Consider the following 56,944-nt stretch of genomic DNA (forward strand, 5'->3'; position numbering starts at 1 on the left):
GCACGGCTCCTGCAGTCGCAGCGACCATCGACCCTGAGAAAGCGTTGGCTGGTGCCTTTGAGGACGCCTACAAACGCTATCGTTCGCTCTATCCGGCCATTCGCGGGACGATGTAGGCGCCAGGCCCTCCTCGGAAGAGAAGGGCGGCCATACTTCCCCTACTACGCTGGCACCTTATCGAGAAAGCCGGTGACGCTTTTCAGCCGGCCGTTCTCGATCACGGCGATATCGGTGCCTTCGATCACGGCGTCCACACCCTCTGGGCCGAGGTTCCATGAGAAGCGAATGAACGCGCCGAAGCCGTCAGGTGTCCCGCGCAGCGAAAAACGGAAACCCGGAAAGCGCTGCTGCACACCATCGATCAACTGGGCGATACCATCGTGTCCGTCACCCTGCATGATCGGATCACGGTAGCTGACGTCCTTGGTGAAGGTGGTGTCGAGCAGGCTGGCGCGCCGTGTCGCGTCGGCCTCGTTCCAGGCGGCGACGTAGTTCAGGGCGATGGCGGTGAGGTCGGTCATGGTCTGGTTCCTTCGTTTTGCGTTTTGACGTCGATCTTTTCGCCTGTCCGCGAAACGGAACCAATTATGCGCCAGGTAATCGGCATGATGGTGTTGGTCAGCCGTGCGGTGCTGGTCCAGCGTCGCGAAAAAGAAGGCGCTTGCGAAAAGCATTGCACCGCGCGAGACCGCCACAGAGGACAGTCGCGCCCGCATGCGGCAGGCAGGAGCTTATGGAAATGGCAACAGGTAACGTATCGCAGAGAGATGGGGCAAAAGCTCAAGAGGTCGTTGTCCGGCGCGCGACAGAGGTCGACTTTCCGGACTTGAAGCGCATCCTGAGCGAGACCTTCGCAAGCACCTGGCAACCTGAAATCACGGCTGAGGCTGCGCGGCGCTATCTCGAGACAGATGTCGGTGGTCGCTTCGTCGACGAGCAGGGCCTCGATTTCCTTGTTGCCACAGTCGACGGCAAAGTCGCGGGGCTTGTCAGCTGGCAGGACGATTTTATCGATGCCCTTCATGTCAGCACGCGACAGCAGCGTCTCGGCGTCGGTCGTGCGCTGATGAAAGAGGCCGAAAGAGCCATCCAGGCTGCAGGCCAGACACAAGTGCGGCTGGAGACCGACAGCTTCAACCAGCAGAGCCAGGGCTTCTACAAGGCCCTCGGTTATGAGGAGAAAGGCCGCTATCCCGACCTGGAGTGGGAGAGCGATCTGACGACGGTGCTGTTCGAAAAGAAATTCTAGGAATCTGTTAGTCGGGTAAGCTGCGGTGAAATGAAATCACCGTATCTGCACGTTTTCGTGACGTAATTTTCTCAATCTGCCTTTCAATCGCCCCAACCTTGCCTTCAAGAAGCCGTCACAGGTTTCCTATATACAGACTTCGCCAGCACGAATCGAAAGGAGGCGAAGAATGCAGACCGAACACGAAATCGACGCCCTTCTGTCGCGTGAGCATGTCGGCTCGATCATCGACCGGTTGATGTCGATGCCGCGCCCGACCAACGATGCCAAGGTGGCCAATGAATGGGACCGCGCGGTTGCCGGTCGCTTCGAGGCACATCTTGCCAAACAGATGCGCGACCTGATCGACGGGACCGAAACCCGCAGCCGCGCCGCCTGACCTGGCGGCGCTTTTAGCCGCCTCTTGCCTTTGTCGGCGCTTCGCCGAACGCTTTCGAAAACGCTCTTGAAAATGCCGCCGCGGATGAAAATCCCGTCCGTTCGGCAATGTCGGCCATGGCGATGCGTGTATCCACCACAAGTCGCCGGGCCGCAGCGAGCCTGAGCCGCAGATAGTAGGCGCCCGGCGTCTCGTCGATCGACGAGCGAAAGATACTCTCCAGCGTGCGGGCGGTGACGCCCGCGCGTTTTGCGATTGCGGCGATCGTCTGCGGCTGGTCGACATGCGCCTCCATGAACCGGATGGCCTGGGCGAGGCGTGGATCGTAGCCGTCGAGCCGGCCAAGTGAGACCAGTGGCTGTGCGTCGGTTGCCGCGCGGGCCTGATCGTAGATGAAGACGCTGGCGACATCGAGCGCCACGGCCATGCCGAGCCGCGAGCGCACCAGATGCAGCATCAGGTCGAAGGTCGGCGAGGCGCCGCCCGAGGTGAAGACGGGGCCGTCGATGACATAGCGGTCGGGCCGAACGTCGGTGCCTGGAAAGGCGGCGGTGAAATCCTCCATGTCCTCCCAATGGGTGGTGGCGCTGCGTCCTTCCAGCAGTCCGGCACGGCCGACCAGCCAGGTTCCGGCCTCGACGCCGCCCACGGCGCGCGCAGTGCGGGCCGCCCGCCTCAGGCCGGCCAGCAGGGCCGATGTGGCGTAATTCTGCGTTCCGAAGCCGGCGATCACCACCAGCATGTCGGCGGCTTCGGCCGGATCGAAACGCCCGGAGACGGCGACGGGCAGACCGCAAGTGGTCACCGGCGCGTCGCCGGTCATGGAGACGAGCCTATAGTCGAACAGCGTCTCGCCGGTGATGCGGTTGGCCGCACGCAGCGGATCAAGCGCGGACGCCACGCACATGATCGACGAACCGGAGAAGACAAGCAGGGTGACCTTGAGTGGCGCGCGCTCGGCAAGAAAGATTGAGGCCCTTTCGGTTTTTGCCATGTTTGTTTCGTAAAACGCAAAACAGACTTCGGCAAGCGGCGCAATGATCCGTCAAAAGCATTTCGGGAGGAAAAGCGATGCCGCTTGCGATGAACCGCGAGGTCTTCATTACCTGTGCCGTGACCGGGTCCGGCGGCACCCAGGACCGCAGCCCACATGTGCCGCGCTCACCCAAGCAGATCGCCGATTCGGCCATCGAGGCGGCCAAGGCGGGCGCTGCGATCGTGCATTGTCACGTCCGCGATCCCGAAACCGGCAAGCCGCGCCGCGATATCCATCTCTACCGCGAAGTCACCGAACGCATCCGCGACTCCAATGTCGACGTCGTGCTCAACCTGACCGCCGGCATGGGCGGCGACATGGTGTTCGGCGATGTCGAAAACCCGCTGCCATTGAAGCAGCAGGGCACCGACATGGGGGGCGCCAGCAACCGTGTCGAGCATGTGCGCCAGTGCCTGCCCGAGATCTGCACGCTGGATTGCGGCACGATGAATTTCAACGAAGCCGACTATGTCATGACCAACACGCCCGGCATGCTGCGCGCCATGGGCGGCATGATGACGGCGATGGGCGTGAAGCCGGAAATCGAGGCGTTCGATACCGGCCACCTCTGGTTCGCCAAGCAGTTGGTCGAAGAGAAGGTGCTGGCGTCCGACGCGCTGGTTCAACTGTGCATGGGCGTGCCGTGGGGCGCTCCGGACGACCTCAACACTTTCATGGCTATGGTCAACAATGTGCCGAAGGAATGGACGTTCTCGGCCTTCGCGCTCGGCCGCAACCAGATGGCCTATGCGGCGGCGGCCGTGCTGGCCGGCGGCAATGTCCGTGTCGGCCTGGAAGACAATCTCTGGCTGGACAAGGGGGTGCTTGCCACCAACGCGCAACTGGTCGAACGTGCGGCCAACATCGTCGAAAATCTCGGCGCTCGCGTGATCGGGCCGGAGGAGGTGCGCAAGAAGCTCAACCTCACCAAGCGCGCGCCGCTGGCTGCATAAGCTTCATCGAAACTTGAAGCCCTTTCGGGGAACGACAAAATGACAATCGAAAAAGCGGCCGCCATCGGCGGCGGAGTCATCGGCGCCGGCTGGGTCGCGCGCCTTCTGCTCAACGGCATCGACGTCTCGATCTACGATCCCGACCCCGAGGCATCGCGCAAGGTCAGCGAAGTGATGAAGGGCGCGCGCCGCGCCTACAAGCAGATGCTGCCCGGCGGCTTGCCCAAGGAGGGCAAGCTTACCTTTGCCAAGACAATCGCCGAGGCGGTGACGGATGCCGATTTCATCCAGGAAAGCGTGCCGGAGCGGCTCGACCTGAAGCACAAGGTGCTGGCCGAGATCGACCTCCATGCGCCGGCCAATTCGATCATCGGCTCGTCGACCTCCGGCATCAAGCCGTCCGACATGCAGGTGGCGATGAAAAAGCACCCGGAACGGCTCGTCGTCGGCCATCCGTTCAATCCGGTCTACCTGCTGCCGCTGGTCGAGATCGTCGGCGGCGCGCAGACCTTCCCCGAAGCCATCGAGGTCGCCAAGGAGATCTATGCATCGATCGGCATGAAGCCGGTGGTCATCCGCAAGGAAATCGAGGCCTTTGTCGGTGACCGCCTGCTCGAGGCAGCCTGGCGCGAGGCGCTGTGGCTGATCAAGGATGGCATCTGCACCGTCGAGGAACTCGACGACATCATGCGCTATGGCTTCGGCCTGCGCTGGGCGCAGATGGGCATGTTCCAGGTTTACCGCATCGCCGGCGGCGAGGCTGGCATGCGCCACTTCATGGCGCAGTTCGGGCCATGCCTGCAATGGCCGTGGACCAAGCTGACGGATGTACCGGAGTTCAACGACGAACTGGTCGACCTGATCGCCGGCCAGTCCGACGACCAGTCGTCGAAATGGTCGATCCGCGAGCTCGAGAAGATCCGCGACGACAATCTCGTCGCGATCATGGACGCGCTATCGAAGCAGAACAAAGGCAAGGGCTGGGGCGCGGGCGCGCTGCACAAGAGCTATACCAAGCAGCTGGCCGATCTGGCTTCGGCGAAGACGAAGGTCTCCAGCGCAGCCGCGAAAGCCAAGGCGGCCAAGCCGATGAAGAAGGCAGCCAAGAAGGCCGCCGGGAAGAGGGGCTGAGCCATGCATTTCGGCCTCACCGAAGAACAGCAGCTCATCGTCGACACCACGCGCGCTTTCGTCGAGAAGGAGCTCTATCCCTATGAGCTGGAGGTCGAGCGCAGCGGCCACCTGCGCATGGACCTGATCAAGGAGCTGCAGGCCAAGGCGATATCCGCCGGTCTCTATGCCGCCAACATGCCGGCCGAAGTCGGTGGCGCCGGCCTTGATACGCTGACCTGGCTGCTTTACGAAAAGGAGCTTGGCCGGGCCAATTACGCGCTGCACTGGACCTGCGTGGCGCGGCCGTCCAACATCCTGCTCGCCGGCACCGATGCGCAGCGCGAGAAATACCTCTTTCCCTGCATTCGCGGCGAGAAATGGGACTGCCTGGCCATGACCGAGCCTGGCGCCGGCTCTGACCTGCGCGGCATGAAGGCGAGCGCGGTCGAAAAGGGCGGCGACTGGGTGCTGAACGGCACCAAGCACTTCATTTCTCATGCCGACATCGCAGACTTCGCCATCTGCTTCATGGCTTCCGGTGAAGAGGACAGCCCGCGCGGTAAACGCAAGAAGATCACTGCGTTCTTCGTCGATAAGGGTACGCCCGGTTTCACGGTTCGTGATGGCTACCGCAACGTCTCGCACCGCGGCTACACCAATTCGGTGCTGGAGTTCGACGATTGCCGCATCCCGCAGGAACAGGTGCTGGGCGAGGTCCACAAGGGTTTCGAGGTGGCCAACAGCTGGCTGGGCGCCACACGCCTACAGGTTGGCGCCACGTGCCTTGGCCGGGCAGAGCGCGCGCTGCAGCACGCCATCGACTATGCCGCACAGCGCGAGCAGTTCGGCCAGCAGATCGGCAAGTTCCAGGGCGTCTCCTTCAAGCTGGCCGACATGGCGACGGAGCTGAAGGCCGCGAACCTCATGGTGATGGAAGCCGGCTGGAAGTATGACCAAGGCAGCGTGACTGATCAGGACATGGCGATGGCCAAGCTCAAGGCCACCGAGGTGCTGGCCTATATCGCCGACGAAGCGATCCAGATACATGGCGGCATGGGGCTGATGGACGACCTGCCGCTGGAGCGCATCTGGCGCGATGCACGCGTCGAACGCATCTGGGAAGGCACGTCGGAAATCCAGCGCCACATCATTTCGCGCGCCCTGTTGCGGGCAGTCGGAGGATAGTCCCGCATTATGGCCTCGCATCATGGCTAAGACCGGCATCAGGGAAACCGACCTCTATCTGCCCGTGAAGCACCTGCTTGAAGCGCAGGGCTACATGGTGAAGGGCGAGGTCGGTGCTGCCGACATCGTCGCGGTCCGCGAGGGTGATGATCCGGTCATCGTCGAGCTGAAGGCGGGCTTCTCGCTGTCCCTGTTCCACCAGGCGATCCAGCGCCAGGCCATCAGCGACGCTGTCTATGTCGCCGTGCCGCGCGGCGCCGGGCGCGCATCGCTCAAGGCGCTGATCGACAACAGGAAGCTGTGCCGGCGGCTCGGCCTAGGCTTGATTACGGTCCGGCTTGCCGACGGGTTTACCGAGATTCATTGCGATCCCGCACCTTACAAACCGCGCCAGTCGAAGCCGCGCAAGACGCGGTTGCTGCGCGAGTTCGAACGACTGGTCGGCGATCCGAACCTCGGTGGCGCCACCCGCCGCAATCTTGTGACAGGATACCGACAGGAAGCGCTGCGCTGCCTCAATTTGCTTGTCGAACAAGGTCCGACAAAGGCCGCTGAGGTCGCCAAACAGACCAGCATATCGCATGCCCGCCGTCTCATGGCCGACAACCACTACGGATGGTTCGAGCGGGTCGGCACCGGCATCTACGGGCTGAGCCCGAAGGGTGTGAAGGCGACCGAGGACTATCTGAGCGAACTCGAAAAGCTCCGCGCGGCGCACGCGGACAATGCAGCTGTGACCCCATGACAATGCCCCGTGACCTTTCCCGTCTGCTGCGTCCGAAATCGATCGCTGTCGTCGGTGGTGGTTTCTTCGCCCCCAATGTCGTCAAGCAATCGCTCAAGATGGGCTTTGCCGGTGACATCTGGCCGGTCCATCCGAGCAAGGACGAAGTGGCCGGCGTCAAGGCCTATCGATCTCTCGCCGAACTGCCGCATGCGCCGGATGCCACCTTCATCGGCGTCAACAGGCATCTCACCATCGATGTGGTGCGCGAATTGCGTGAGAGCGGCGCTGGTGGCGCCATCTGCTTTGCGGCGGGCTTTCGCGAGACCGCGCACTACGAGGCAGAAGGCCAGGATCTGCAGCTGGCATTGATCGAGGCTGCCGGTGGCATGCCGATCATCGGCCCGAACTGCTATGGGTTGATCAACTATGCCGACGGCGCCCTGTTGTGGCCAGACCAGCATGGCGGTCGCCGGCTGCAGGAAGGCGAGAAGGGTGCCGCCATCATCACCCAGTCCTCCAACATCGCCTGCAATCTGACCATGCAGACACGCGGCCTGCCGGTCGCCTTCCTGATGACTGCCGGCAACCAAGCACAGACCGGTCTTTCGGAGATGGCGCTCGGCCTCATCGAGGATGAGCGCGTCTCTTGCCTTGGCCTGCACATCGAAGGGTTCGACAAGGTTGATGGCTTCGAGCGGCTGGCGGCACGGGCGCGACAGTTGAAGAAACCGATCGTCGCCATGAAGGTCGGTCGTTCCGAGCAGGCGCGCGCCGCCACCATCTCGCACACCGCTTCGCTTGCTGGCTCCGATGCGGCGTCCGATGCCTTCCTGAAGCGGCTCGGCATTCCGCGTGTCGACACGATCCCGTCATTCCTGGAAACGCTGAAACTGCTGCACGCGGTCGGCCCGCTTTCCAAACCAACCCTCTCGTCGATGAGCTGTTCCGGCGGCGAGGCGTCCGTCATGGCCGATACCGCCGAGGGGCGACGCGTCTATTTTCCCGCATTGACCGAAGCGCACAAGGCGCGCGTGCAGGAGACACTCGGGCCGCTGGTCGCGGTTGCCAACCCGCTCGACTACAACACCTATATCTGGGGCAAGCAGGACGCGCTGACCGCGACCTTCTCGGCGATGGCGTCCGGCGGCTTCGGCCTGAACATGCTGGTGCTGGATTTCCCGCGCACGGACCGCTGTTCCGACGCGGACTGGTGGCCAACGGTGAATGCGTTCGAAGCGGCGCTGAAGGCCAATGGCGCCGACGGAGCCATCGTCGCTTCGATGGGCGAGAATCTGTCAGATGATCATTCGGTCGAACTGCTCAAGCGCGGCATCGTCCCAATCCACGGTATCGCCGAGGCATTTGACGCGGCCGAAGCGGCCGTGTTTGTCGCTGAGGCATGGAGACATCCGTCTTCACCAGCCGTCTGGGCTGCTGGTTCAGAGCCCGACGAAAGTGTCACTGTGGAACGGCAACCGGACGAGGCCATCGCCAAGGCCATGCTGGCCGTTGCCGGCCTGCCGGTGCCGCAAGGCCGGCGGGTCGCCGATGTCGGCGAGGCCGTGGCGGCGGCCGAGGCGCTCGGCTTTCCAGTTGCGCTCAAGGCGCTCGGTGTTGCGCATAAGAGCGAACTCGGCGCCGTGCGGCTCAACTTGAAGAATGCCGGGGATGTTCGCGATGCAGCTGCGGCTCTGCTGGCGCTGGGCAGCGGCCTTTACGTCGAGGCGATGGTGGCCAGCGGCATCGCCGAACTCATCGTCGGTGTGACCCGCGATCCGGTCTTTGGTCCGGTGATGACGGTCGGCACCGGTGGTGTATTGGTGGAATTGTTGAAGGACAGCGCCACGCTGCTGCTGCCGACCACACGTGATGACATCGAGACAGCGTTGCGCAGCCTGCGCATGTTCCCTCTGCTCGATGGGTATCGTGGCAGGCCGAAGGCTGACCTGGAAGCAGCGGTTGCGGCCATCGAGGGCATTGCTCGCTTTGCCTCCGCCCATGCCGGCGGCATCGAAGAGCTCGACATCAATCCGCTGATCGTCTGCGCCGAGGGCAAGGGAGCGTGGATCGCGGATGCGTTGCTCATCACACGGCAGGTACGGTCATGATTTTCCCGCCGCCGTCTGCTCAGTGGGAAGGCGAGCTTCCGTCATCGGCAATCGATGCCACCACTCACCCGCCTTACAGGCTCGTCTGGTGCTTGGAAAAGTTTGACAAACAAACTGAGTTCCTCGTCGAAGAGGTCGTGCTGAAGGATTTCAACGTTCTGGCCCTTAGAAGGATCTACAGGCGTCCCCCAAGCGATTCCATGATCGAAGGCGGTTGGCCGATAACCGGACGCGTTCACAGTCAAATCGAGGCTTTGATCGGCCGCAGGCTTAACTTGAAGCGATACAGCTATTTCATCGCCGCAAGCGCGGTGAACTACAATGAGGTGAACGGATCACATGTCTGACGTCGTAACGACCCGCCGCGAAGGTGTCATCCTCGAAGTCACGCTGGACAGGCCGAAGGCCAACGCCATCGACCTGAAGACGTCGCGCCTGCTGGGCGAAACCTTCAAAGCCTTTCGCGACGATCCGGAGCTGCGCATCGCCATCGTCAAGACGGCTGGCGACAAGTTCTTTTCCGCCGGCTGGGATCTCAAGGCGGCTGCCGCTGGCGACGCAGTGGACGGCGACTATGGTGTCGGCGGTTTTGCCGGCCTGCAGGAATTGCGCGATCTGAACAAGCCGGTCATCGCTTGCGTCAACGGCATGGCGGTCGGCGGTGGCTTCGAATTGGCACTCTCCTGCGACCTGATCTACGCCTCGGATCATGCCAGCTTCGCGCTGCCCGAGATCCGCGCCGGCACGCTGGCGGATGCTGCCACCATCAAACTGCCGAAGCGCATTCCCTACCATGTCGCCATGGACCTTTTGCTCACCGGCCGCTGGATGGACGTGCAGGAGGCGCATCGCTGGGGCCTCGTCAACGAGGTGCTACCGGCCGACAAGCTTGAGGATCGCGTCTGGGAGATCGCCCGGCTGCTCGCTGGTGGGCCACCGCTGGTCTTTGCCGCTATCAAGGAAGTGGCGCGCGCCGCCGAGACCATGGGCTTCCAGGAGACCATGAATCGCATCACCAAGCGCCAGTTCCGCACGGTCGACGAACTCTATGCCTCGGAAGACAATCTCGAAGGTTTCAAGGCTTTCGCGGAAAAGCGCGATCCGGTGTGGAAGGGCAAGTGAGCTGCCGACGGCCATGACCGACTACACCAAGCTGATCGACGCCGAGACCTGGGCTTTCATCGAGAAGACCAATTCTTACTATCCGCCCGACACGATCGACTACACGATCGAACAGCAGCGCGGCGTCTACAACCGCATGTGTCGGGAGTTCTTTGCCGGATATCCGGAGGGAGTGTCGGCGGAGACGACAACCATCGGCACGCCCGGCCACGCCATTCCGATCCGCATCTACCGTCGGGCGGGCGCAGAGCCGCAGGCGCTGATCCTCTATTTCCATGGCGGCGGCTTTATCCTCGGTGGGCTGGACAGTCACGACGATGTCTGCGCCGAGCTGTGCGGCCGGACCGGCTATGAGGTCGTTTCGGTCGATTATCGGCTGGCTCCGGAACATCGCCATCCGGCTGCCTACGACGATGCGATGGCGGCGTTCCACTGGGCGGTGCCACGCTACCAGGTGCCGATCCTGCTGGTCGGCGACAGTGCCGGCGGCAATCTTGCCGCCGCGGTTGCGCACGCAACGCGCGCGCATCCACGTCGTGCCGTCGGCCAGGTGTTGATCTATCCGGGTCTCGGTGGTGACCAGTCGAAGGGCTCTTACGTCGAGCATGCCGAGGCGCCGATGCTGACGATGCGGGACTTGATCTTCTACAAGAACGTCCGCACCGGTGGGGAAGGGCGCATGATCGATCCGACCATCGCGCCGATGCTCGACCGCGACTTTTCGAACCTGCCGCCCACTGTCGTCATTACCGCCGAATGCGACCCGCTGTCTTCCGATGGCGAGGCCTATCGCGACCGCATCCAGGCGGCGGGCGGCAAAGCGTTCTGGCGGGAAGAAGCGGGCCTGGTGCATGGTTATCTGCGTGCCCGTCACACCGTGGCGCGTGCCCGCGAGAGCTTTTCGCGTATCGTGGAGGCAGTGCAACGCCTCGGCCGAAGCGAATGGCCGCATTGAGCCGCGGCCCGTAACAGCCTGTATCATAATGTTAGCATTTTAGCGGGTCGTCAGATACCAGTGCGGATGCTAGCTTAAGGACGGGTGGCATTTTCGACGACAGGAGATCGTCATGGCCACCGTGCGCAACGCCAAGGGCGTCCTGCTTCCTTACAGTAATCCCTCCGTAAACCACGTGTCGGCAACCAATTCAGGTCCCGAACTTTACGGGAGCGTCAGGAACGACTCGCTGTGGGGCGACAGCAAGGTGAACGTCACCATGCATGGTGGGCAGGGCGACGATATCTACCACCTCTATTCGGCCATCAACCGTGCGCATGAGCTGCCGGGCGAGGGGATCGACACCGTCGAAACCTGGATGAGTTACAAACTACCCGCCAATATCGAGAACCTGACCGTTACCGGTAGCGGGCGTTACGCCATCGGCAATGATCTGAACAACATCATCAGCGGCGCTTCCGGCAGACAGACGATCGACGGCGGTCTCGGCGACGATGTCTTGAGAGGCGGTGGCGGCGCCGACACCTTCCTGTTCAAGACAGGCAATGGCAGCGATCTGATCCTGGATTTTAGCGCAGACGACAATGTCCGCCTGACCGGCTACGGCTTCAGCTCTTTCACCGAAGTGAAAGCGAATATGGTCCAGTCGGGCAGCGACGTGCGGCTGAATCTCGGATCAAACGAATTCCTGGTCTTTGCCAACACCACCGTCGACCAGCTCAAGGCGGATCAGTTCGAACTCAGTCTGGACCGGTCGCATCTCAAACTGTCCTTTTCCGATAATTTCAACACGCTCAGCTTGCGCAATGGCACCAGCGGCACCTGGGACACCAATTTCTGGTGGGGGGCGGAAAACGGCAGCACGCTGACCGCGAATGGTGAGAAGCAGTGGTACATCGACCACGACTACGTACCCACCCGTTCAGTCGACCCATTCGATATCGACAATGGCGTGCTGACCATCACCGCCGCCCGGGCCGATGCTGCGATCAAGCCCTACATCAACAATTACGACTACACCTCGGGACTGCTCAACACCTACGCGTCGTTCACCCAGACCTACGGCTATTTTGAAATCCGCGCCGACATGCCGAACAATCACGGTGTCTGGCCGGCTTTCTGGCTGCTGCCGGCGGACGGTTCCTGGCCGCCGGAACTCGATGTGGTGGAAATGCGCGGGCAGGATCCGAATACGGTTCACGTTGCCGCGCATACCAATGAAACCGGCAGCCGCACCACGGTGGGGTCGGCAGTGAATGTGCCTGACACCGAAGGCTTCCATAATTACGGGCTGCTTTGGACCGAGAACGAACTGGTCTGGTATTTCGACGATACCGAGATTTTCCGGGCCAACACGCCTGCAGACATGCACAAGCCCATGTACATGCTGGTCAATCTGGCTGTCGGCGGAGCTGCTGGCACACCCGCGGACGGACTGGCCACACCTGCGGAAATGCAGATCGACTACATCCGTGCCTATGAGTTGAACAACACCAACGCTCAGGCGGATAGCGCCCGGATAGATCAGGCGATCCACGCCCATGACTGGTGGCACTAGAGCGGCCCGCGTCCATTCAGATGGACAAAGGACGCTCTGACAATCTGCGCATGAAGAACCTCTCCGAAATCATGCGCTGAGCCACCGTCTTCAGCGCCATGCGGCGATCCCTTCCTGCCGCATGGCGCTGTGTTGTCAGGCCTTCAGCCAGCAGGCACCCAAGGCATAACCATCCATCATCTCGCCTTGCGGATTGGCGACCCAGCCGCCGATCTTGTTGGTCGCCGCTGCGTCGATGAACTGGTTGAAGAATGGCACGATCACGCCGCCTTCATCGCGCACCAGCACTGCCATGTCGTGGAACAGGCCCTTGCGCTTGTCCGGATCGAGTTCACCGCGCGCTTTCATCAGCAACTGGTCGAAATCCGGACGCTTGAAGCGCGTGTCGTTCCAGTCCGCGGAAGAGGCCAGCGCTGTTGCATACATCTGTGCCTGCGTGGCGCGACCGCCCCAATAGGAGAGCGAGAATGGTTTCTTGTTCCATACTTCCGACCAGTAGCCGTCGCCGGGCTCGCGTTTGATTTCGATCTTGATGCCGGCCTTGGCACAGCTTTGCTGGTAAAGCTGTGCGGCATCGACCGCGCCGGGAAACGCCACATCGGAGGTGCGCAGCAGGATCGACCCTGAATGGCCAGATTTCTTGTAGTGCTCGGCGGCTTTTTCGGGGTTGAATTTGCGCTGTTCGACGTCTTCTGGAAACAGCGGATAGGCCGCGTTGATCGGGAAGTCGTTGCCGAGCGAACCGTAGCCGAACAGGATCTTGGAAAGCAGTTCCTCGCGGTCCATCGCCAGCTTCAACGCCGTGCGCAGATCGCCGTTGTCGAAGGGTGCGGTGTCGCAGAACATGTTGAACGGATAGAAGCCGCGGCCTGAGGTTGCCTCCACCGACACGCCGGGTACCCGTTTGACGAGATTCACCACCTTCGGCTCGACGCGGTTGATGAAGTGCACCTGGCCACCCTGCAGGGCTGCAAGGCGTGCTGTGGCGTCGTTGATGACCACGATCTCGACCTGATCGGCGTGGCCGAGCCTGTCGCCGCCCCAATAATTGGCGAAGCGTTCGCCACCATGGCGCACACCCGGCTCGTTCACCTTGACCTTGTAAGGCCCGGCGCTGATGCCGGCGTTCGGGTTGTCCTTGCCGCCATTCGGCTGGATGACGAGATGATAGTCGGCCATCAGGTAGGGGAAGTCGGCATCTGGCTCGGCCAGCGAGACGATCACCTCCTTGCCTTCGGCCGTCATCGCCTTGATGTTCTTCAGCACACCGAGGGCGCCGGACTTGGATTTCTCGTCGGCATGCCGCTCGAGCGTGGCGAGCACATCCTCCGCCTTGACGGTTTTGCCGTTGTGGAACTCGATGCCGTCGCGGACCTTGATGGTCCAGGTCTTGGCATCGTCGGACGAGCCGATCTCCTCCGCGATCAGGTTCTCCAGGCTGCCGTCCGGCTTCAGCCGATTGATGAATTCGCCCCATTGCTTGCAGAAGTTGAAGGTGACCTGGCTCAGGTTCAACGCAGGGTCGAGGCTGTTGGTCGATTCACCGCCCTGCAATCCGGCCTTCAGAATGCCGCCCTTGGCTGGCACCTGGGCAAAGGCACGGTCGGCAACTGTGCCCGCCAAGGTGGCGGTGACGCCGAGTGCTGCGGCACGACCGAGAAAGTCGCGACGGCTGATGCCGCCTTTGCCGGCCAGTTTGGCGAGATGATCGAGTTCGGTTGTCATGGTCTGCTCCCTTCCCGGTTTGGGCTCCTCCGCCCCCAAGAAGATCACAGTGGCGGCCGCTCGTTGCGGCCGCATGACAGTTGACCCAAAAGCTAGTTTCCGGCGCTCTCCATGCGCCGCCCCTGGATCGCACTTTCCAGCCAGCCCTGTTCCATTTCCGGTACCGAAGAAAGCAGCAGGTCGGTGTAGGCGTCGAAAGGCGGCGCCAGCACATGGCCCTTGGAGCCGTAACGCACGACTTCGCCGCGATACATCACGGCGATGGCGTCGGCGATCGATTTCACCGTGGCGATGTCGTGGGTGATGAAGAGGTAGGCGACCTTTTCTTCCTGCTGCAACTCGAGCAGCAGTTTCAGGATGCCGTTGGCCACCAGCGGGTCGAGCGCGGAGGTGACTTCATCGCATATGATCAGCTTCGGTTTCGCGGCCAGCGCACGGGCGATGCAGACACGCTGCTTCTGGCCGCCGGAAAGCTCGGCCGGATACCGGTCGGCGAAACCCTGGCCCATCTCGATCTTGTCGAGCAGTTCCGCGACCCGCTGGTCGCGTGCCTTGCCGCGCATGCCGAAATAGAACTCGAGCGGGCGGCCGATGATGGTGCGCACGGTCTGGCGCGGGTTCATGGCCACATCGGCCATCTGGTAGATCATCTGCAATTGGCGCAGATCTTCCTTTGGCCGGTCAGCCAACCGGTTGGACAAGGTACGGCCGTCAAAATGGATCGAACCTTCCTGTGGCGGCAAAAGCCCGGTGATGGCACGCGCCAGTGTCGATTTGCCGGAGCCGGATTCGCCGACCACTGCCAGCGTCTGGCCGGGGTGCAGGTCGACCGAGACGTTCTTCAGCACCTTGACGGCGCCGCCGCCATAGGCGGCCGTCACATTCTTCACCGACAATATCGGGGCCGCAGTCGGTTGTTTTTCCGAATGGTCGATCTCATGCACCGCCACCAAGGCGCGCGTGTAATCCTGCTGCGGCAGCTTGATGATCTGGTGAGTGTCGCCGCGCTCGACCAGGCGGCCATGACGCAGCACCAGGATTTCGTCGGCGACCTGCGCCACCACGGCGAGGTCATGGCTGATGTAAAGCGCCGCGACATGCGTGTCGCGGATAGCGTCCTTGATCGCGGCAAGCACGTCGATCTGGGTCGTCACGTCCAGCGCCGTCGTCGGCTCGTCGAAGACGATGAGGTCGGGTTCCGAGCACAGCGCCATGGCCGTCATCACGCGCTGCAACTGGCCGCCCGAGACCTGGTGCGGGTAGCGATTGCCGATGGTTTCCGGATTGGGCAGGCTGAGTTTCTTGAACAGCGCAACCGCGCGTTTCTCGGCCTCGGCGCGCGAGACGACACCATGCAGCAGGACTGCCTCCACCACCTGGTCCATCAGCTTGTGGGCGGGATTGAAGGCTGCGGCCGCCGACTGCGCCACATAGCAGACCTCGCGGCCGCGCAGCTTGCGCACGCCTTTTGGACCAAGCGTCAGGATATCGCGCCCGTTGAGCAGCACCTGGCCGCCGGTGATCTTCACACCGCCGCGACCATAGGCCATCGAGGACAGGCCTATGGTCGATTTGCCGGCGCCGGATTCGCCGATGAGACCCAGCACCTTGCCGCGCTTCAGTGTCAGGGAAACGTCGTGCACCAGCGTGACGATCTTCGGCGCTTCGTCGGGTGGGTAAACCCGCGCCTCGATACGGAGGTCGCGGATGTCGAGCAGCATTTCCGGTTTGGGTGTGGCTGCCTGGGTCTTAGCCATTGCCGCGTCCTCCCTTCAGGTCCGAGGTGCGGTTCAGCACCCAGTCAGCGACCAGGTTGACCGAGATGGCGAGCAGGGCGATCGCGGCTGCCGGTATCAGGGCTGCCGGAATGCCGAAGACGATGCCGTCTTTATTCTCTTTCACCATGCCGCCCCAATCGGCGTCCGGTGGCTGCACGCCGAGGCCGAGGAAGGACAAGGCCGACAGGAAGAGCACCGCATAGATGAAACGCAGGCCGAGTTCCGAAATCAGCGGTGACAGCGCATTGGGCAGGATCTCGCGGAAGATGATCCAGCCCATGCCTTCGCCGCGCAGCTTGGCGGCCTCGACGAAGTCCATGACATTGATGTCGACGGCGACCGCACGTGACAGGCGATAGACGCGAGTCGAATCGAGGATGCCCATAACCAGGATCAGGGTCATTATCGTGGAAGGCAGCACCGACAGCACAACCAGCGCGAAGATCAGCGTCGGGATTGCCATCAGCAGATCGACGAAGCGCGACAGGATCATGTCGAATTTGCCACCGACCGTTGCTGCCGTGAAGCCGAGGATCGAGCCCAGGCAGAATGCAAGCGCCGTCGCCAGAACCGCGATGAAGATGGTGATGCGCGCACCGTAGATCATGCGCGAAAGCAGGTCGCGGCCGAGATTGTCGGTGCCCAGCACGTTGGCCGATGACATCGGCGCCCAGACGTCGCCAACGATCTCGCCATTGCCATATGGCGCGATCCAGGGCGCGAAGACCGCGCAGATCAGGAACATTCCGGTCAGGATCAGGCCGATCCAGGCGGTGAGGGGGATCTGTCTCATTCCGCCCTCACTTCGGATGCCGCAGACGCGGATTGGTGAGGATCGCGGCAATGTCGGCGATCATGTTCAAGGTGATGTAGACGGCGGCGAAGATCAGGCCGACTGCCTGCACCACCGGGACGTCGCGCTTGGCGACATGGTCGACCAGATATTGTCCCATGCCCGGATAGACGAAGATGACCTCGACCACGACGACGCCGACGATCAGATAGGCAAGGTTCAGCATCACCACATTGACCACAGGCGCTATGGCATTCGGGAAAGCATGCTTGCGGATGATGTCGAAAGGCGACAGCCCCTTGAGCTCGGCGGTCTCGATATAGGCCGACTGCATGACGTTGAGGATCGCAGCGCGTGTCATGCGCATCATATGCGCCAGCACGACCAGCGTCAGCGCGGTCGCCGGCAGGGCGATGGCTTTCATCCGCTCCAGGAACGGCATGCCGTCATAGACCGTCGAAATGCCGGGGAAAATCTGCCACTGCACGGCGAAGAAGTAGACGAGCAGGTACCCGATGAAGAATTCCGGCAACGATGTCGACGCCAGCGCCAGCCCCGAGATCAGCTTGTCGACGAAACCGTTGCGGTAACGCACGGCAAGCAGGCCGAGGCCGATCGCCAGTGGCACGGAGACAGCAGCGGCCCAGAAGGCGAGGAACAGGGTGTTCCACAGCCGGCCGCTAATGGCGGAAGCGATATCCTGGCCAGACGACAGCGCTGTACCGAGATTGCCGGTCAGGATGCCGCCCAGCCATTTGAAGTAGCGGACATAGGCCGGGTCGTTGAGGCCGAGCGCCTCGCGCAGGTTGGCGAGCGACTCGGCTGTCGCCGACTGGCCGAGGATGGACTGGGCAACGTCGCCCGGGAGGATCTGCGTGCCGACAAAGATCAGCACGGAGACGGCGAACAGGAGAAGAAGGCCCAACGCGATGCGTTGGGCGATCAGCTTCAGGATGGGCGAACTCACCGGCCGGCCTGGATCAAGCTGCCAGCCAGCAGATCGACAAGGCGTAGCCCCCGCACATTTCTTGTGCCGGGTTGCTCACCCAACCCTCCACACCTTTGCCGGAGGCGTCGATATACTGATTGAAGAACGGAACGATCAGTCCTCCCTCGTCGCGCATCACCGTAGCGATGTCACCGTACATCTTCTTGCGCTTATCTTGATCGAGTTCTCCGCGCGCCGCCAGCACCATCTTGTCGAATTCCGGACGCTTGAAGCGCGTGTCGTTCCAATCTGCGCTGGAGATGTAGGCTGTGGAATACATCTGGTCCTGCGTTGGCCGGCCGCCCCAATAGGAGAGCGAGAACGGCTGCTTGTTCCATACTTCCGACCAATAGCCGTCACCAGGCTCGCGCTTGATCTCGATCTTGATGCCCGCCTTGGCGCAGCTCTGCTGGTAGAGCTGGGCTGCATCCACCGCGCCTGGGAAGGCGACGTCCGAGGTCCGCAGCAGGATGGAGCCGGAATGGCCGGACTTCTTGTAGAACTCAGCCGCCTTTTCCGGGTCGAACTTGCGCTGTTCGAGATCGGTCGGGAACAGCGGATATGCTTCGTTGACCGGGATGTCGTTGCCGACCTTGCCATAGCCGCGCAGGATCTTCTCCAGCATCTCGTCGCGGTCCATGGCGAGCTTCAATGCCATGCGCAGGTCGTTGCTGTCGAAAGGCGCGGTATCGCAGAACATGTTGAACGGGTAGAAGCCCTTGCCCGACACCGCCTGGATGGTGACGCCCGGCACGCGCTTGACGAGATCGACGATCTTCGGCTCGACGCGGTTGATCATGTTGACCTGGCCGCCCTGCAGTGCGGCGGTACGCGCGGTCGCATCATTGATCACGATGATTTCGACCTGCGCTGCATGGCCGATCTTGTCGCCTTGCCAGTAGTTGGCGAATTTTTCGCCGCCATAGCGCACGCCGGGTTCATTGACGGTCACCTTGTAGGGACCGGCGCTGATGCCGGCATTCGGGTCATCCTTGCCGCCGTTCGGCTGGATGACGAGATGGTAGTCGGCCATAAGATAGGGGAAGTCGGCGTTCGGGTCCTTGAGGGTGATGACGACTTCGTCGCCGTTCACCGCCATCTTGTCGATGCCCTGCAGGATGCCGAGCGCCGCCGATTTCGACTTCGCGTCGCTATGGCGCTCGAGCGTGGCGACGACATCCTGCGGCGCCACCGTCTTGCCATTGTGGAACTCGATGCCTTTGCGGATCTTCATCGTCCACACCTTGGCGTCGTCCGACGAACCGATCGATTCGGCAATGCGGTTATCGAGGCTGCCGTCCGGATTCAGCTCGACCAGCATTTCGCCCCAGCACTTGCCGAAGTTGAAGTTGACCTGGCTGAGGTTCAACGCCGGGTCGAGGACGTTCGAGGATTCTCCGCCCTGCAGGCCAGCCTTCAATGTGCCGCCCTTGACTGGGCCTGCCGCCCTGGCGGCGTCGCTGAGAAGGGTGTTGGCAAAGGCGGCGGTGACGCCGAGCGCTGCCGCACGGCCCAGAAAATCGCGTCGGTTCAGCTTACCGGCGGCAACAACACGGCTGAGATACTCGAGTTCATTCGGCATGCCTGTTCCTCACTCTTTTGGCTCGACCGTTGCGGTCGATTTCTTGTTTTTGTCACGAGAATAATGGACGTAAGGGAAACTTCGGCGCAAGGCAGGATGCGACATCGACTGCCGCATATGGTATGTCGTTTTTGAGCCGATCGTGCGCGTACGGTTTTTGTGGATTTTGGAAAATCGCGGCCGGATTGTTACGAAGTCGACTTTTTTCCTGCAAAAACCAGGATTTTGGAAAGCTGAATGTCGTTTGCCAATTATCTGGCAGGTGGGTTTGGGCCAGATGCAATGGGGCCATCCTGTTTGCGACATGCGGTTGCGTGCGGAACGAGTTCCCGCGCAACCGCATAAGGCAATGGTCAGGTCACGTCGTTTCGAAGACGTCCATCAGGCTTGCAGCCAGCACTTGGTCAGTGCGTGACCGTTCATCAGTTCGCTGTTCACATCGTCCACCCAGCCCCCGACCTTGGCGCTGGTCGCGTCGATATAGTCGTTGAACATCGGCACGATCACACCGCCTTCGTCGCGCAGCATGACACCGGCCTGGCGGTAGAGCATCTTGCGCTTGGCTGAATCGAGTTCCGAACGTGCCTGCAGGATCAGCTTGTCGAAGTCGTCGCGGAAGAAGCGGGTGTCGTTCCATTCCGCATTCTTGAGGTAGGCGATGGAGTAGACCTGGTCCTGCGTCGGGCGTCCGGTCCAATAGGACATCGAGAAGGGCTGCTTGTTCCACACCTCCGACCAGTAGCCGTCACCGGGCTCGCGTTTGACCTCGATCTGGATGCCCGCCTTGGCGGCACTCTGCTGGTAGAGCTGGGCGGCATCGACAGCGCCCGGGAAGGCGACATCCGAAGTACGCAGCAGCACCGGCCCGGAATGGCCGGACTTCTTGAAGTGGAACTTCGCCTTGTCGGGATCGTATTTGCGCTGCTCGATATCGTCGGAGAATAGCGCATAGGCTTTGCTCGCCGGCATGTCGTTGCCGACAGTGCCATAGCCGCCGAGGATCTTCTGCACCATCTCCTCGCGATCGACGGCGTATTTCAGCGCCAGCCTGAGGTCATTGTTGTCGAAGGGCGCGGTGTTGCAGTGGGCGATGAAGACGTAGTGTCCCTTGCCGGCAACGTTGCGGATGGTGACGCCCGGCACGCGCTTCACCAGTGAGACGATCTTCGGCTCGACACGGTTGATCATATGCACCTGGCCGCCCTGCAGCGCCGAGGTGCGCGCGGTGGCGTCATTGATGACGATGATCTCGATCTGGTCGGCATGACCGCGTCGTGCCTGATCCCAATGGCCCTCGTGGCGGGCGCCGACGTGGCGCACGCCGGGTTCGTTGGTGACGATCTTGTAGGGACCGGTGCCGATACCGGCGGTCGCATTGTCCTTGCCGCCGTTCGGCTGGATCATCAGGTGGAAGTCGGCGGCGACATAGGGCAGGTCGGCGTTGGGCTCCTTCAGCTTGATGACGACGTTGCCGCCGTCGGCCTTGACGCTGTCGAACTCCGAAATGAAGGCCAGCGCCGCCGACTTTGAATTCTTGTCGCCATGGCGCTCCAGCGTCGCCACGATGTCCTGAGGCGTCATCTCCTTGCCGTTGTGGAAGGTGACGCCCTTGCGGATCTTGAAGATCCAGGTCTTGGCGTCGTCGGAAGACTCGTAAGATTCGGCGAGCTTGGGTTCGATGCCGCCCGTTGGTGTCACCTCCACCATCTGTTCGCCCCAGCAGCGGCCAAACGTGTAGGGCACCTGGCTGGCCCAGAGCGCAGGATCGAGGCTGTCGGTGGCTGCACCGCCCTGCATGCCGGCCTTCAGCACGCCGCCCTTGATTGGGCCTTCGGCCCGTGCTGCATCGCTGAGCAGCGTGTTGGCGAAAGCGGCGCTGACACCAAGTGCTGCGGCGCGGCCCAGAAAATCGCGTCGGTTCAGCTTTCCGGCGGCAACGCGGCGGCTGAGATATTCGAGTTCATTCGACATGGGTTCCTCGCTCTTTGCTTCGACCGTTTCGGTCGATTTCTTGTTCTTGTGAGGAGGATAATGGACGTAAGGGAAATCCGGTCACGAGGCAGGATGCGACATCGAGTGCCGCATATGGCATGCCGTCTTCCGCCCCTTGCCGGGGCGGTTTGCGGCGGTCCGGTATTTCCCGAACGGTGGGCGCGGAGCTAATTCAACGGAATATCGTTGTCGGCCTTGCCGTCCTGATAGCCGGCGGAAAGCGCATCGTATTTGTCCGAAATGGTCTTGATGCGGGTTTCCAGACGCGTGCGCTCGATCTCGGGCAAATCCCGCACGAGCCGACGCAGCGAATAGCTCTTCCAATAGGCGTTCTCGGCATTGTAGCCACCCGGCTCGAGCGTGAAGACCTCCTTGAGGATCTTCAGGTCATGCGGAATGGCGAAGCTGTCGCGCGAATCCTCGTGGCTGAACAGGTAGTAGAAATTGTCGAAGCCGGTCCAAGTGATCGCTGAAAGGCACAGCGAACACGGTTCGTGCGTGGCCAGGAAGATCGCGTCCTTCGTATCCAACCTCTCGGCCTTGGGCATCTCGTAGAAACGCTTCAGACAGTGCACTTCGCCGTGCCAGAGCGGGTTCTCGGTCTCGTTGTTGGTTTCGGCCAACACCAGCGAGCGATCGCTCTTACGCAGGATAGCGGCGCCGAACAGCTTGTTGCCATCCGCAACACCGTCTTCGGTCTTCGGCACGATGTCATGCTCGATGACGTCGAGCAGGCGATCGATCAGCGAAACATCTGTCATGGCTGGAACCCTTCGGGCAGGTGAATTTCGTACGGGTGCGAAAAGTGGAATTCCTCGACATTGGAGCCGTCGCCACCCCGGTCGACGACAACGAAGTCCTGCGGCTCGCCGATCGGCGTGAGCACGCCATGCCAGAGATTGCGCGGGTAATTCACGCCCTGGCCCGGCTTGGTGATGAAAGCACGCGGTTCGGCCGGGCCGTCCGGACTGTCATGGCAGACCACGACCACGAATGGGCGGGGCGAAAGCGGCACGAAAGCCTGGCTGCCGAAAGGATGCCGTTCCACCATCGAGAGCTTCAACGGGAATGCGTAAGGCGTGCCCTTGAACAGGTTGATCAGGACATGCCCGTTCGGACCGGTAGCCTCCGGACGGGCGAGTGCGTGATAGCGTTCGCATCGGCCATTGTTGATCGGGTAGTGGCCATCGGTCTCGGTATCGATGACCTCGCCGAATTCCGTGAAGTTCGCGCGCGTCAGAGGCTTGGCGGTGATGATGCGCGTCATGATCTGACCTCTTTGCAGACGGGTGTCGGCTCGCCGCGTGGGCGGGACGACAGCCGGATCCGGATGTTAGCGTCCGAAGCCGCCGAGCCTGGCGTGGCGGTTGACATCCTTGTAGAGCAGGTAGCGGAACCTGCCAGGCCCGCCTGCGTAGCAGGCCTGCGGGCAGAAGGCGCGCAGCCACATATAGTCGCCGGCCTGCACTTCCACCCAGTCCTGGTTGAGACGGTAGACCGCCTTGCCTTCCAGCACGTAGAGCCCGTGCTCCATCACATGCGTTTCCGGGAACGGGATGATGCCGCCCGGCTCGAACGTCACGATGGTGACGTGCATGTCGTGGCGCAGGTCCAGAGGATCGACGAAACGCGTCGTCGCCCAGCGGCCTTCGGTATCCGGCATGGGATTGGGAGCGATGTCGTTCTCGTTGGTGAAGATCGGCTCGGGCACATCAACGCCTTCCGCCTTTTCATAGGCCTTGCGGATCCAGTGGAAACGCGCGGTCGACTTGCCGTTGTTACGCAATGTCCATCCGCTCGACGGCGGCAGGAAGGCGTAGCCGCCCGGCTTCATTTCATGGTTCTTGCCGGCCAGCGTCACGGTGATCTCGCCTTCGACCACGAAAAGCACACCTTCGGCGCCGGTGTCGGGTTCGGGTTTGTCGCTGCCACCGCCGGGCTGAACTTCCATGATGTATTGCGAGAAGGTCTCGGCGAAACCTGATAGCGGGCGGGCGATGATCCACAGCCGCGTCTTGTCCCAGCCCGGCAGGTAGGAGGTGACGATGTCGCTGAATTCGCGTTTGGGGATGACCGCATAGGCTTCGGTGAACACCGCGCGGTCGGTGATCAGGTCAGTCTGCGGCGGCAGTCCGCCTTTCGGCGCGTAATAGGTGCGATCGGCCATCTTCATCATATCCATGGTTCAAACCTATGCGGGCAGTATGTCCTTGAGGCGCAACAGCGCGATGCGTTCGACCTGCTTGCAGGCGGTTTCGAATTCCTCACCGCGGCTGTTGCCGATACGGGTTTCGAATGCTGCCAGGATCTCGTCCTTGGTCTTGCCCTTCACCGCAATGATGAAGGGGAAGCCGAAAGTGGTGACGTAGGCGGCATTCAGCTTGGAGAACAATTCGCGTTCCGCGTCGGTCAGCGCGTCGAGCCCGGCCGAAGCCTGCTCCTTGGTTGAATCTTCGGTCAGCCGCCTGGCTAGCGCCAGTTTGCCGGCGAGGTCCGGGTGCGCGGTCAGCACGCCGAGACGTTCGGTCTCGGAAGCCGAGCGAAAGGCACGGCACAGCGCGTTGTGCAGACCGCCTGCGCTGTCATGCGCCGGTCCGAGTTCCAGTTCGAAGGCGCGTTCGGCGATCCATGGCGAATGTTCGAAGATGCCGCCGAAGCGCTGCACGAATTCCTGCTTGTCCATGCGCGATGGGCGCAGGGCGGCCGGCTCATAGGGATGATGGTCGCGCCAGTGATTGGCGATGTCGATGCGGCGCGGCAGCCACACCTTGTCGTGGCTCTTCACATAATCGATGAAGCGCTGCAGCGCGGCGGCACGTCCGGGCCGGCCGATCAGGCGGCAATGCAGGCCGATGCTCATCATGCCACCGCGTCCGGCCTTGCCCTCAGAATAAAGCGTGTCGAACGCATCCTTCAGATAGGCGAAGAACTGGTCGCCCGAATTGAAGCCCTGCGGGGTGGCGAAACGCATGTCATTGGCGTCGAGCGTGTAGGGGATCACCAACTGCGGCGCGATGGCGTTGCCATGTCCGTCATGGTCGAGCCAGTAGGGCAGGTCGTCGTCATAGGTGTCGGAAATCCAGGCAAAGCCGCCTTCCGCGGCTGCCAGCTTCACCGAATTCACCGAAGTGCGTCCGAGATAGAGACCGGTAGGGCGCTCGCCCACCACTTCCTTGTGCAGGCGGATCGCTTCGTCGAGGTCGCGCTTCTCGTCCGCTTCCTGGTGGTCACGGTAGTCTATCCATTTCAGGCCATGCGAGGCGATCTCCCAGCCGGCGGCATCCATGGCCGCGACATGGTCGGGCGAACGGGCGAGCGCGGAGGCGACACCATAGACTGTCACCGGCACGCCGGCCTCGGTGAACATGCGGTGCAGCCGCCAGAAGCCCGCGCGGGCGCCGTATTCGTAAATCGATTCCATGTTCCAGTGGCGCTTGCCGGGCCAGGGGGCCGCCCCCACCACCTCGGACAGGAAAGCCTCTGAGGCCGCATCGCCATGCAGGATGCAGTTCTCGCCACCTTCTTCATAGTTGACGACGAATTGCACGGCGACATGGGCGCCACCCGGCCATTTCGAGTCTGGCGGATTGGCTCCGTAACCGCGCATGTCCCGTACGTAACGCATCATTCCTCCCTGCCGGTTGCTCCGGAAGTGGCCCCAAGATATCCAAAGGTTTGGGCGGCCATTACCACGAAATTTTTGAAAGTGCTTTTTGGTACCGTCCGCTCGACCGGGGCTTATGCATCGCCTTTAATTGGCGCACAATTCATCACTATGTTCGATTGTACCGGAATGGGAGGCGGCAATTGGCGGAAACGTCGCACAACAATGGCGGGCGTCTGACGACGCATGTGCTAGACACGGCGACCGGCAAGCCGGCGGCCGGCCTGCTGGTCGATCTGTTTCGTCTCGACGGCGACACGCGCACGCATCTGAAGTCCGTGACCACCAACAATGACGGCCGCTGCGATGCGCCGCTTCTGGCCGGCGACGACTTCAAACTCGGCGAATATGAACTGGTCTTCTCGGCAGGCGACTATCTGCGTCGGTCCGGCGCCAAGCTGCCCGAGCCGGCATTTCTCGACATCGTGCCGATCCGTTTCGGCATGGCCGAGGCCAAGCATTATCATGTGCCGCTGTTGATCTCGCCCTACAGCTATTCGACCTACCGGGGAAGCTGAGCAATGGCCAAACTCAAGACCCGCGCCGAGCTGCGCTTCATCCTCAATGGCCGTGATGTCGCCTTGAGCGATGTTGCGCCCGACCATACCCTGCTCGACTGGCTGCGGCTTTCCCGCTCGCTGAAGGGCTCCAAGGAAGGCTGCGCCGAAGGCGACTGCGGTGCCTGCACCGTTCTGGTCGGCAAGCTGGTTGCCGGCAAGCTGGTCTATGAGAGTGTCAACGCGTGTATCCGCTTCATGGGCTCGCTCGATGCCACCCATGTCGTGACGATCGAACATCTCGCCGGCGCGGGCGACACGCTGCATCCGGTGCAGCAGGCGATGGTGGATTTCCACGGCTCGCAATGCGGCTTCTGCACACCCGGTTTCGTCATGTCGCTCTATGCGCTTTGGATGAAGTCGCCCGAGCCGTCAGACGCCGAGATCGAGAAGGCGCTGCAGGGCAATCTCTGCCGCTGCACTGGTTATGAGGCGATCATGCGCGCCGCGCGTGCCATTTCGAGCTACGGCAAGGCTGCGAAGGATCCGCTACAGGCCGAGCGCAAGGCCGTGATCATGCGCTTGACGGAGCTTCAGGACGGCTCTCGCGTCGAGGTCGGCGCTGGCAAAGACCGCTTCATCGTACCGGCTGACGTCGACGACTTCGCAAAGGTGCTGGAAGCAGAGCCGCAGGCCACGATCGTGGCAGGTTCGACCGATGTCGGCCTCTGGGTGACCAAGCATATGCGCGACATCTCGCCAGTCGTGTTCATCGCCGGGATCGAGGGCCTGCGCGCCATCTCCGAGGACAAGGGTGTCATCACGATCGGCGCCGGCGTCACCTACACCGAAGCCTTTTCCCTGCTCGCCAAGCGCATTCCGGCGCTCGGGCCACTCATTGACCGCATCGGCGGCCAGCAGGTCCGCAACATGGGCACAATCGGTGGCAACATAGCCAACGGCTCGCCCATCGGCGACACTCCGCCGCCGCTGATCGCGCTCGACGCCAAGCTCACCTTGCGCAAGGGCAAGAAGCGCCGCACCATTTCGCTTGAGAAGTTCTTCATCGCCTATGGCAAGCAAGATCGTCAGCCGGGCGAGTTCGTCGAGGCCGTGCATGTACCGATCCCGGAAAAGGGTGAAAAGTTCGCGGTCTACAAGATCACCAAGCGCCGCGATGAAGACATCACCGCCACGCTTGGTGCCTTCAGCCTGAAGCTTGCCAAGGACGGCACCGTCGCGTCGATCCGCATCGCCTATGGCGGCATGGCAGCGACGCCGAAGCGGGCGAGCGCCGTGGAGAAGGCGCTGGTCGGCAAGCCATGGACCGAAGCCACGGTGGAAGCGGCGATGGAGAAATACGCCGAAGATTTCGCGCCACTCACCGACATGCGCGCGACTGCCGAGTATCGGGCGCTGGCGGCAAGGAATCTTCTGTTGCGCTTCTACACCGAAACCACCGGCACCAGGGCGCCATTCCAGGTGTCGCGTTACGAGGCGGCGTGAGATGACCAAGCACACCCCAAATCTGAAGGCGCAGAAGATCGTCGGTGGTGTCCACACCGACCAGCGTCACGATTCCGCCCATAAGCACGTTGCCGGTACCGCGATCTATATCGACGACCTGCCGGAACCGGCAGGAACGCTGCATGTCGGCCTCGGCCTCTCCAATGTCACGCATGCCAAGATGAAGAAGGTCGATCTGTCGGCCGTGCGCGCCGCGCCCGGCGTGGTCGATGTGCTGACTTACAAGGATGTGCCTGGCGAGAACGATGTGTCGCCCAGCGGCATGCACGACGACCCGGTCTTTGCCGAAGACAGGGTGCAGTTTCACGGTCAGCCGATCTTCGCGGTCATCGCCGAGACCCGTGAGGCGGCACGCAGCGCCGCGCGCCTGGCCAAGGTCGAATACGAAGAGCTGCCGGCGATTCTCAACATCTGGGACCTCGATCCGTTGAAGGACAGGCAGGTGGTGACGCCGCTGACCTTGAAGCGCGGAGACCCGGACGCTGCGATCGCGGCAGCGCCGCGCCGCATCAAGAACCGTATGAAACTTGGCGGACAGGACCATTTCTACCTTGAGGGCCAGGTTTCGCTGGCGGTTCCGGGCGAGGATGACGAGGTGGTCGTTCACTGCTCCACCCAAGGGCCGAGTGAGACACAGCATCTCGTTGCGCATGTGCTCGGCGTGCCGAGCCACGCGGTCACCGTGGAAGTGCGGCGCATGGGCGGCGGCTTCGGCGGCAAGGAAACGCAGGCCAACCAGTGCGCGGCCATCGCTGCGATCGCCGCCAAGAAACACAAACGCGCGGTCAAGGTGCGCCTCGACCGCGATGAGGACATGACCGCCACCGGCAAACGGCACGACTTCGTCATCGACTACGACGTCGGCTTCGACGACGAGGGCAACATCCTCGGTGTCGACTTCATGTTCGCGCTCAATGCCGGCTTCTCGGCCGACCTGTCCGGTCCGGTCGGCGATCGCGCGCTGTTCCATTGCGACAACGCCTATTTCTATCCGAACGTGCACGCCAAATCGGCGCCGCTTTACACCAACACCGTGTCCAACACCGCCTTCCGCGGCTTTGGTGGCCCGCAGGGCATGGTCGGCGCCGAGCGGATCATCGAGGAGGTGGCGTTCGCCGTTGGCAAGGATCCGCTCGAGATCCGCAAGCTCAACTTCTATGACGCCATGGGAACGGCCGGCGAACGTAACGTCACGCCCTACCATCAGAAGGTCGAGGACAACATCATCCACCGTATCGTCGCGGAACTGGAGGCGAGCGCCGACTATGCCGGCCGCCGTCGCGAGATCGCCGCGTTCAACGCCAACAGCCGCTTCATCAAGCGCGGCATCGCGCTTACCCCGGTCAAGTTTGGCATATCGTTCACCAAGACCGAGTCCAACCAGGCCGGCGCGCTGGTTCACATCTACAATGACGGTTCGGTGCATATGAACCACGGCGGCACCGAGATGGGGCAAGGCTTGCATCTCAAGGTGGCGCAGGTGGTGGCCGAGGAGTTCCAGATCGATCTGGAGCGGGTGAAGATCACCGCGACGACCACGGCCAAGGTGCCCAACACCGCGCCGACGGCTGCATCCTCGGGCGCGGATCTCAACGGCATGGCTGCCCAGAACGCCGCCCGCCAGATCAAGGACCGGTTGATCGACTTCGCCGCGGAAAAATATTCCGTGCCGGCCGATCAGGTCGTGTTCCTGCCCAACCGGGTCCGCATCGGCAACCAGGAGATTTCGTTCAACGATCTGGTCAAGCAGGCTTATCTCAATCGCATCCAGCTTTCGGCGGCAGGGTATTACAAGACGCCGAAGATCCACTGGGATCGCGCCAAGGGCCGGGGCCATGCCTTTTATTATTATGCCTATGGTGCTGCCTGTTCGGAGGTCTCGATCGACACCCTGACCGGTGAATATGTCGTCGAGCGCACCGACATTCTGCACGACACCGGCCGCTCGCTAAACCGAGCGATCGATATCGGCCAGGTCGAAGGCGGCTTCGTCCAGGGTATGGGCTGGCTGACCACCGAGGAATTGTGGTGGGACGGTAAGGGGCGGCTGCGCACACACGCGCCATCGACCTACAAGATCCCGCTGGCGTCCGACCGGCCGAAGATCTTCAACGTCGCCCTGACCGACTGGTCGCAGGCCTATGAGCCGACGATCCACCGTTCCAAGGCGGTCGGCGAGCCGCCATTGCCGCTCGGCATTTCGGTGTTGCAGGCGCTATCCGATGCGGTGGCCAGCGTGGCCGATCACAAGATCAGCCCGCGCCTCGATGCACCGGCGACGCCGGAGCGGGTGCTGATGGCCGTCGAACGGCTGAAGAAGGAAGCGCGCGGTAAGGCGTAAGCCTGCCGAACGGGCAATTCGACGCGAAAAGTGTTATATTCCCAGGACGGGAATGCGATCATGACCTCGAAAGTGCAGGACCTGAAAGAATTCCTTGCCGGCTCCGGCCCGGTCGCGCTGGTCGAGGTGGCCGGCACGCGAGGGTCGACGCCGCGCGAGAAGGGCGCCTACATGCTGGTGTCGCCCATCGCGACCTATGGCACCATCGGTGGCGGCCAGCTCGAATACATGGCGATCGACAAGGCCCGGCAGATGTCGGGAGTGCTGCCATCGCGCAAGGGTGCGCAGCCGGCGGTTCAACGCATCGACGTACAGGAAGTCTGTGCGACGCTCGATGTGCCGCTGGGACCGGAGATCGGACAGTGCTGCGGCGGTCGCGTCGAAGTTCTGATCCGGCTGGTGGATGATGCGATGGCTACCGGATTGATCGCCTCGGCCGAGGCGGAAGAAGAACACTTGCCGCATCTCTACATCTTCGGCGGTGGCCATGTCGGCAAGGCGCTCGCTGCTTCGGTCTCGCTGTTGCCGATCCATGTGGTGGTCGTGGAAACGCGCGCCGAGGAACTTGAGGGCATCACCGAGACGGTCGAGACCAGGCTGACCGCGATGCCCGAGGAGATGGTCCGTCAGGCGCCGGCGGGCTCAGCTTTCGCCGTACTTACCCACGACCATGCGCTGGACTTCCTGATCGCCGCCGAAGCCTTGAAACGTGAGGATACCGCCTATGTCGGCATGATCGGCTCCAAGACCAAGAAGGCGACCTTCAGGAACTGGTTCCTGAAGACCGCCAACGGTTCGGAGATGGAATTCGAACGGCTTGTGTCGCCGATCGGTGGCGATTCCGTAAAAGACAAGCGCCCGCCGGTGATTGCTGCACTTGCCGCTTCCGAGATGATGACGGCGCTTGTCCGGCATCAGGTCAAGGTCGGCGCGGAAGCCGCCTGAGGCGTTACGCGCCTCTCATCTGGACGCCTCAATCGCCGGCGCGGCCCATCCGGGCCACTTGGCTGACGCGCCAACGGGCGCGGCGCGCGGTCGCGCGCTCCAACGGTCATTCTGAATGACCGTTGGGATCATTCTTTTTCCTGCGTGTGGGCTTCCAGGAACCACAGCGACTTGTCGAGCGCGCGCGAATAGGCGGTGAAGATGTCGGCCGTGTCGGCGTCGCCCGCCTCGTCGGCTTCATCGATCGCGGCGCGGGCGGACTTGGCCACGGCGGCATAGCGGTCGATCAATGCTGCCAGATGATCCTTGGTCTTGTGGATATCGGTCGGATAGGGCTTCAGCGTGGTCGCCTTGGTGACATCCTGCAAGGTGCCGTGCGCAGTCCCGCCGAGCTGCACCGCGCGTTCGGCGATGGTGTCGACATGGCCATCCAGTTCGGTGCGGAAGCCATCGAGCATTTCATGGATGGCGATGAACTGCGGACCTTTGACGTTCCAGTGTGCCTGCTTGGTGATGAGCGCGAGATCGATGGCTTCAGCGAGCCGCGCATTCAGGATGGCGATCGCGGTCGTGCGGGTGTTGGATTTCAAATCGTTCCGGGTCTGGATGTCGGCCATCGGGGTCTCCTGATTTCGTGGGGGCTTGCAGGCGGCTAGCGGCGGAGAAGTGACGCCTTCACGTGTCCTGCGCAAGCCGTAACGAACAGGCTGGCCCTATGGTTCCTGCTATTTTCCGGCCAGGAGGTCGCGGATCAGTTTCTGGCAGCGGTCGGCCATGAAATCGAGCAGCAGCCGCACCTTGGGATCCTGCAGTTTCTTGTGCGGATAGACGGCGGCGAACTGCACCGGTGTCGGTGGTGTTTTGGTCAGGATCACCTGCAGCCGCTTGTCGCGGATGTAGGGTTCAACCTCGAAACGCGGCTTGTTGATGATGCCGCGACCGGCCAGCGCCCATTCCGTCAACACATCGCCGTCGTCGCTGTCGAACGGGCCGTGCACCTCGAACTTCACCACGCCTTCCGGCGTCTGCAGCATCCAGAAGAATTCCCTGCTGCCGGGATAACGCAGCATCAGGCAGTCATGTTTCCTGCCGATGAGCTCGCTGCAATCGGTCGGTTCGCCGCGCGCCGCGAGATATTTCGGCGAAGCGACCAGCACGCGCTCGCACTCCATGATGCCGCGCATTCTCAGCGACGAATCCTCGATCACACCGAGCCGGAAAGCGACGTCGATGCCTTCCTTCAGGATGTCGACATTGTGGTCGGACAGGCGCAGGCGCACCTCGATATCGGGATAGGTGTCGTGGAAATCCGGAATACCGGAGGCGATCAGTCGGCGCCCGAGTCCGAGCGGAGCAGTAACGCGAATGGTACCGCGCGGCTGGCCCGACAGAGCGGCGACGGAGGCCTCTGCCTCGACGATGGCGTCCAGCACCTGCTTGGCACCGGAGTAGAAGACGGTGCCGTGCTCGGTCGGCATCAATTGCCGTGTCGTGCGGTTGAACAGGCGCACGCCGAGGTGCTTTTCGAGCTCCTTGATGCGGTTCGATGCCACCGCCGGTGAAATGCGCATGTCGCGTCCCGCCGCCGAAAGGTTGCCCAATTCGACGACGCGAACGAAGACGGCGATGTTGTCGAGGTAAGCCATTGTCCAGGACGTCCCCTCTGCGCCTGATTTTGATAGCAGGCTACTATTTTCCAATTTTTTTTGAAAGTCATCGTGTTGCCCGCCTCTTTCGATTTGCGCGGCAGTCCGTAATGTCGACTGATCGGCACGAAGGGGTGGAGCATGCTCGACTATGTGATTTTCTGGGATTGGATGGCATTCGCGGTGCGCTGGCTGCACGTCATCACCGGCATCGCCTGGATCGGCTCGTCCTTTTATTTCGTTGCGCTCGATCTTGGTCTGCGCCAGCGGCCAGGCCTGCCGGCTGGTGCCCATGGCGAGGAGTGGCAGGTCCACGGGGGCGGCTTCTACCACATCCAGAAATACCTGGTTGCGCCGGCCGAGATGCCGGAACACCTGACCTGGTTCAAATGGGAATCTTACGCGACATGGCTGTCCGGCTTCGCCATGCTGGCGATCGTCTATTATGCCGGTGCGGATCTTTTCCTGATCGACCGCAATGTGCTCGACGTGTCAGCGCCGGTCGCCATCCTGATTTCGCTCGGCTGCCTGATTTCCGGCTGGATCGTCTATGATCTGCTGTGCCGCTCGCCGCTCGGCAACCACGACACGCTGCTGATGCTGGTGCTCTACGCGATCCTGGTGTTCATGGCCTGGGGCCTGACGCATCTGTTCACTGGACGCGCCGCCTTCCTGCATCTCGGCGCCATCACCGCCACGATCATGTCGGCCAACGTCTTCATGATCATCATCCCGAACCAGAAGATCGTGGTTGCCGACCTGATTGCCGGTCGCAAGCCCGATCCGAAATACGGCAAGATCGCCAAGACCCGCTCGACGCACAACAACTACCTGACGCTGCCGGTGTTGTTCCTGATGCTGTCGAACCACTATCCGCTGGCGTTCGGCACCCAGTTCAACTGGATCATCGCCTCGCTGGTGTTCCTGATCGGCGTGCTGATCCGCCACTTCTTCAACACCCAGCATGCCCGCAAGGGCAATCCGACCTGGACCTGGCTGGCCGCTGCCATCCTGTTCGTCATCATCATGTGGCTGTCGACCGTGCCGAAGGTGCTGACAGGCGAGCAGAAGGTCTCGTCGGCGGCGGAGATCTACACTACCTCCACGCATTTCCCGGCAGCGCGCGACGCCGTTCTCGGCCGCTGCTCCATGTGCCACACCCAGGAGCCGGTCTATGAAGGCATCTATCACGCGCCCAAGGGGGTGATCCTGGACAGCGACGCGACGATTGCCGAACACGCCCGCGAGATCTATCTGCAGGCCGGCCGCAGCCATGCGATGCCGCCCGGCAACGTCACCCAGATCACCGACCAGGAGCGCGCGCTGCTGGTCACCTGGTTCGAAGAAGCGGCCAAGAAGAAATAGGCATCGTCCGCACCCGGAAGCGGTGCAGATCGATCCGTTTCGCTGACATCTCAGCCTCGGACAAACTGCGGGGTGAGCTCGGGCAGCAAGACCATCTCCTCGTTCGGAGCGGAGATGTCTGCGAAGCGGATGGCGAAGTGAAATTGGATACGGAAGCCGAAATGACCACAACACTCCTGCGCGGCCGCACACTGTCCTTCCTGCGCTGGCCGGAAACGATCGATGATCGCGCTGCTTACGCCTATGAGGAGGACGGCGCCGTTCTCGTTGCCAACGGCAAGATCGTCGCCTCGGGCTCTTATGCAGAAGTTTCGGCTCGCGCCGGTGCCAGCGCGCGCGTGATCGATCATCGCCCGCACCTGCTGTTGCCCGGTTTCATCGACGCGCATGTCCACATGCCGCAGATGCAGATCATCGCGAGCTATGGCGCCGAACTGCTCGACTGGCTCAACACCTACACATTCCCGGAAGAGTCGAAATTCGAGAACGCACAGCATGGCCGGCGCATTTCCCGGCTGTTCCTCGACGAGATGATCCGCCAGGGCACCACGACGGTGGCTGCCTATTGCTCGGTGCACAAGCAGTCGGCGGAAGCCTTTTTCGCGGAAGCCTATGATCGCGACATGCTGGTCATTGCCGGCAAGGTGATGATGGACCGCAACGCGCTGGAAGCGGTGCACGATACGCCGCAATCGAGCTATGACGATACCAAGGCGTTGATCACGGCCTGGCACGGCAAGGGCCGTGGCCTCTATGCGATCACGCCGCGCTTCGCCATCACCTCCACGCCGGAGCAGATGGAAATGGCGCAGGTGCTCGCCCGCGAGCATCCTGACCTGCATATTCAGACCCACCTTTCCGAAAACCACGCCGAGATCGCCTTCACCCAGGAGCTTTATCCCTGGTCGAAGGATTACACCCACGTCTACGAACATTATGGCCTGATGGGCCCGAAGACCCTGCTTGGCCACTGCATCCATCTTTCCGAGCGCGAGGCCGATGTGCTCTCGGATACGGGCGCGGTCGCCGTCTTCTGTCCGACTTCCAACCTTTTCCTCGGTTCCGGCCTGTTCGCCTATCAGGGCTATCGGAGGCGCGAGAAGCCGCTGCGCATTGCGACGGCGACCGATGTCGGCGGCGGCACCAACTATTCGATGCTGCGTACCATGGACGAGGCCTACAAGATCATTGCTCTGCAGGGCGAAAAGCTCAATCCGTTCCAGTCGTTCTGGCAGGTCACGCGCGGCAATGCCGAGGCGCTGTCGGTGGCCGACCGCGTAGGCACGCTGGATGCGGGAACCGATGCCGACATCGTCGTGCTCGACAGCCGGGCGACGCCGCTGCTGCAGGTGCGTTCGGAGCGCGTCAATTCGCTGGCGGAGGAACTGTTCCTGCTGCAGACGGTCGGCGACGACCGTGTCGTGCGCGAGGTTTATGTCGCCGGCAAGCCGGCCAAGAGTGACCTTATCATGGCGAATTCCTGATCCGCCCTTGACCCTAGGACAGATTGCCGTAAACGCGAAAGGACGTCTTCTGGGAGGAAGCATGGCCGCGAGCGAGGATATCGAGACGATCAAGCGTCAGGAGGCGGCGCTGGTCTTCGAACGCTTCGATGAGGCTGTCGCCTTCGAGATCGGCAGCGCGATCCGCGAGCGGGCGCTGAAGCAAGACCTGCCGATCATCGTCGACATCCGCACCTTCGACCGGCCGCTGTTTTATGCCGCCATGCCAGGCTCCAACGCGTCCAATCCCGATTGGGCGCGGCGCAAGATCAATGTGGTGAAGCGCTATCTGCGCAGCACCTATCGTCTGGTGCTGGAGCAGCAACGCCCGGACCGTACCTTCAAGGTCGGCGAGGGGCTGGATGTCTCTGAATATGTGCTCGCCGGCGGCGGCTTTCCCGTCACCGTCAAAGGCGCCGGCGTCATCGGCGTGATCGCCGTTTCCGGATTGCCGGAGCGGGAGGACCACAATGTCGTGGTCGACGCCTTGTGCGCGCATCTCGGCGCAAACCGCGCCGAGCTAGCCCTGCCATTATCCGGTGACTGACCTCTCTATCCGCCGCTAAACAAAGGCTTCTCCATGACCCTCGATCCGAAGGCCTTCCTCACCGCGATCTTCGAGGCTGCCGTGGCCGCGGCGGATCCGGAACTGACGATCCGCAAGCATCTGCCGGCAAAACCCAAGGGCCGCACCATCGTCATCGGTGCAGGTAAGGGCTCGGCGCAGATGGCTGCGGCGTTTGAAAAGGTATGGGACGGACCGATCGAGGGGCTAATCGTCACACGTTACGGTTATGGCGCACCGACCAGACATCTGGAGGTGGTGGAGGCAGCGCATCCGGTTCCGGACGCTGCCGGCCTTGCCGCTGCGAAGCGTCTGCAGGAGATCGTCTCGGGTCTCAGCGAGGATGATCTGGTTGTCGCGCTGGTCTGCGGCGGCGGCTCGGCGCTGCTGCCCGCACCTGCCGGCAGTCTGACGCTGGCGGACGAGATCGCCGTCAATGAGGCACTGCTGGCTTCCGGCGCGCCGATCTCGGCCATGAACACGATCCGCAAGCACATTTCCACCATCAAGGGCGGGCGCCTGGCTGCCGCTGCCTGGCCGGCCAGGGTGGTGTCGCTGATCGTTTCCGACATTCCCGGCGACAATCCGGCACTCGTCGCTTCCGGGCCGACGGTTCCGGACGAGGCCGGCCGCACTGATGCGCTCGCCGCCATCAACGCCTATGGCATGAAACTGCCGGATGCGGTGATGGCGCACATCAACTCGCCTGCTTCCGAAGCGCCGCGTCCAGACGATGCGAAGTTCAGCCGCAACGAGGTCCATGTCATCGCATCCGCCGCCGTCTCGCTGGAGGCCGCGGCTGCGGAGGCAAAGCGCCAGGGTGTCGAGGCGGTCATCCTCTCAGATGCGCTGGAAGGCGAAGCGCGAGAGGTCGGTTCGGTGCATGCCGCCATCGGCCGCGAGGTCGCTGCGCGCAACCGGCCCTTCAAGAAGCCGGTTCTGATCCTGTCCGGCGGCGAAACCACGGTGACGCTGCGCGCCAAGGGCAAGGGCGGACGCAATTCGGAATTCCTGCTGGCCTTTGCCATCGGCATCGACGGCGTTGAAGGCATCGAAGCCCTCGCTGCCGACACTGACGGTATCGATGGTTCGGAAGACAATGCCGGCGCATTCTGCAATGCCTCCACCGTGACGCGCATGCGAGCGGCCGGGGTTGATGCCAAGGCGATGCTCGCCGGCAACAATGCCTGGACCGCCTTCAACGCAATAAACGACCTGTTCGTTCCGGGCCCGACCGGCACGAACGTCAACGATCTGAGGGCGATCCTGGTGCGCTAGCTCTGCCCTGATGGAAGGGCAGGGCTAGGCGTCAAACCTCGTGCAGATAGAGGTGATAGTCGAGTTCGCTTACCGTGCGGGCGACACGCAGATATTCCGCCCATTTGATCTCGACGAAGGTCCTGTGCAGGTCCGGGCCGAGCGCGCTCTTCAGGAAGGTTGAGCTACGCGCCGCGTCGATGGCGGCGCGCCAGTCGATCGGCATCCTGTTCTTCGCCTCGCCGGCGGCCTCATAGCCATTGCCGGTTACTTCCGGACCTGGATGGAGCTTTTCCTCGATGCCCTTGGCAACGCCGGCCAGGATGGTCGCGGCGACCAGATAGGGATTGGCATCGACACCGGAGGGCCGGTGTTCGATACGGCGGTTCTTGGCATCGCCTGCCGGCACGCGCAAAGCAACGGAACGGTTGTTCACACCCCATGTCGGCGCCACCGGGGCGTAGGACTGCGAAACGAACCGGCGCCAGGAATTGGCATGCGGGGCAAACACCAGCATGGACTCGGCCATCGTCTCGGCAAGCCCGCCGAGTGCGTTGAGCAGCAGCGGCGACCATGTGCCGGGCGTGGCCTCGGTGAAGACGTTCTTGCCGGCGGCATCCAGCAGCGAGACATGGAAATGCATGCCGGAACCGGCATATTTTTCGATCGGCTTGGCCATGAAGCAGGCCGTCACGCCATGGCGGCGCGCCTGCATGCGCACCACCCGCTTCAGCAGGATGAGATCATCGGCGGCGCGCATCACATCCTTGCGGTAGTTCAGCGTCAGCTCGTATTGGCCCGGCGCATATTCCGAGATCACCGTTTCGGCAGGGATGCCTTGCGCCTTGGCGGCCGCGTAGATGTCGGAAAACAGCGGCTCCATGCCATGCAAATGGTCGACGGAATAGACCTCCGTCTTGCCGCTGCGGCGGCCGTCGAGAACGGCATTGGCCGGCTGCACCTTGCCGTCGGCGTCACGCTCGTTGCTGAGCAGGAAGAATTCGAGTTCGAAGGCGCCGGCCGGATGCAGGCCCTTGGCGGCCAGTGCCTCAACCTGGCGAGCCAGCGCATGGCGCGGGTCCGAGGTCATCGGCTCGCCGTCGAGATGGTACATCGCCATCAGGACCTGGCCGCGCGGCGGATTGGTCCCGTGCAAGGGCACCAGCGTGCCGGGGATCGGCCAGGCGCGCAGGTCACCGTCGCCAGAGTCCCAGATCAGGCCGGTTTCGTGGACATCCTCGCCGGTAATGTCGAGGCCGAGGATGGAGATCGGCATATGGCGGCCGTTTTCATAGACGCCGGCAAGTTCATGGCGGCGCAGGATCTTGCCGCGTCCGACGCCATTCGCGTCAGTCAGGATGATGTCGAAGGCTTCGATTTCAGGATGGGCATCAAGGAAAGCCGTGGCCTCGGCAGGCGTCGAGCCGGAAGGAGAAGTCATGATTGCACTCTGAAGGATAGAGCATTTTGTAGCCAAGTGGAATCACTTGGCGTTACAAGAATGCGGCGAAAACAAAAACTTGGAGCGTTTCCGCGTTTCCGTGAAAAACGGAAACGCTCTAGTTGTCTGGCTTGTCTCATGCCGCGAGCCTGGCGGCAACATCGGTGAAGGCGGCGATCAGCCGTTTCACCTGTGCCGCCGTGGTGACCGGCGAGATAAGCATCATGTTGTGGAACGGAGCGATCAGCACTCCGCGATTGACCAGCGCGACATGTACGGCCGCTTCCAGTTCCGGTGCATGCGCGCCTTCCGCTTCCGCGCCATTGCCAAGCGGGCCAGGTGCACAGATGAACTCGACACGGGCGCCGACACGCATGACATGCCAGGGCAGGCGATGCCGTTTTATGGCAGCCGCCAGTCCGGCGGCGAGTTTGCCCGCCAGCCGTTCCATATGGGCGTAGTTCTCTGCCGTCATCACCTCTTCCAGCGTGGCGCGCATGGTGGCGAATTGCAGCGGATTTGCCGACAGCGTCGTGCCCATTCCGGAATAGCCGGGCTCCTTGCCGCGGTTGTAGGCGGCGTAACGCGAGGCGGTATCCTCGCTCATGCCCCACACGCTCGCCGGCACGCCGCCGGCCACCGGTTTGCCGAGCACGAACAGGTCGGGCTCGAGACCGTGGGTCCTGGTGTAGCCGCCGCGGCCGGTCGAAATCGTGTGCGTCTCGTCGATCAGCAGCAGCGTGCCCGTCTCGCGGGTGAGACGCCTGAGCGCTTCATGGAAGCCGGGTTCCGGCAGCACCATGCAGGAATTGGTCAGCACCGGCTCGGTAATGACGCAGGCCACGTCCTTTGCCTTCAGTGCCGCTTCCAACGCCGGCAGGTCGTTGAACTCGACGATCTTGGTGCGTTGGGTCAGGTCGCGGAACTCGCCGGCAAGCCCAGGCCGGTTGATCGGCTTGCCATCCTTCAGACGCACCATCGTCTCGTCGACCGAGCCATGGTAGGCGCCATTGAAGACGAGAATCTTGTCGCGGCCGGTCACGGCGCGGGCGACGCGCAGCGCGAAACGGTTGGCGTCCGTCGCGGTGGTGGCGATCTGCCAGTAGGGCAGGCCGAAAAGCTCCTGCAGCAGCGTACCGACGGCAAGCGCATCTTCTGACGGAAGCATATAGGTGAGGCCACGACCGGCCTGCTTGCGGATGGCGCGGGCAACCGGCGCCGGCGAATGGCCGAACATCGAGCCGGTGTCGCCAAGGCAGAAGTCGTCGAGCTGATTGCCGTCGACGTCAGTGATGGTGGCGCGTCGGGCGCTTTCGACCAGGATCGCGAACGGCGTCGGCCAATCGGTCATCCAGTGCATCGGCACGCCGTCGAAATAGCCGGCGATGCCATTGCCTGTGCGGGCCAGCGATTTCGGACGCGCTTTTCGGAAGACCTCCGCTTCTGCTGCCCGCAGTTGGGCGATGCGTCCGGCTTCAATGCCGCCGATGATGTTCGAACTCTTGCCTACGCTCATTCACTCCCCCTGTTGGCGCGGACGCACTCTAAGCAAATGCGATCGACGACCGCAATCCGTCGCGTGAAAAAGTCTATTGGTTCAACGCATCTGTTGCGAATTCAGAGTGAAAAACTGGAATGACCATGGCGAATTAGTCGTCATGCATGGCGCTTATGGCGCGACGCATCAGTGCCAGGAACATTTCCTTCTCCTGATCGCTGAAATCGGCCAGCGCGGTCGCGTTCTGGTCGCGGGCGGCATCGGTGGCCGGATCGCGGAGCCGTTTTGACTTTTCCGTCAGATGAATTGACTGCGAACGGCCGTCGATCGGGTTGGATCGTCGTTCGATGAGCCCATCGCGTTCCATGCGCGTCAGCGTGTTGGCCATCGTCGCCTGCTCGACATCGAGGCGGCGCACCAGTTCGCTTTGGGTCAATCCGTCCTGGTCCCACAGGGCAAGCAACGTCATGAACTGCGCCGGCGCCAGGCCAAGGGGGCCGATGCGCTTTTGCAAGCCCTTGGCGAACAGGCGTGCCATCTGGTTGGCGAGGAAGCCGGCCGAACGTTCTTTCTGGAATTTCATGGCGCAGGAATAGCTATTGAATAGCATGCTATGCAATGGTATATAGCATGCTATTCAAATTACGAGAGATCGCGATGAAAGCGAAGATTCACGCGGCGGCTGGTGCCGTCGCGCTGCTCGTCGTTGCCTGTTTCTGGCTGTCCACGGTGATGGCTGAACTGTCCGGCAGCATGGTCGCTGTCGCAGCCGTGAAATCCGGCATACTGACCGGCATGCTGGTGCTCATTCCGGCCATGGCTCTGGCCGGAGCTTCCGGTTTTTTGCTGGGCAAAGGCTGGAAGAGCCCTGCCGTCCAGCGCAAGAAGCGCCGCATGCGCTTCATCGCCGCCAACGGCCTGCTGATCCTGTTGCCGTCGGCCTACATGCTTGCGAACTGGGCGGAGCAGGGCCGTTTTGATGCTGCCTTCATCGCCGTTCAGGCGCTTGAACTCGCGGCTGGGGCGGCAAACATCATCCTGTTGTCCCTCAACATGCGTGACGGGATGGCGCTGCGTCGCAGGGGCAGTCCACGTGCCGCTTGAGATCAGGCGGTGATGTCGATGATGCCGCAATCGCCGACGGCACTGCCGAAGGCCAGCCGACGCTCGGCCTTGTCCCAGGTCAATGCAGTGATCGCGCCCTTGCCGGGGCGGCGCAACATCACTTCCTTGGCGTCCTGGAAGCGGGAGGCGATGACCATGCCGTCTTCGTAACCGATCGCGACCACATCTTCACTCGGGTGGCAGGCGACCGCGGTGACCATCGTGTTGCCGCGCGTGCCGAGTTCCAGCGGTGCCTTGCCCATTGGGCCATCCTTGGCCTGGAACGGCCAGACGATCGCCGCCGGTGCGCCGGAACTTGCCAGCCATTTGCCTTTTGCGCTCCACGACAGGCTCTTCACCTTGGCGGGGTAGCCGGACATGCGCATATGCTTGGCATCGGCCAGCTTCCAGCCATGCAGCGCGTTCTCCTGCATGGTGGTGACCAGGAAATTGCCGTCCGGCGAGAAGGTGACGCCGGTATGTGCGCCGGCCCATTCCAGCTCGGTCGGTTTGCCGTCGGTGGCCGGGAAATGCAGCGTCGCACCGTTGTAGCGGGCAACGGCGATACGCATGCCGCGCGGCGCGAAAGCCAGGCCTTCAACGGTGCGCGGGTGCTGGAATTCCTTGACCTTGCCATCCTTGAAACGGACGAAAGCGCTCTTGCCCGCGCCATAAGCGATCGCTTCCTGCGGACCGGCAGCGATGCTGGTGATCCACTTGCGGCCGGCTGCGGCCAGTTCTTCGACAACGCCCTCCGGTTTGACGGAAAACACCTTGCCGTCTTCGCCGGCGGTGATCAGCCGGCTGTTGGCTTCGTCATAGACGGCAGCAAGCAGCCCGTCATTGGCCTGCACTGTCTTGTGGCCATTGTCCAACCTGTGCACCGCGCCGTCGGCGAATGCAAAATACGGCACATCGTTGAGGAAGACCGCGGCGATGCAATGGCCGTCGATATCAAGCGGAGCGACTGTGGGCATTGGGCAGAAATTCCATGCGCGATTTTGGATAGGCCATCAAGAGAACAGCCCCTCATCAGCTAAAAGCCGGTGAGGGGCTTACTCGACCTTGCCGGTCCAGGCAAGAAAAGTGCGATCACGGCACGCTTGTGCCAGCATGCATGTCAGCTACCACTTGTCGCGCGCAACCGCGCGCCGCCCGTTGGCCCGTTAGCCAAGCGACCCGGATGGGCCGCGCCGGCGACTGAGGCGTCCCGGATGTAGCTACATCCAGGACCTCCAAACTAAGCCACCTGGCAGGCGTCGAAGCTCGACTTCAGGCGTTCGGCGTCGAGCTTGCGGCCGATGAACACCAGCCGGCTCTCATGCTTCTCGCCATCCTTCCAGGCGCGCTGATGATCGCCTTCGATGATCATGTGCACGCCCTGCAGCACATAGCGGTCTGGATCATCCTTCAATGCGATGATGCCTTTCAGGCGCAGGATGTTCGGCCCTTCCATCTGCGTGATCTTCTCGATCCACGGGAAGAACTTCTTCGGGTCCATCTCACCGCCGCGCAGCGAAACCGACTGCACCGTCACATCATGGATAGGCGAGGCGTGGTGATGGTGGTGATCATGGTCATGGTGGTGATGATCATGATCGTGATGATGATGGTCGTGATCGCAATCCGGGCCGCATTCATGATCGTGGTCGTGATCATGCGCTTCCAGGAAATGCGGATCGTTCTCCAGCGCGCGCTTGAGATCGAAAGCGCCGCGGTCGAGCACCTCGGTGAGCGCCACACCCGACCGCTGCGTGCGATGGATCCGGGCCGATGGGTTGATGGCGCGGATGGTCGCTTCGACCGCTGCCAGTTCTTCCGGCGTGACCAGGTCGGTCTTGTTCAGAACGACCACATCGGCGAAGGCGATCTGGTCTTCGGCCTCCTTGGAGTCCTTCAGGCGCAGCGGCAGATGCTTGGCGTCGACGAGCGCCACGACAGCGTCCAGCTTGGTCTTGGAGCGGACGTCTTCGTCCATGAAGAAGGTCTGGGCGACCGGCGCCGGATCGGCGAGACCGGTGGTCTCGACCAGGATGGCGTCGAAGCGGCCGGGGCGGCGCATCAGGCCTTCCACCGTGCGGATCAGGTCGCCGCGCACCGTGCAGCAGACGCAGCCATTGTTCATCTCGTAGATCTCCTCGTCGGACTCGACGATCAGATCATTGTCGATACCGATCTCGCCGAATTCATTGACGATCACGGCGTAACGTTTGCCATGGTTTTCGGAGAGGATGCGGTTGAGCAGCGTCGTCTTGCCCGCGCCGAGATAGCCGGTCAGCACGGTTACGGGAATCTGCGTCTGTGTCTCGCTCATGTTGGGGCCTCGAAGGGAAATTTCCATCCATATAGGACGTCGTTCCCGCTTTTGCACCTGCCAAACCGCTGATCCAGACAGGTCTGCTGTCATTCGTCAGGCAGCATTTTGCGATGCAATAATGTTTTGTCATCTAACTGAAATAATGATCTGTCATTAGCCACGGCGAATGTTGCGTGGCTTGCCGGCAAAGCGGTTCATTGGCCGGCCTCTTTGAACACTCATTGCCAATCCGAGCGCCACGGCTATTGTGCCGTTTCAGGCGCGGTCCAGGAGACTGACCATGGCCAAGGCTGACAAAAGTGCAACGATGAGCCGGCTGCATTCCGCGGCCAGATTGGCAAGAACGGCACTTGCCGCCCGATTGCTGACACACGGCTTTTATGCCGGGCAGGACCAGATCATGCTGGCGCTGAGCCGTGAAGACGGCCAGACGCCCGGCACGCTGGCCGATCGCCTGGGCGTTCGCCCGCCCACGATCACCAAGACGATCAACAGGCTGCAGGCTCAGGGGTTCCTGGAGAAGCGCGCTTCCAATGCCGATGCTCGCCAGGCACATATCTTCCTGACCGATTCCGGCCGTGAGACCATCCACGCCATCGAGAAGTCGGTGAAGAAGACCGAGAAGCAGGCGCTGCGGGGGCTCGACAAGAAAGACCAGAAGACGCTGTTCAAATTGCTCGCCCGCATTGAGGCGAACCTGTCGGATGAAGAGATCGTGCTCGCCGACGAGGACGAGGACGAACAGGAAGTCCGCCCCGTCGCGGTTGCCGTCTAGAGCATTTTGTAGCCAAGTGGAATCACTTGGCGTTACAAGAATGCGGCGAAAACAAAAACTTAGAGCATTTCCGCGTTCGCGGTTATTCTAGGCCGCCGTCAGAATTTCGGCTGGCCTCTCGCCACGGATCAGGGTCGACCAGCGCCCCGGCGTCAGGCCGAAAGCCTTCTTGAACTGGCGATTGAAATGGCTCTGGTCGGCGAAGCCCGCTGCCGCGGCGATCTCTGCCAGCGGCGTGCCGACTGCCATCATTCTCTTTGCCTGCTCCAGCCGGCGCATCACCAGGAAGCGATGCGGGCTGGTGGAAAAAGCGGCGCGGAAATGGCGTGACAGCGCGTAGCGGTCGAGGCCGGTAACCGCCTCCAGTTCCTCCGATCGCACCAGGTCCGAAGCATTGTCTTTCAGGTAGTCACGGGCAAGGTTCACGGCACGCCAGGCCGTCTTGCCCAGCGGTTTAGCCGCCTGGTTTGCATGGCACTGCATGAAGCCGGCAAGCTCGGCAATGAAATCGTCGACGAACAGCTCATCCAGTTCCTGGTCGAGTTCACCGAGCGCGCTGGCCAGCGTGGTGCGGAAGCTTTCGTCGTCGACAATGCCTGCCGGCACGAAGGGAAGCGGCGCGCCACCCATCGCATCGGCCAGCAGCGACGGCTCCAGATAAAGCATGCGGTAGCGCAGGCCCTTCTCCGTACCAGCGCCTCCATCATGCACTTCGTCGGGATGCAGCACGATCAACTGGCCAGGAAGGCTGTGCCGCACGGCACCGCGATAGTGAAAGCTCTGCACGCCGGAAAGCGTGACGCCGATCGCATAGGTGTCATGGCGATGCGGGTCGAAAACCGGGCCGTGGAACCACGCCTCGATGCGTTCAAGGCCTGCGGCACCCGGTGCCTGCACGATGCGGTCGCCGCTGTCGTTTGCGCACAAACGTCCAAGACCCTGGAAGGCCTCGGCGGCTAGATCGGTGGACATCATCTCATTCATCGCAACCAATATAGGAAGCTGCCATGTTCGATACGAAATTTACAGTCGTTCTGAGGGAAGATCTCGCCGTCTGGCAGAAACTCAACGTGACTGCATTCCTGAGCACGGGCGTTGCCGCGCAGTTCCCGGACATGATCGGCGAACCCTATCGCGATCGCACCGGCAATCTTTACAACGCGCTCTCCATCCAGCCGGTCATCGTGCTGTCGGCCGATCAGGCGACATTGTCCACGATCCATCGCCGTTCGTTGGAGCGGGACATCACAGTGTCGCTTTATGTCGAGGAGATGTTCTCGACTGGCTTCGATGCGCTCAATCGCGAGACCTTTGCCCAGTTCGCACCGGACGATGCCAAGGTTGTCGGTATCGCGCTGAGGGCGGACAAGAAGACCGTCGACAAGATCACCAAGGGCGCTCGCATGCACGCCTGAACGGACAAAGCCCGAGCGGAACCGCGCGAGGCGTAAAATTCCAAGGTGGATGACATCTTTTGTGTTGCTGCCGGACGCCTCTTCCCGCACAAGCGGACAAGATCATTTTCATGACCCTTTGCCGCAGTGAACCAGCCAAACAGACAGGATGATATCGCGACGCCGCCGGCGGCGATCGCCTACATGCTGTCTGTCTATGTGGTGTTCTCTTTCCTTGACACCTCGATCAAGTACCTCGTCCTTGCCGGTCTGGCGCCGCTGTTCATTGCCTGGGCACGCTTCACCGTCCATGTCGTTCTGGTCGTCGGATTGTACCGGGCGTGGCAGGGCATCGGGCGCTTCCGGCCAGTCAATCTCAAGGCCCACATCCTGCGCGGCATGCTGCTGGCGGGTTCCACGCTCTGCAACATCGTCGCATTGCGCACGCTGCAACTGGCCGAGACGACGTCGATCTATTTCTTCGGTCCGATGGTGATCACCGCACTGGCCGGGCCACTGCTTGGCGAATGGGCCGGCTGGCGACGCTGGCTGGCGATCCTGGTCGGTTTCATCGGAGTGCTTGTGATCACCCGCCCGGGCGTCGGAGCGTTCGGCATCGGCCACCTGTTCGCGCTTGCCTCGATGCTCTCCAATTCGCTTTATGTGATCATGACGCGGCGCATGGCCTCTACCGAGACGCCGGAAAGCCTGATCTTCTATTCGGCACTGGCGCCGGCCGTCATCCTGTCGCCGACACTGTTCTTTTCCCCCACTCTGCCGACGGATGCCTGGCATTGGATGATCCTGCTGCTGCTCGGCGTGTTTGGCGGCTGCAGCCATTGGCTGCTGATCCGCGCCTACAAGCTGGCAACCGCCACTGCGCTGGCGCCATACCCCTATTCGCAGATGGTCTGGATGATCGGGTTCGGCTATTTCATCTTTGGCCAATTTCCTGATGGCTGGACGCTCGCCGGCGCTGCCATCATCGTCGGCAGCGGGCTCTACATCCTGCACCGTGAACATCGGTTGCGTGTGCGCAACAAGGCAGCTCTGGATGCCGAAACCGGCGAGCTGGCAAAAAAGCTTTGATTTGCCGTCGTTCGATGGCATAAGCCGCATTTAAACAGTTTAAATCGCGAGCGGGAGCCCAGAGCGCTGGCACAGAAGATCAAGCTTTCGACCATTGCCGATGCACTCGGCGTTTCCACGGCCACTGTTTCCCTGGCGCTGCGTGACAGCCCGCTGGTGGCGGGCTCGACCCGTGAGAAGATCAAGGAACATGCCCGCGAGATCGGGTATATCTATAACCGTCGTGCCGCTTCGTTGCGCACTTCGCGTTCCGGCATCGTCGGCGTTGTCGTGCACGACATCATGAACCCGTTCTACGCTGAGATACTGCGCTCCATCGAGCACGAACTGGATCGCAGCCGGCAGACCTTCCTGCTCTCCAATCACTACGACCAGCTCGACAAGCAGCGGACCTTCATCGACACGCTTCTGCAGCTTGGCGCCGATGGCGTGATCATGTCGCCGGCGATCGACACGCCGGCTTCCGACATCATCATGGCCGAAGAAAACGGGCTGCCGGCGGTGCTGATCGCCCGCGATGTCGACGGGGCGCATGTGCCGGTGTTCCGCGGCGACGACGCCTACGGGACCGCGCTCGCCACCAACCATCTCATCTCGCTTGGCCATAAACGCATTGCCATGGTCGGCGGCACCGATCAGACCTCGACCGGCCGCGACCGCTATCAGGGTTATGTCAACGCCATGGAGGCCGCGGGGCTTGAAGTCATGCCGTCCTGGCGCGTGCCGGGACCGCGTACCAAGCAGGGTGGCTTCGAGGCTGCAGCGCAATTCCTGGCGCTGAAGGACAAGCCGACCGCCGCCTGCTGCTGGAACGATCTCGTCGCTATCGGCCTGATGAATGGCATCGCACGAGCCGGCCTCGTGCCGGGCGTCGATATCTCGGTGACCGGCTACGACGATCTCGAGGAAGCGCAGATCGCAACGCCGGCCTTGACCACTGTGTGGAATGGCCAGCGCGAAGTCGGCCGCCGTGCCGCAAGCGCGTTGCTGGACAAGCTGAACGGCCAGACCGTGCGCCCCTCGCAGGAACTGATCAAGCCTGAGTTGCATGTCCGCCAATCGACCGGCCGTCCGGTGGAGCGCCGCTGAAATTACAGCGGTGATTTTGCCGGCCCGGTAGGCAGACCCCCCTTATTCCGCGAGCATTCCAGCCGCATGTGGTCACGCATCGGCTGCAGACGGCTGTCTGCCCCAACGTCATGAAAACCCTGCTGTGTGCCCTTGATGCCGCACTGCAACATCTCATCGCGAAAACTTGACTGTTTTTGTAGTCTTCAAACTTGACTCGTTTAGTTAAGTTATTTAGGCGCGCTTCAGAGGGCCGCGAGAGGGCATGCCGGCTCCGCAATCTGGGGGTGTAAATGCAGAAGCTTGTCGTGGTGTCGTTGCTGTCTTCCTCGATCCTGGCCGGGCCGGCCCTTGCGCAGAATGCGCGGAAACAGGTGCCTGCGCAGGATGCGCAAAAACCGGCAGCTGCGCAGGACGCGCAAAAGCCGGCAGCCACCAGCGCAACGATGCTCGACAAGATCATCATCACCGGGCGTGACGACCGCTCGATCTCGAGCGTCGCGCAGTCGGTGCAGGTAATCGACCGGGATGCCATCGGCACGGCGGTGGGGCAGGGCGAAAACGCCTCCGACCTGATTGCTCGTGTGGTGCCGGGCTATGCGCCGCGAAATGAGACCATTTCAGGCGCTTCGGAAACCTTCCGCGGCCGCAGTGTGCTGATCATGGTCGATGGCGTGCCGCGCAACACGCCGCTCCGCGACGTCTCGCGTATTCTCGCCACCATCGACCTCGACATCGTCGAACGCGTGGAAATCATCAATGGTGCCTCCAGCCTCTACGGGGCCGGCGCCACCGGCGGTACCATCAACTTCATCACCAAGCGCGGCACCAGCGATACGCCGAAGGTTACGGTGCGCACCGGTGTCACCGCCTTCACCGAAAATTTCGGCAAGTCGGCGGCGCCGAGCGGCAACGTCCAGGTCGAGGGCCGCAGCGGCGACTTCGACTATTTCGCGTCCGCGTCGGGCAATTTCAGCCGCCGCACTTATGATGGTCATGGCAACGAAATGGCCTCCGACGCCATGCTGGGACAGGGCGGCGGCGATCGCACCGGTTGGGGCGATCTTTCCGGCGTGGTCGGCTACGAGAATGGTTCCAAGCGTATCGAACTCAGCGCCGACTGGACCTATGCACGCCAGAAGCCGGACTGGTTCACGGACTATCTGAGCAACCCGGTCAAGCCGAGCTTCTCCGACGCCTACACCGGCGAGCCTCTGGTCGAGGACTCCAAATATCTCGCCGCCAAATTCACCGACAGCGACTTTCTGTTCGGCAAGCTTGAAGTGAAGGCGTTCTACAACGACATCTTCAAGCAGTCGCCCTTCACCAAATTCTCCCGGGTCAACTCGCAGGTCTATCTTCCGACCAATCCGGCGCGGCCGACCCTTTTGCCGATAAACCGCGACCCGACGGCGTCCTTCAACCAGACGGCGCTCGATGTGCAGCGCTCGGGCCTCAACGTCACCGTCAACACGCCCGTCGATTTCATTACACAGGGCAGCACGCTGACCTGGGGCTTCGACTTCACGCATGACCAGACCGGCCAGACCCTCCTGAATGGCCAGGATGCCATTGCACCGTCGTCGCAGAATTCCGTCGCTGCCTTCGCCCAGGCCGAGGTCCCGGTCACCGAACGCTTCCGCCTGCAAGGTGGGGTGCGTTTTGACCAGTTCTATCTCGACGTCGCCAACTTCAAGCGACCGGCCGCTGCGGTGCTGGTTGGGTCGAACCTCGTCGGGCTGCCAGCGATCGACGTCATCGGCGGCTCCTTCGACTACAACGCCGCCACGTTCAACGCCGGCGCTGTCTTCGATGTCACCCAGGAACTGCAGGCCTTCGGCAATTTCTCGCAGGGCTTCAGCCTGACCGACATCGGCGGCTTTACCCGCCGCGCCGGCCTCAACACCAACGCCGAGACCTGCGATGCCTATGGCACCAGCATCCGGCCGCTGCTGCCCTGCACCAATGCGCCCGACTATCGCATCAGCTATGCCGACATCGCGCCGGAGCCACAGGTCGTCAACACCTGGGAAGGTGGTCTGCGTGGCGACTGGGGCAATGTCCGCGCCGGCGCCAGCGCCTACCTGTCGACCTCCGACAATGGCGTCAATTACGACATCGCCGCCAACCGCGTTTCGCAACAGAAGGAGCGAATCTGGGGCTTCGAAGCCAACGCAGAATACGATGTCAGCGCGATGTTCACGCTGGGTGGCTCGGTCGGCTACGTCGAGGGCAAATACGACGCCAACCGGGACGGCAAGATCGGCTCCGACGAATATCTGCCCAACAATCGCATCCCCACCACCTACAAGGGACTGGCCTATGTCGTCACGCATTTCGATGACAACCTGACGCTGCGCACCGAATTGGAGATGTTCTCCGGCCGCGACCGCATCGCCACCCAGAAGCTGGACGGTGCGGTTCTCGCCAACATCGGTGTGACCAAGAAGTTCGCCGGCGGCCAGGAGCTCAACTTCGGCGTACGCAACGTCTTCAACACCTACTACGTCAACCCGACTGCTTCCGCGACGCGTGGCGCGGATGTCCCGGGTCTTGGCCGCACCATCGCGGCGTCCTTCAAGGTCACCTTCTAGGGAACGGCGGCATGAGCGCGGCGGAATTCCCGAAACCCCAGGAAAACCGCTCGCGGTTCAGGCTCTTTGCCGTGCTCGGCGGTCTCTATCTGGCGCAGGGTATCCCATCCTACCTGTTCGCGGCAGCGATCCCCCCGATCCTGCGCGAACAGGGCGTGTCCCGCTCGGCCATCGGCATGCTGTCCCTGCTGATGTTGCCGCTGGTGCTCAAATTCCTGTGGGCGCCGCTGATCGATCGTTATCGCCCGTTCGCCCACGCGCACCGGGCCAGCTGGGTCGTCATCACTCAGCTCGGCATCATCGTGGCGCTGTTCGGCATGCTGGCCATTGCGCCGACGGATGTCTGGGCGATCTTTTCGATCGGCTTCTTCGTGGCGATATTGCTGTCGACGCAGGACATCGCCACCGACGGCTACGCCGCGAAATATCTCGATCCTGCGGACAGGCCGATCGGCAATGCCATCCAGGGCGGTTCGGTGGCACTTGGCGTCGTCATCGGCGGCACGCTGGGGTTGATCCTCTATCACCGTTACGGCTGGGACGTCACGATCACCACGATCGCGGTGCTGTCCTTCATTCCGCTGGCTGCTGCGTTCGCCATGCGCGAGACGGATCCTGCCGCTGAAAACCAGGCGGCCCTGACCAGACCCTCCATCCGCAATTTCCTGGCGCGGCCCGAAGCGCGCAGGATCCTGTGGATCGCACTGGTCTACCGCGCCAGCGAGGGACTGGTGAAATCGATGGAGGGCGCTTATCTCGTCGATGCTGGCGTGCCGCTCGACTGGATCGGCTATCTCTCCGGCGGTGCCGCCGTCACCGTCGGCCTTGGCGGCTCCTTCGTTGCGGCCTTGCTCCTGCGCAAATACGGATCGGCCTCTGTCCTGGCGCTGCTCGGTGGGCTGCGCACCATCTGCTTTGCCATCTTCATGCTGCATGCCTTCGCGCTGCTCTCAGGTGCTACGCCGATCTTCGGTGCGTCCTTCCTGCAGACGATGGTGCGCTATATGGAGATCGTCGCGCTCTACAGCCTGTTCATGTCGGTGACCTCGTCGGAACAGCCCGGCACCGATTTCACCATTCTCTCCTGCGCTCAGCTCATCGTCTATCTGGTCGGCTCCATGCTCGCCGGCAAACTGGCTGACCTGCTGGGTTACGGTCCGCTGTTTGCGCTGGCGACGGCGATCTCCGCAATTGCCGTGGTCATGACCTACGGCATGCTGCGCAGCGCTGCTGCCGCGGAGCGCCCGGCGGAGGCTATTTCATGACGAGGCGCGGGCCGGTGTCTTCACCGTTGCGTTTGGTCACGTCTTTCGAGCGTGGCGGCAATCGCGGCGGCGGCAAGAGCCAGGCCTGCGCAGCTTGCCAGCGGCAGTTCCGCTGCGAGCCGAAAGGCGAAGCCGCCCAGCAAGGCACCGGCCGTCTGGCCGATTATGTGGGCGCTCGACAGCCAGCCGGCGGCGGCGCTTTGTTCGTGGGTGTCCACACGTCCCGCAAGCCAGGCTGTGTAGGCGGGCGTTGCCAGCGCCGTGCCGAAGCCGGTCGCGGCCAGGGCAAGCGCCGCAAGGCCATAGCCGTCGGCAATCGTGAGACCGGCCATTCCAGATACGATCAGGCCGATGCCAGCGAGGATGCCGCTGCGCTCGTTCCAGTGCAGCCTGGGCAAGACAAGCGTCTGCACCGCGATCATGGTGACCGCCACCAGCGCGAGCGCGATGCCGGTCGCGCTCACCGCCTGGGTCGGGTTGAGACCAAGCTTCCACTGCAGCAGCGGTCCGAGCATGATCTGCACCTGACCGAAACCGGCTGTCATGCAGGCGCCGATCAGCAGCAACGGCAGGATACGCTTGTCGAATGGCGAAAGCCTGGCCGCTTTGGTTCCTGTGTCAGTCGGTGCAGCTTTGCCGCCCGGTACCAGCCACAGCAGGAGCGGAGCCAGAGCAAACAGGGCGACGGTGACCTGCGAGGCAATCACGGCGGCGGCGCCGGCCAGCGAACCTGCGAGCCGACCGAAATTGAGACCGGCACTCAGCAGGCCGAAGGCCGCTTGCCTGCGAGCGGTTTCGACAGTGCCGGCCAGCCAGCCCTGGGCGGTGGGCATCACACCCGCAGCAGCAAAACCGTAGATCAGGCGCGAGACGATCAGTCCGGCGATTGCGAAGGTGTAGGCCGTTGGTCCCGCCGACAACTGGATCACCAGCAATGCCTGGGCGCCCAGCATCGCCAGCGCCAGCAGCCGGATCATGCGGCCATGCCCGATGCGATTGCCGGCGCTGCCCCACAGTGGTGCGCCGACAAGGAAGGCGAATGTTCCGGCGGCCACGGCCAGACCGAGGTCGAAGGTCGTCAGCTGCAGCCGGGCCATCACGAGCGGCACCAGCACGACAAAGGCCGATTGGCCGAAACCGATCGACATGGCGCCGAGCGCCAGTCGGCGCGTCAGCTTTGTTTCTCCAGGAGGGGTTTGGGAGGTCATGGCAGGTATGGGTGGCGTTCTTCGGACGTCATGCATGCTCAATTTCACAATAAATATATTATTGCAACCGCTGCGAGTTAAAACGATGGACACAATTACTTATGTAGAAGATAGAAGTAATACTGCGCCATCCGTCGATAGATTATTGAATTCTATTATTCGGGAGTGGAGTGGATGCCGCTTCGATCGCGCCGAAAATTATGGCGCCATCCAGAGTGGAAAAGAGGTTGTTGTCCTTGATCTTCCAGCGAGCGGTGCGGTTGTTGTCGCGCCGCTGCGTCATCGTTCGTGTGTCGGCTATCACGGTTTCGAAGGCCGGCTATGGCTTGTGACCGATCGCAGGCTTGTCGAGATCGAACTCTTCGATGTTCTCGCCATGCTGATGCGCGAGGACGATATTCGTGGTCGTTCCAGCAGCGCCAGCCGGCTCAACCTGCAACGACGGGCAGCCGCAAGTGTCGCGGCGGTTGCACAGACCGCTGCGGTGCGCGGGGCCGTCAGACCGTTTGCTGACGGCGTGCCGGATTTCATCGAGGCGGAAAGCGCGCTGCGTTTCGGTCACGCCGTTCACCCCACGCCGATGAGCCGTGATGAGTTTTCCGAGGAAGATTCGCGCCGCTTCGCTCACGAATATGGCGGCGCCTTCCAACTGCATTGGTGGGCCGTGCATCCGCAGGTTTTCGCCTGCGGCAGTGCCGAACCGCATGACATCGCCGAAATGGTGCCCGCCCTTGCCGGCGATGATGCAGTCTCACTTGCGGAGAAAGCCGAAGGGTCGCAACTCTTTCCGATGCACCCCTGGCAGGCTTCCCGGCTGATGCTGGCGCCGGCCGTGCAGCGCCTTTTCGCGGCTGGCCTCGTGCGTGATCTCGGTCTCGGCGGCCCGCTATGGCGCGCGACGACGTCGCTGCGCACCATCCATTCGGCAGATAGTGCCTGGATGCTGAAATTCTCGCTCGACCTCAAGCTCACCAATTCGCGCAGGGTCATCGAACGGCACGAATGCGACCGTGGGCTTTCGGTGCACAGCCTGGTCAAAGGCACGTTGGGCGAGAAGCTGAGAGCTGTCTGTCCGACACTGACGGTGCTGGGTGAACCGGCGTGGATGGCGTTGCGCGATGGCCCCGACGGTGCAGTGCTCACCAGCACGATCGTGTCTTTCCGCGAGAACCCGTTCCTGCGCGACGGTGCTCCGAAGGCCGCCGTATTGGGCGCTTTGTGCGAGCGTCACCCGGGGCTGGCGGAAAGCCATCTTTCGGACCTTGTCAGGCTGGTTGCGAAGAATGAAGGCCTGGAGCCTTCCGTTGTCGCGGAGTGCTGGTTTGAACGCTTCCTCGATACGGCGATCGAACCTTTCTTCCTGGCCTTCTCGGAATTCGGGCTGTTGTTCGGCGCCCATCAGCAGAACCTCGTCGTCGGACTGAACGACGGCTGGCCCAGCCATCTCTATTTCCGCGACTGCCAGGGCACCGGCTATGTGCGCGAGTTCCTGCCGATGCTGCGCACGCACCTGCCTTCTGCCGGCGGCAGGGGCGATCATATCTTCGACGCCGAAGCGGCGGCGCGCCTGTTTGGCTACTATCTCGTCATTAACGGGGTCTTCGCCGTCGTTTCGGCGCTCGCCGATGCCGGCCTGTCCAGTGAAGAGGCGCTGCTCGCACGCTTCCGCCTGCTTCTGGAACGGCTCGCCGCGCGGGGCCCCGGCAATCCGGCCTGTCTCGACTATCTGCTCAATTCTCCCACGCTCGGCAGCAAGGGCAATTTCCTGTTTTCGTTGAAGAACACCAACGAGAACACCGAAGTGACCGACCCGCTTGCCGGTTACGTCCCGATGTCCAACCCGCTTTTCACGAGGAAGCCCGCATGAACATCCAATTGAGAGAAAAGCCCGACCGAACAGATGGCATCCTTGCCGTCAGCAAACATTTCCTGGCCTCGGACGACGGCGCGTTCGAAGTCCGCTTCGATGGCAGCAAACTGACCCTGATGTCTCCTGCCGGTGTCCGGATCGCGCAGGCGGCGCTGATCCGGCATCAGGCGGATCTGCTGCTTGATGATGTTGCCTTCGAGGCTGGCAGGCAGGATCAACCGCAAATGCTCGCGGCGCTCGCGGATGCGGTCTTCTGTCGTTTTCCAGAGGCTGGGCGGATCCTGCTGCCACCGGTCGAGGAAAGCTGGTCGGTGAGTGCGTTGGCGACAGCGCGCACCGCAGAACCTGTCGCCGGCAAGTCGCGCACGGTTCTCAACCGCTCTGTGCTGCGACAATTGCCGCTGCTCTGGCGCAAGCAGGCGTCGCATCTGACCTATCCTGCCGTCGAGACCTCGATCGGCCCTGCCGATCGGCTGCCGCCGCTGCGTTCGCCACGCCCCAATGGCGTCATGTATGAGCGCTGGCTGCCCGATCTCGATGTTACCCTGTCGTTCCGGCCGATTGACCGGAGAACCGACCTGGACCTGTTCCATGAATGGATGAATGACGGACGCGTCTCGTTCTTCTGGGAACTGGCGCAGAGCCGGGAAGAACTGGACGGCTATCTCGCAGCCCAGGAACAGGATCCGCATATTTTTGGCGTCATTGCCAGCCTGGACGGCGAGCCGAGCGGCTATCTCGAATTCTACTGGGGCAAGGAAGACCGCCTCGGACCTTACTACGAGCCGACCGACTATGATCGCGGCTGGCATGGGCTTATCGGCAACAAGCGGCATCTCGGCCGGCCAAAGACGCTGGCGCTGTTCCGTTCTGTGACCCACTACCTGTTCCTCGACGATCCGCGTACGCAGCGGATCGTCGGCGAGCCGCGGGCGTCGAACCACAAGATGCTGAGCTATTGTGCTGATGCCGCCTACGACAAGGTCAAGGAGTTCGACTTCCCGCACAAACGCGCGATGTTCGTCTGCTGCCAACGCGAGCGCTTCTTCAGCGAGGTGCCGCTGTGAGTGGGCCAGCACTCGGACCTTTGCCCAAGGGGCGAGCCGTCACCGCTCAGCTGTGGCGTCGCGCCAACCAGGCCATTCTGGCGCGCGCCATCTCGGAACTGATCTATGAGGAGGTGCTGACGGTTCGGCCGCTGGACGCGGCTGGCCGGCATTGGGAAGTGCCGCTCGGCGATGATGTTGCCTATCGCTTCGAAGCCGTGCGCCGCATCTGGGGGCAATTGTCCATAGACCCGGAAACGCTGGTGCGGGCCGCGGGTGATGGCGAGATGCCGGCAGAAGATGCGGTTGCCTTCTTCGTCGATGCGCGCGCCGTGCTCGAGATCTCCGCTCCCACGCTGAGCACCTATGCCAAGGAACTCTACAACACCCTGATGGCCGATATGCGCATCCTCGCACAGCGTGAGGCGTTCAGCGCCTTCGACCTCGCCAGATTGCCGGACCTCGACCTGCAGCGTTTGCTTGACGGTCACCCTAAGGCGCCGGCGAACAAGGGGCGTATCGGTTGGGGGCTCGAGGCTTTCGAGACCTATTCGCCCGAATTCGTGTCCGAGTTCCAGCTGTTCTGGATTGCTGCGGACCGCACGCAGTTACGCTTTTCGACCGATCGCGATGTGACCGAAGGTGCTCTGCTCGACGCGGCTCTCAACCGGACCGAACGGGCGCGCCTCGAAACCGCTCGCGATGCCGCCGGCGCATCCGCGGAGACGCATTTGCTTGTTCCCGTCCACCCCTGGCAGTGGCAGGCCATGCTTGCCGCAACCTACGCCGGCGAGGTTGCTGCCGGGCGCATCGTACCGCTCGGACAGTTCGGTGACTTTTTCGCCGCCCAGCAATCCCTGCGCACTTTGGCCAATGTCTCACGGCCCGAGGCGCTGCATGTGAAGCTGCCGCTTACCGTGCTCAACACCTCTGCCTGGCGCGGCGTGCCTGGGAAATACATGGATATCGGCCCGCTGCTGTCGCGCTGGCTGGCCGATACTGCGGCCGCTGACCCGGTGCTGAAGCCGGCTCTTGTACTCAGCGAAGTGGCGGGCGCCTTTTATCCGCACCCTCAGTTCGAACGCATCGAGGCTGTGCCTTACCAGCACCTTGAAATGTTGGGCGCGATCTGGCGCGAGAGCCCGCTTCAGCATCTGCCGAAGGGCCGGCGGCCGATGATGATGGGCGCGCTCACGCAAACCGACGTGCAGGGCCGCCCTGTCATCAGCGCCCTGATCGAGCTCTCCGGCCTTGGCCACGAGGCCTGGCTGCAGCGCCTGTTCTCCAGCGTCTTCGTGCCGCTCTATCATTTCCTGTGTCGGTACGGCGTGGGTTTCATCGCCCATGGCCAGAACGTCACCATCATCCTCGAAGGCGATGTGCCGGTCGGTGTCGCGGTCAAGGACTTCCAGGGTGATCTCGACCTGGTCGATGCCGATTTCCCGGAACTCGCCACACTCGACCCAGCGGTTCGCGCCACATTGAAACAGCGCCCGCCGGCACATCTGCTGCAGCATCTGCAGACCGGCCATGTTGCCAGCGTGCTGCGCTTCGTTTCGGCTGCGCTGGCTGATTTCGACGGGCTCGACGAGGCGGTTTTCTACCGCGTGCTCGCCGACTGCGTGCTGTCCTATCAGGCGCAGCATCCGGAACTGGCGGAGCGTTTCCACCAGTTCGATCTGCTCCTGCCGAAAATGCCACGCATCGCCATCAACAAGGTGCG

At 62.2% G+C, this 56,944-nt stretch carries 51 protein-coding genes (2 of these 51 running past the window's edge); 30 read left to right on the forward strand and 21 right to left on the reverse strand.

Translation table 11 applies throughout. The features are described from left to right. Positions 1-116, forward strand: the final stretch of a protein-coding gene (gene xylB / locus AC3WTO_RS01025) for a xylulokinase (protein ID WP_492458819.1). 1,336 nt of this gene lie to the left of the window's left edge; only the last 116 of its 1,452 coding nucleotides appear in the window; its start codon lies off the left edge, out of view; its stop codon occupies positions 114-116. 45 nt (positions 117-161) lie between these two features. Here the strand turns inward: xylB and AC3WTO_RS01030 are convergent, their stop codons facing one another. Then, a complete protein-coding gene (locus AC3WTO_RS01030) occupies positions 162-521 on the reverse strand; it encodes a nuclear transport factor 2 family protein (protein ID WP_492458820.1) in 360 nt (119 codons plus the stop codon). Positions 522-739: 218 nt separating this feature from the next. Between AC3WTO_RS01030 and AC3WTO_RS01035 the strand changes: the two genes are divergently transcribed. Continuing rightward, a complete protein-coding gene (locus AC3WTO_RS01035; protein ID WP_492458821.1) occupies positions 740-1,249 on the forward strand; it encodes a GNAT family N-acetyltransferase in 510 nt (169 codons plus the stop codon). Between the two features lie 169 nt (positions 1,250-1,418). Further along, a complete protein-coding gene (locus AC3WTO_RS01040; protein WP_379113692.1) occupies positions 1,419-1,628 on the forward strand; it encodes a hypothetical protein in 210 nt (69 codons plus the stop codon). Positions 1,629-1,641: 13 nt separating this feature from the next. Here AC3WTO_RS01040 and AC3WTO_RS01045 read toward each other — a convergent pair whose 3' ends face one another. Beyond that, positions 1,642-2,622 carry a GlxA family transcriptional regulator gene (locus AC3WTO_RS01045; protein ID WP_492458822.1) on the reverse strand — a complete coding sequence of 327 codons (981 nt, stop codon included), beginning with the start codon at positions 2,620-2,622 and terminating at the stop codon, positions 1,642-1,644. Positions 2,623-2,699: 77 nt separating this feature from the next. Between AC3WTO_RS01045 and bcoG the strand changes: the two genes are divergently transcribed. The 9 genes from bcoG (at position 2,700) to eglC (ending at position 12,385) form a co-directional block, all read left to right on the forward strand. Then, on the forward strand, positions 2,700-3,617 hold the full coding sequence (gene bcoG, locus AC3WTO_RS01050; RefSeq protein WP_492458823.1) for a 3-dehydrocarnitine:acetyl-CoA trimethylamine transferase BcoG: 918 nt from the start codon (positions 2,700-2,702) through the stop codon (positions 3,615-3,617). Positions 3,618-3,656: 39 nt separating this feature from the next. Then, the gene (locus tag AC3WTO_RS01055) at positions 3,657-4,748 is read left to right on the forward strand and encodes a 3-hydroxyacyl-CoA dehydrogenase NAD-binding domain-containing protein (RefSeq protein WP_492458824.1); all 1,092 of its coding nucleotides are present in this window, start codon (positions 3,657-3,659) and stop codon (positions 4,746-4,748) included. Positions 4,749-4,751: 3 nt separating this feature from the next. Further along, the gene (locus AC3WTO_RS01060; protein WP_492458825.1) at positions 4,752-5,915 is read left to right on the forward strand and encodes an acyl-CoA dehydrogenase family protein; all 1,164 of its coding nucleotides are present in this window, start codon (positions 4,752-4,754) and stop codon (positions 5,913-5,915) included. A gap of 22 nt (positions 5,916-5,937) precedes the next feature. Continuing rightward, complete coding sequence (locus AC3WTO_RS01065) at positions 5,938-6,660, forward strand: DUF2161 domain-containing phosphodiesterase (RefSeq protein WP_492458826.1); 723 nt, start codon at positions 5,938-5,940, stop codon at positions 6,658-6,660. Next, a complete protein-coding gene (locus AC3WTO_RS01070; protein WP_492458827.1) occupies positions 6,657-8,750 on the forward strand; it encodes an acetate--CoA ligase family protein in 2,094 nt (697 codons plus the stop codon). The genes AC3WTO_RS01065 and AC3WTO_RS01070 overlap by 4 nt, the downstream gene beginning before the upstream one ends. Further along, a complete protein-coding gene (locus AC3WTO_RS01075) occupies positions 8,747-9,097 on the forward strand; it encodes a DUF7683 domain-containing protein (protein ID WP_492458828.1) in 351 nt (116 codons plus the stop codon). Before AC3WTO_RS01070 ends, AC3WTO_RS01075 begins: the two co-directional genes overlap by 4 nt. Further along, positions 9,090-9,872: a carnitinyl-CoA dehydratase gene (locus tag AC3WTO_RS01080; RefSeq protein WP_492458829.1), complete on the forward strand. Its 783-nt coding sequence runs from the start codon at positions 9,090-9,092 to the stop codon at positions 9,870-9,872. Before AC3WTO_RS01075 ends, AC3WTO_RS01080 begins: the two co-directional genes overlap by 8 nt. A gap of 13 nt (positions 9,873-9,885) precedes the next feature. Then, positions 9,886-10,827, forward strand: a complete 942-nt coding sequence (locus AC3WTO_RS01085) for an alpha/beta hydrolase (RefSeq protein ID WP_492458830.1) — start codon at positions 9,886-9,888, stop codon at positions 10,825-10,827. A 112-nt stretch (positions 10,828-10,939) separates the two neighbouring features. After that, complete coding sequence (gene eglC, locus AC3WTO_RS01090) at positions 10,940-12,385, forward strand: endo-1,3-1,4-beta-glycanase EglC (RefSeq protein ID WP_492458831.1); 1,446 nt, start codon at positions 10,940-10,942, stop codon at positions 12,383-12,385. A 135-nt stretch (positions 12,386-12,520) separates the two neighbouring features. Here the strand turns inward: eglC and AC3WTO_RS01095 are convergent, their stop codons facing one another. The 10 genes from AC3WTO_RS01095 to puuE all read right to left on the reverse strand — a co-directional run bounded on the left by AC3WTO_RS01095 (position 12,521) and on the right by puuE (position 24,868). Next, a complete protein-coding gene (locus AC3WTO_RS01095; protein ID WP_492458832.1) occupies positions 12,521-14,110 on the reverse strand; it encodes an ABC transporter substrate-binding protein in 1,590 nt (529 codons plus the stop codon). 92 nt (positions 14,111-14,202) lie between these two features. Then, positions 14,203-15,867: an ABC transporter ATP-binding protein gene (locus tag AC3WTO_RS01100; RefSeq protein ID WP_492458833.1), complete on the reverse strand. Its 1,665-nt coding sequence runs from the start codon at positions 15,865-15,867 to the stop codon at positions 14,203-14,205. Beyond that, positions 15,860-16,681, reverse strand: a complete 822-nt coding sequence (locus AC3WTO_RS01105) for an ABC transporter permease (protein WP_492458834.1) — start codon at positions 16,679-16,681, stop codon at positions 15,860-15,862. The genes AC3WTO_RS01100 and AC3WTO_RS01105 overlap by 8 nt, the downstream gene beginning before the upstream one ends. 7 nt (positions 16,682-16,688) lie before the next feature. Beyond that, positions 16,689-17,648 carry an ABC transporter permease gene (locus tag AC3WTO_RS01110; RefSeq protein WP_492458835.1) on the reverse strand — a complete coding sequence of 320 codons (960 nt, stop codon included), beginning with the start codon at positions 17,646-17,648 and terminating at the stop codon, positions 16,689-16,691. Positions 17,649-17,661: 13 nt separating this feature from the next. Then, a complete protein-coding gene (locus AC3WTO_RS01115) occupies positions 17,662-19,251 on the reverse strand; it encodes an ABC transporter substrate-binding protein (protein WP_492458836.1) in 1,590 nt (529 codons plus the stop codon). A gap of 381 nt (positions 19,252-19,632) precedes the next feature. Further along, positions 19,633-21,222, reverse strand: coding sequence for an ABC transporter substrate-binding protein (locus AC3WTO_RS01120; RefSeq protein ID WP_492458837.1), 1,590 nt, complete (start codon positions 21,220-21,222; stop codon positions 19,633-19,635). 188 nt (positions 21,223-21,410) lie between these two features. Continuing rightward, entirely contained in the window at positions 21,411-22,004 is a 594-nt protein-coding gene (locus AC3WTO_RS01125) for a nucleoside deaminase (protein WP_492458838.1), read from the reverse strand. Next, entirely contained in the window at positions 22,001-22,510 is a 510-nt protein-coding gene (locus tag AC3WTO_RS01130; RefSeq protein ID WP_492458839.1) for an ureidoglycolate lyase, read from the reverse strand. The genes AC3WTO_RS01125 and AC3WTO_RS01130 overlap by 4 nt, the downstream gene beginning before the upstream one ends. A 66-nt stretch (positions 22,511-22,576) precedes the next feature. Beyond that, entirely contained in the window at positions 22,577-23,410 is an 834-nt protein-coding gene (locus tag AC3WTO_RS01135) for a bifunctional allantoicase/(S)-ureidoglycine aminohydrolase (protein ID WP_492460007.1), read from the reverse strand. Positions 23,411-23,434: 24 nt separating this feature from the next. Further along, positions 23,435-24,868, reverse strand: a complete 1,434-nt coding sequence (puuE, locus tag AC3WTO_RS01140; protein ID WP_492458840.1) for an allantoinase PuuE — start codon at positions 24,866-24,868, stop codon at positions 23,435-23,437. A 182-nt stretch (positions 24,869-25,050) separates the two neighbouring features. Between puuE and uraH the strand changes: the two genes are divergently transcribed. From uraH to xdhC, 4 genes are read left to right on the forward strand one after another with little or no spacing between them, the layout of a single operon-like run. Further along, a complete protein-coding gene (gene uraH, locus AC3WTO_RS01145) occupies positions 25,051-25,425 on the forward strand; it encodes a hydroxyisourate hydrolase (protein WP_492458841.1) in 375 nt (124 codons plus the stop codon). 3 nt (positions 25,426-25,428) lie between these two features. After that, entirely contained in the window at positions 25,429-26,910 is a 1,482-nt protein-coding gene (gene xdhA / locus AC3WTO_RS01150) for a xanthine dehydrogenase small subunit (protein WP_492458842.1), read from the forward strand. Position 26,911: 1 nt separating this feature from the next. After that, positions 26,912-29,272 carry a xanthine dehydrogenase molybdopterin binding subunit gene (xdhB, locus tag AC3WTO_RS01155; RefSeq protein WP_492458843.1) on the forward strand — a complete coding sequence of 787 codons (2,361 nt, stop codon included), beginning with the start codon at positions 26,912-26,914 and terminating at the stop codon, positions 29,270-29,272. Between the two features lie 60 nt (positions 29,273-29,332). Continuing rightward, the gene (gene xdhC, locus AC3WTO_RS01160) at positions 29,333-30,217 is read left to right on the forward strand and encodes a xanthine dehydrogenase accessory protein XdhC (RefSeq protein ID WP_492458844.1); all 885 of its coding nucleotides are present in this window, start codon (positions 29,333-29,335) and stop codon (positions 30,215-30,217) included. 128 nt (positions 30,218-30,345) lie between these two features. Here xdhC and dps read toward each other — a convergent pair whose 3' ends face one another. Then, the gene (dps, locus tag AC3WTO_RS01165; protein ID WP_492458845.1) at positions 30,346-30,834 is read right to left on the reverse strand and encodes a DNA starvation/stationary phase protection protein Dps; all 489 of its coding nucleotides are present in this window, start codon (positions 30,832-30,834) and stop codon (positions 30,346-30,348) included. A gap of 108 nt (positions 30,835-30,942) precedes the next feature. Then, a complete protein-coding gene (locus AC3WTO_RS01170) occupies positions 30,943-31,863 on the reverse strand; it encodes a LysR family transcriptional regulator (protein ID WP_492458846.1) in 921 nt (306 codons plus the stop codon). Positions 31,864-32,004: 141 nt separating this feature from the next. On the opposite strand from AC3WTO_RS01170, the gene AC3WTO_RS01175 reads away from it, so the two are divergent. From AC3WTO_RS01175 to AC3WTO_RS01190, 4 genes are all read left to right on the forward strand, one after another. Beyond that, positions 32,005-33,228: a urate hydroxylase PuuD gene (locus tag AC3WTO_RS01175; RefSeq protein ID WP_492458847.1), complete on the forward strand. Its 1,224-nt coding sequence runs from the start codon at positions 32,005-32,007 to the stop codon at positions 33,226-33,228. A gap of 161 nt (positions 33,229-33,389) precedes the next feature. After that, complete coding sequence (gene guaD / locus AC3WTO_RS01180) at positions 33,390-34,712, forward strand: guanine deaminase (RefSeq protein ID WP_492458848.1); 1,323 nt, start codon at positions 33,390-33,392, stop codon at positions 34,710-34,712. Between the two features lie 61 nt (positions 34,713-34,773). Continuing rightward, positions 34,774-35,277, forward strand: a complete 504-nt coding sequence (locus AC3WTO_RS01185) for a heme-degrading domain-containing protein (protein WP_492458849.1) — start codon at positions 34,774-34,776, stop codon at positions 35,275-35,277. A 33-nt stretch (positions 35,278-35,310) separates the two neighbouring features. Continuing rightward, complete coding sequence (locus AC3WTO_RS01190) at positions 35,311-36,573, forward strand: glycerate kinase type-2 family protein (RefSeq protein WP_492458851.1); 1,263 nt, start codon at positions 35,311-35,313, stop codon at positions 36,571-36,573. A gap of 31 nt (positions 36,574-36,604) precedes the next feature. Here the strand turns inward: AC3WTO_RS01190 and AC3WTO_RS01195 are convergent, their stop codons facing one another. The 3 genes from AC3WTO_RS01195 to AC3WTO_RS01205 all read right to left on the reverse strand — a co-directional run bounded on the left by AC3WTO_RS01195 (position 36,605) and on the right by AC3WTO_RS01205 (position 40,074). Continuing rightward, positions 36,605-37,993, reverse strand: coding sequence for a glutamine synthetase family protein (locus tag AC3WTO_RS01195; RefSeq protein ID WP_492458852.1), 1,389 nt, complete (start codon positions 37,991-37,993; stop codon positions 36,605-36,607). A 136-nt stretch (positions 37,994-38,129) separates the two neighbouring features. Then, a complete protein-coding gene (locus tag AC3WTO_RS01200) occupies positions 38,130-39,509 on the reverse strand; it encodes an aspartate aminotransferase family protein (RefSeq protein ID WP_492458853.1) in 1,380 nt (459 codons plus the stop codon). A 133-nt stretch (positions 39,510-39,642) separates the two neighbouring features. Then, a complete protein-coding gene (locus tag AC3WTO_RS01205; RefSeq protein ID WP_492458854.1) occupies positions 39,643-40,074 on the reverse strand; it encodes a MarR family winged helix-turn-helix transcriptional regulator in 432 nt (143 codons plus the stop codon). 74 nt (positions 40,075-40,148) lie between these two features. On the opposite strand from AC3WTO_RS01205, the gene AC3WTO_RS01210 reads away from it, so the two are divergent. Further along, complete coding sequence (locus AC3WTO_RS01210) at positions 40,149-40,595, forward strand: hypothetical protein (RefSeq protein WP_492458855.1); 447 nt, start codon at positions 40,149-40,151, stop codon at positions 40,593-40,595. Positions 40,596-40,597: 2 nt separating this feature from the next. Here the strand turns inward: AC3WTO_RS01210 and AC3WTO_RS01215 are convergent, their stop codons facing one another. Both AC3WTO_RS01215 and AC3WTO_RS01220 read right to left on the reverse strand, forming a co-directional pair. Then, complete coding sequence (locus AC3WTO_RS01215; protein ID WP_492458856.1) at positions 40,598-41,572, reverse strand: WD40 repeat domain-containing protein; 975 nt, start codon at positions 41,570-41,572, stop codon at positions 40,598-40,600. Between the two features lie 263 nt (positions 41,573-41,835). Continuing rightward, complete coding sequence (locus AC3WTO_RS01220) at positions 41,836-42,909, reverse strand: CobW family GTP-binding protein (RefSeq protein WP_492458857.1); 1,074 nt, start codon at positions 42,907-42,909, stop codon at positions 41,836-41,838. Positions 42,910-43,192: 283 nt separating this feature from the next. On the opposite strand from AC3WTO_RS01220, the gene AC3WTO_RS01225 reads away from it, so the two are divergent. Continuing rightward, positions 43,193-43,687, forward strand: coding sequence for a MarR family winged helix-turn-helix transcriptional regulator (locus AC3WTO_RS01225; RefSeq protein ID WP_492458858.1), 495 nt, complete (start codon positions 43,193-43,195; stop codon positions 43,685-43,687). Positions 43,688-43,774: 87 nt separating this feature from the next. Here the strand turns inward: AC3WTO_RS01225 and AC3WTO_RS01230 are convergent, their stop codons facing one another. Next, on the reverse strand, positions 43,775-44,659 hold the full coding sequence (locus AC3WTO_RS01230) for an AraC family transcriptional regulator (protein WP_492458859.1): 885 nt from the start codon (positions 44,657-44,659) through the stop codon (positions 43,775-43,777). A 35-nt stretch (positions 44,660-44,694) separates the two neighbouring features. On the opposite strand from AC3WTO_RS01230, the gene AC3WTO_RS01235 reads away from it, so the two are divergent. The 5 genes from AC3WTO_RS01235 (at position 44,695) to AC3WTO_RS01255 (ending at position 51,097) form a co-directional block, all read left to right on the forward strand. Next, a complete protein-coding gene (locus AC3WTO_RS01235; RefSeq protein ID WP_492458860.1) occupies positions 44,695-45,102 on the forward strand; it encodes a DUF2000 family protein in 408 nt (135 codons plus the stop codon). A gap of 183 nt (positions 45,103-45,285) precedes the next feature. Continuing rightward, the gene (locus AC3WTO_RS01240) at positions 45,286-46,170 is read left to right on the forward strand and encodes a DMT family transporter (protein ID WP_492460008.1); all 885 of its coding nucleotides are present in this window, start codon (positions 45,286-45,288) and stop codon (positions 46,168-46,170) included. A gap of 66 nt (positions 46,171-46,236) precedes the next feature. Further along, positions 46,237-47,259, forward strand: coding sequence for a LacI family DNA-binding transcriptional regulator (locus AC3WTO_RS01245; protein ID WP_129410852.1), 1,023 nt, complete (start codon positions 46,237-46,239; stop codon positions 47,257-47,259). A 272-nt stretch (positions 47,260-47,531) separates the two neighbouring features. Then, on the forward strand, positions 47,532-49,832 hold the full coding sequence (locus tag AC3WTO_RS01250) for a TonB-dependent receptor (RefSeq protein ID WP_492458861.1): 2,301 nt from the start codon (positions 47,532-47,534) through the stop codon (positions 49,830-49,832). 11 nt (positions 49,833-49,843) lie between these two features. Further along, on the forward strand, positions 49,844-51,097 hold the full coding sequence (locus AC3WTO_RS01255; protein ID WP_492458862.1) for an MFS transporter: 1,254 nt from the start codon (positions 49,844-49,846) through the stop codon (positions 51,095-51,097). Positions 51,098-51,117: 20 nt separating this feature from the next. On the opposite strand, the gene AC3WTO_RS01260 is transcribed toward AC3WTO_RS01255, so the two are convergent. Continuing rightward, positions 51,118-52,305, reverse strand: a complete 1,188-nt coding sequence (locus AC3WTO_RS01260) for an MFS transporter (RefSeq protein WP_492458863.1) — start codon at positions 52,303-52,305, stop codon at positions 51,118-51,120. A gap of 328 nt (positions 52,306-52,633) precedes the next feature. Between AC3WTO_RS01260 and AC3WTO_RS01265 the strand changes: the two genes are divergently transcribed. The 3 genes in view from AC3WTO_RS01265 to AC3WTO_RS01275 are tightly spaced (each overlapping or abutting the next) and all read left to right on the forward strand, a layout consistent with a single transcriptional unit that may run on beyond the window. After that, positions 52,634-54,172, forward strand: coding sequence for an IucA/IucC family protein (locus AC3WTO_RS01265; protein WP_492458864.1), 1,539 nt, complete (start codon positions 52,634-52,636; stop codon positions 54,170-54,172). Further along, complete coding sequence (locus AC3WTO_RS01270) at positions 54,169-55,242, forward strand: GNAT family N-acetyltransferase (RefSeq protein WP_492458865.1); 1,074 nt, start codon at positions 54,169-54,171, stop codon at positions 55,240-55,242. The genes AC3WTO_RS01265 and AC3WTO_RS01270 overlap by 4 nt, the downstream gene beginning before the upstream one ends. Next, a protein-coding gene (locus AC3WTO_RS01275; RefSeq protein WP_492458866.1) for an IucA/IucC family protein crosses the window boundary here: on the forward strand, positions 55,239-56,944 show its 5' portion. The gene runs 112 nt beyond the window's last position; the window shows 1,706 of its 1,818 coding nt (coding positions 1-1,706); its start codon is at positions 55,239-55,241; the stop codon falls past the right edge of the window. Before AC3WTO_RS01270 ends, AC3WTO_RS01275 begins: the two co-directional genes overlap by 4 nt.

It is taken from the genome of Mesorhizobium sp. EU05-FHT14A09 (assembly GCF_058790995.1).

What these genes read in the sequence shown, in the direction of transcription:
- AC3WTO_RS01030 (WP_492458820.1), bottom strand. Translation starts at nt 521, where the DNA reads ATGACCGACCTCACCGCCATCGCCCTGAACTACGTCGCCGCCTGGAAC.
- AC3WTO_RS01035 (WP_492458821.1), top strand. Translation starts at nt 740, where the DNA reads ATGGCAACAGGTAACGTATCGCAGAGAGATGGGGCAAAAGCTCAAGAG.
- AC3WTO_RS01040 (WP_379113692.1), top strand. Translation starts at nt 1,419, where the DNA reads ATGCAGACCGAACACGAAATCGACGCCCTTCTGTCGCGTGAGCATGTC.
- AC3WTO_RS01045 (WP_492458822.1), bottom strand. Translation starts at nt 2,622, where the DNA reads ATGGCAAAAACCGAAAGGGCCTCAATCTTTCTTGCCGAGCGCGCGCCA.
- bcoG (WP_492458823.1), top strand. Translation starts at nt 2,700, where the DNA reads ATGCCGCTTGCGATGAACCGCGAGGTCTTCATTACCTGTGCCGTGACC.
- AC3WTO_RS01055 (WP_492458824.1), top strand. Translation starts at nt 3,657, where the DNA reads ATGACAATCGAAAAAGCGGCCGCCATCGGCGGCGGAGTCATCGGCGCC.
- AC3WTO_RS01060 (WP_492458825.1), top strand. Translation starts at nt 4,752, where the DNA reads ATGCATTTCGGCCTCACCGAAGAACAGCAGCTCATCGTCGACACCACG.
- AC3WTO_RS01065 (WP_492458826.1), top strand. Translation starts at nt 5,938, where the DNA reads ATGGCTAAGACCGGCATCAGGGAAACCGACCTCTATCTGCCCGTGAAG.
- AC3WTO_RS01070 (WP_492458827.1), top strand. Translation starts at nt 6,657, where the DNA reads ATGACAATGCCCCGTGACCTTTCCCGTCTGCTGCGTCCGAAATCGATC.
- AC3WTO_RS01075 (WP_492458828.1), top strand. Translation starts at nt 8,747, where the DNA reads ATGATTTTCCCGCCGCCGTCTGCTCAGTGGGAAGGCGAGCTTCCGTCA.
- AC3WTO_RS01080 (WP_492458829.1), top strand. Translation starts at nt 9,090, where the DNA reads ATGTCTGACGTCGTAACGACCCGCCGCGAAGGTGTCATCCTCGAAGTC.
- AC3WTO_RS01085 (WP_492458830.1), top strand. Translation starts at nt 9,886, where the DNA reads ATGACCGACTACACCAAGCTGATCGACGCCGAGACCTGGGCTTTCATC.
- eglC (WP_492458831.1), top strand. Translation starts at nt 10,940, where the DNA reads ATGGCCACCGTGCGCAACGCCAAGGGCGTCCTGCTTCCTTACAGTAAT.
- AC3WTO_RS01095 (WP_492458832.1), bottom strand. Translation starts at nt 14,110, where the DNA reads ATGACAACCGAACTCGATCATCTCGCCAAACTGGCCGGCAAAGGCGGC.
- AC3WTO_RS01100 (WP_492458833.1), bottom strand. Translation starts at nt 15,867, where the DNA reads ATGGCTAAGACCCAGGCAGCCACACCCAAACCGGAAATGCTGCTCGAC.
- AC3WTO_RS01105 (WP_492458834.1), bottom strand. Translation starts at nt 16,681, where the DNA reads ATGAGACAGATCCCCCTCACCGCCTGGATCGGCCTGATCCTGACCGGA.
- AC3WTO_RS01115 (WP_492458836.1), bottom strand. Translation starts at nt 19,251, where the DNA reads ATGCCGAATGAACTCGAGTATCTCAGCCGTGTTGTTGCCGCCGGTAAG.
- AC3WTO_RS01120 (WP_492458837.1), bottom strand. Translation starts at nt 21,222, where the DNA reads ATGTCGAATGAACTCGAATATCTCAGCCGCCGCGTTGCCGCCGGAAAG.
- AC3WTO_RS01125 (WP_492458838.1), bottom strand. Translation starts at nt 22,004, where the DNA reads ATGACAGATGTTTCGCTGATCGATCGCCTGCTCGACGTCATCGAGCAT.
- AC3WTO_RS01130 (WP_492458839.1), bottom strand. Translation starts at nt 22,510, where the DNA reads ATGACGCGCATCATCACCGCCAAGCCTCTGACGCGCGCGAACTTCACG.
- AC3WTO_RS01135 (WP_492460007.1), bottom strand. Translation starts at nt 23,410, where the DNA reads ATGGCCGATCGCACCTATTACGCGCCGAAAGGCGGACTGCCGCCGCAG.
- puuE (WP_492458840.1), bottom strand. Translation starts at nt 24,868, where the DNA reads ATGCGTTACGTACGGGACATGCGCGGTTACGGAGCCAATCCGCCAGAC.
- xdhA (WP_492458842.1), top strand. Translation starts at nt 25,429, where the DNA reads ATGGCCAAACTCAAGACCCGCGCCGAGCTGCGCTTCATCCTCAATGGC.
- xdhB (WP_492458843.1), top strand. Translation starts at nt 26,912, where the DNA reads ATGACCAAGCACACCCCAAATCTGAAGGCGCAGAAGATCGTCGGTGGT.
- xdhC (WP_492458844.1), top strand. Translation starts at nt 29,333, where the DNA reads ATGACCTCGAAAGTGCAGGACCTGAAAGAATTCCTTGCCGGCTCCGGC.
- dps (WP_492458845.1), bottom strand. Translation starts at nt 30,834, where the DNA reads ATGGCCGACATCCAGACCCGGAACGATTTGAAATCCAACACCCGCACG.
- AC3WTO_RS01170 (WP_492458846.1), bottom strand. Translation starts at nt 31,863, where the DNA reads ATGGCTTACCTCGACAACATCGCCGTCTTCGTTCGCGTCGTCGAATTG.
- AC3WTO_RS01175 (WP_492458847.1), top strand. Translation starts at nt 32,005, where the DNA reads ATGCTCGACTATGTGATTTTCTGGGATTGGATGGCATTCGCGGTGCGC.
- guaD (WP_492458848.1), top strand. Translation starts at nt 33,390, where the DNA reads ATGACCACAACACTCCTGCGCGGCCGCACACTGTCCTTCCTGCGCTGG.
- AC3WTO_RS01185 (WP_492458849.1), top strand. Translation starts at nt 34,774, where the DNA reads ATGGCCGCGAGCGAGGATATCGAGACGATCAAGCGTCAGGAGGCGGCG.
- AC3WTO_RS01190 (WP_492458851.1), top strand. Translation starts at nt 35,311, where the DNA reads ATGACCCTCGATCCGAAGGCCTTCCTCACCGCGATCTTCGAGGCTGCC.
- AC3WTO_RS01195 (WP_492458852.1), bottom strand. Translation starts at nt 37,993, where the DNA reads ATGACTTCTCCTTCCGGCTCGACGCCTGCCGAGGCCACGGCTTTCCTT.
- AC3WTO_RS01200 (WP_492458853.1), bottom strand. Translation starts at nt 39,509, where the DNA reads ATGAGCGTAGGCAAGAGTTCGAACATCATCGGCGGCATTGAAGCCGGA.
- AC3WTO_RS01205 (WP_492458854.1), bottom strand. Translation starts at nt 40,074, where the DNA reads ATGAAATTCCAGAAAGAACGTTCGGCCGGCTTCCTCGCCAACCAGATG.
- AC3WTO_RS01210 (WP_492458855.1), top strand. Translation starts at nt 40,149, where the DNA reads ATGAAAGCGAAGATTCACGCGGCGGCTGGTGCCGTCGCGCTGCTCGTC.
- AC3WTO_RS01215 (WP_492458856.1), bottom strand. Translation starts at nt 41,572, where the DNA reads ATGCCCACAGTCGCTCCGCTTGATATCGACGGCCATTGCATCGCCGCG.
- AC3WTO_RS01220 (WP_492458857.1), bottom strand. Translation starts at nt 42,909, where the DNA reads ATGAGCGAGACACAGACGCAGATTCCCGTAACCGTGCTGACCGGCTAT.
- AC3WTO_RS01225 (WP_492458858.1), top strand. Translation starts at nt 43,193, where the DNA reads ATGGCCAAGGCTGACAAAAGTGCAACGATGAGCCGGCTGCATTCCGCG.
- AC3WTO_RS01230 (WP_492458859.1), bottom strand. Translation starts at nt 44,659, where the DNA reads ATGTCCACCGATCTAGCCGCCGAGGCCTTCCAGGGTCTTGGACGTTTG.
- AC3WTO_RS01235 (WP_492458860.1), top strand. Translation starts at nt 44,695, where the DNA reads ATGTTCGATACGAAATTTACAGTCGTTCTGAGGGAAGATCTCGCCGTC.
- AC3WTO_RS01240 (WP_492460008.1), top strand. Translation starts at nt 45,286, where the DNA reads ATGCTGTCTGTCTATGTGGTGTTCTCTTTCCTTGACACCTCGATCAAG.
- AC3WTO_RS01250 (WP_492458861.1), top strand. Translation starts at nt 47,532, where the DNA reads ATGCAGAAGCTTGTCGTGGTGTCGTTGCTGTCTTCCTCGATCCTGGCC.
- AC3WTO_RS01255 (WP_492458862.1), top strand. Translation starts at nt 49,844, where the DNA reads ATGAGCGCGGCGGAATTCCCGAAACCCCAGGAAAACCGCTCGCGGTTC.
- AC3WTO_RS01260 (WP_492458863.1), bottom strand. Translation starts at nt 52,305, where the DNA reads ATGACCTCCCAAACCCCTCCTGGAGAAACAAAGCTGACGCGCCGACTG.
- AC3WTO_RS01270 (WP_492458865.1), top strand. Translation starts at nt 54,169, where the DNA reads ATGAACATCCAATTGAGAGAAAAGCCCGACCGAACAGATGGCATCCTT.